42 protein-coding genes are annotated in these 46,816 nt (G+C 67.5%); 18 read left to right on the top strand and 24 right to left on the bottom strand.

Translation table 11 applies throughout. From position 1 onward, the window contains the following. Positions 1–579: 579 nt before the first annotated feature. A complete protein-coding gene (locus ACIA12_RS36580; protein WP_396371927.1) occupies positions 580–1,905 on the bottom strand; it encodes a serine hydrolase domain-containing protein in 1,326 nt (441 codons plus the stop codon). 97 nt (positions 1,906–2,002) lie between these two features. Then, positions 2,003–2,230: a hypothetical protein gene (locus ACIA12_RS36575; protein WP_396371926.1), complete on the bottom strand. Its 228-nt coding sequence runs from the start codon at positions 2,228–2,230 to the stop codon at positions 2,003–2,005. Between the two features lie 177 nt (positions 2,231–2,407). Between ACIA12_RS36575 and ACIA12_RS36570 the strand changes: the two genes are divergently transcribed. Then, entirely contained in the window at positions 2,408–2,731 is a 324-nt protein-coding gene (locus tag ACIA12_RS36570; protein ID WP_396371925.1) for a YciI family protein, read from the top strand. 5 nt (positions 2,732–2,736) lie between these two features. On the opposite strand, the gene ACIA12_RS36565 is transcribed toward ACIA12_RS36570, so the two are convergent. Both ACIA12_RS36565 and ACIA12_RS36560 read right to left on the bottom strand, forming a co-directional pair. Beyond that, positions 2,737–2,946: a KTSC domain-containing protein gene (locus tag ACIA12_RS36565; RefSeq protein WP_396371924.1), complete on the bottom strand. Its 210-nt coding sequence runs from the start codon at positions 2,944–2,946 to the stop codon at positions 2,737–2,739. Further along, positions 2,943–3,293 (bottom strand): XRE family transcriptional regulator, encoded by a 351-nt coding sequence (locus ACIA12_RS36560; protein ID WP_396371923.1) that lies wholly within the window; start codon positions 3,291–3,293, stop codon positions 2,943–2,945. Before ACIA12_RS36560 ends, ACIA12_RS36565 begins: the two co-directional genes overlap by 4 nt. 142 nt (positions 3,294–3,435) lie before the next feature. Here ACIA12_RS36560 and ACIA12_RS36555 point away from each other — a divergent pair, with 142 nt between their 5' ends. After that, positions 3,436–3,732 (top strand): hypothetical protein, encoded by a 297-nt coding sequence (locus ACIA12_RS36555; RefSeq protein ID WP_396371922.1) that lies wholly within the window; start codon positions 3,436–3,438, stop codon positions 3,730–3,732. Between the two features lie 59 nt (positions 3,733–3,791). Here the strand turns inward: ACIA12_RS36555 and ACIA12_RS36550 are convergent, their stop codons facing one another. Both ACIA12_RS36550 and ACIA12_RS36545 read right to left on the bottom strand, forming a co-directional pair. After that, entirely contained in the window at positions 3,792–4,676 is an 885-nt protein-coding gene (locus tag ACIA12_RS36550; protein WP_396371921.1) for a hypothetical protein, read from the bottom strand. 190 nt (positions 4,677–4,866) lie between these two features. Then, positions 4,867–5,496 (bottom strand): hypothetical protein, encoded by a 630-nt coding sequence (locus tag ACIA12_RS36545; RefSeq protein ID WP_328326117.1) that lies wholly within the window; start codon positions 5,494–5,496, stop codon positions 4,867–4,869. 190 nt (positions 5,497–5,686) lie between these two features. Here ACIA12_RS36545 and ACIA12_RS36540 point away from each other — a divergent pair, with 190 nt between their 5' ends. After that, positions 5,687–6,517, top strand: a complete 831-nt coding sequence (locus ACIA12_RS36540) for an aldo/keto reductase (protein ID WP_396371920.1) — start codon at positions 5,687–5,689, stop codon at positions 6,515–6,517. Positions 6,518–6,805: 288 nt separating this feature from the next. On the opposite strand, the gene ACIA12_RS36535 is transcribed toward ACIA12_RS36540, so the two are convergent. Next, positions 6,806–9,712 (bottom strand): vitamin B12-dependent ribonucleotide reductase, encoded by a 2,907-nt coding sequence (locus ACIA12_RS36535; RefSeq protein ID WP_396371919.1) that lies wholly within the window; start codon positions 9,710–9,712, stop codon positions 6,806–6,808. Between the two features lie 112 nt (positions 9,713–9,824). Further along, the gene (gene nrdR, locus ACIA12_RS36530; protein ID WP_396371918.1) at positions 9,825–10,304 is read right to left on the bottom strand and encodes a transcriptional regulator NrdR; all 480 of its coding nucleotides are present in this window, start codon (positions 10,302–10,304) and stop codon (positions 9,825–9,827) included. A 328-nt stretch (positions 10,305–10,632) separates the two neighbouring features. On the opposite strand from nrdR, the gene ACIA12_RS36525 reads away from it, so the two are divergent. The 3 genes from ACIA12_RS36525 to ACIA12_RS36515 all read left to right on the top strand — a co-directional run bounded on the left by ACIA12_RS36525 (position 10,633) and on the right by ACIA12_RS36515 (position 14,311). After that, positions 10,633–11,583 (top strand): nucleoside hydrolase, encoded by a 951-nt coding sequence (locus ACIA12_RS36525; RefSeq protein WP_396371917.1) that lies wholly within the window; start codon positions 10,633–10,635, stop codon positions 11,581–11,583. Positions 11,584–11,674: 91 nt separating this feature from the next. Next, positions 11,675–13,000 carry a Gfo/Idh/MocA family protein gene (locus ACIA12_RS36520; RefSeq protein ID WP_396371916.1) on the top strand — a complete coding sequence of 442 codons (1,326 nt, stop codon included), beginning with the start codon at positions 11,675–11,677 and terminating at the stop codon, positions 12,998–13,000. 114 nt (positions 13,001–13,114) lie between these two features. Next, positions 13,115–14,311 (top strand): serine hydrolase domain-containing protein, encoded by a 1,197-nt coding sequence (locus tag ACIA12_RS36515; protein WP_396371915.1) that lies wholly within the window; start codon positions 13,115–13,117, stop codon positions 14,309–14,311. 3 nt (positions 14,312–14,314) lie between these two features. Here the strand turns inward: ACIA12_RS36515 and ACIA12_RS36510 are convergent, their stop codons facing one another. After that, the gene (locus tag ACIA12_RS36510; RefSeq protein WP_396371914.1) at positions 14,315–14,884 is read right to left on the bottom strand and encodes an SMI1/KNR4 family protein; all 570 of its coding nucleotides are present in this window, start codon (positions 14,882–14,884) and stop codon (positions 14,315–14,317) included. Positions 14,885–14,991: 107 nt separating this feature from the next. Between ACIA12_RS36510 and ACIA12_RS36505 the strand changes: the two genes are divergently transcribed. Next, on the top strand, positions 14,992–15,447 hold the full coding sequence (locus ACIA12_RS36505) for a hypothetical protein (protein ID WP_396371913.1): 456 nt from the start codon (positions 14,992–14,994) through the stop codon (positions 15,445–15,447). Positions 15,448–15,642: 195 nt separating this feature from the next. Here ACIA12_RS36505 and ACIA12_RS36500 read toward each other — a convergent pair whose 3' ends face one another. After that, complete coding sequence (locus ACIA12_RS36500) at positions 15,643–16,161, bottom strand: LysM peptidoglycan-binding domain-containing protein (protein ID WP_396371912.1); 519 nt, start codon at positions 16,159–16,161, stop codon at positions 15,643–15,645. Between the two features lie 369 nt (positions 16,162–16,530). Between ACIA12_RS36500 and lexA the strand changes: the two genes are divergently transcribed. From lexA to ACIA12_RS36485, 3 genes are all read left to right on the top strand, one after another. Next, entirely contained in the window at positions 16,531–17,304 is a 774-nt protein-coding gene (lexA, locus tag ACIA12_RS36495) for a transcriptional repressor LexA (RefSeq protein ID WP_396371911.1), read from the top strand. 48 nt (positions 17,305–17,352) lie between these two features. Beyond that, entirely contained in the window at positions 17,353–17,865 is a 513-nt protein-coding gene (locus ACIA12_RS36490; protein WP_343983912.1) for a glutathione peroxidase, read from the top strand. Between the two features lie 190 nt (positions 17,866–18,055). Beyond that, positions 18,056–20,359, top strand: a complete 2,304-nt coding sequence (locus ACIA12_RS36485) for a hypothetical protein (protein ID WP_396371910.1) — start codon at positions 18,056–18,058, stop codon at positions 20,357–20,359. Positions 20,360–20,370: 11 nt separating this feature from the next. On the opposite strand, the gene ligD is transcribed toward ACIA12_RS36485, so the two are convergent. The 3 genes from ligD to secD form a co-directional block, all read right to left on the bottom strand. After that, positions 20,371–21,339 carry a non-homologous end-joining DNA ligase gene (gene ligD / locus ACIA12_RS36480; RefSeq protein WP_396371909.1) on the bottom strand — a complete coding sequence of 323 codons (969 nt, stop codon included), beginning with the start codon at positions 21,337–21,339 and terminating at the stop codon, positions 20,371–20,373. A gap of 5 nt (positions 21,340–21,344) precedes the next feature. After that, positions 21,345–23,321: an ATP-dependent DNA helicase gene (locus ACIA12_RS36475; protein ID WP_396371930.1), complete on the bottom strand. Its 1,977-nt coding sequence runs from the start codon at positions 23,319–23,321 to the stop codon at positions 21,345–21,347. 113 nt (positions 23,322–23,434) lie between these two features. Then, positions 23,435–25,732 (bottom strand): protein translocase subunit SecD, encoded by a 2,298-nt coding sequence (gene secD, locus ACIA12_RS36470; RefSeq protein WP_396371908.1) that lies wholly within the window; start codon positions 25,730–25,732, stop codon positions 23,435–23,437. Between the two features lie 258 nt (positions 25,733–25,990). Between secD and ACIA12_RS36465 the strand changes: the two genes are divergently transcribed. Then, positions 25,991–27,178 carry a S8 family peptidase gene (locus ACIA12_RS36465; protein ID WP_396371907.1) on the top strand — a complete coding sequence of 396 codons (1,188 nt, stop codon included), beginning with the start codon at positions 25,991–25,993 and terminating at the stop codon, positions 27,176–27,178. Between the two features lie 48 nt (positions 27,179–27,226). On the opposite strand, the gene ACIA12_RS36460 is transcribed toward ACIA12_RS36465, so the two are convergent. Further along, positions 27,227–27,862 (bottom strand): response regulator, encoded by a 636-nt coding sequence (locus ACIA12_RS36460; RefSeq protein ID WP_396371906.1) that lies wholly within the window; start codon positions 27,860–27,862, stop codon positions 27,227–27,229. Further along, on the bottom strand, positions 27,859–29,016 hold the full coding sequence (gene macS / locus ACIA12_RS36455; RefSeq protein WP_396371905.1) for a MacS family sensor histidine kinase: 1,158 nt from the start codon (positions 29,014–29,016) through the stop codon (positions 27,859–27,861). Before macS ends, ACIA12_RS36460 begins: the two co-directional genes overlap by 4 nt. Before the next feature lie 238 nt (positions 29,017–29,254). Here macS and ACIA12_RS36450 point away from each other — a divergent pair, with 238 nt between their 5' ends. Beyond that, complete coding sequence (locus tag ACIA12_RS36450; protein WP_396371904.1) at positions 29,255–31,651, top strand: immune inhibitor A domain-containing protein; 2,397 nt, start codon at positions 29,255–29,257, stop codon at positions 31,649–31,651. Positions 31,652–31,794: 143 nt separating this feature from the next. On the opposite strand, the gene hflX is transcribed toward ACIA12_RS36450, so the two are convergent. The 3 genes from hflX to ACIA12_RS36435 all read right to left on the bottom strand — a co-directional run bounded on the left by hflX (position 31,795) and on the right by ACIA12_RS36435 (position 34,788). After that, entirely contained in the window at positions 31,795–33,285 is a 1,491-nt protein-coding gene (gene hflX, locus ACIA12_RS36445) for a GTPase HflX (protein ID WP_396371903.1), read from the bottom strand. 82 nt (positions 33,286–33,367) lie between these two features. Beyond that, on the bottom strand, positions 33,368–34,210 hold the full coding sequence (dapF, locus tag ACIA12_RS36440; RefSeq protein ID WP_396371902.1) for a diaminopimelate epimerase: 843 nt from the start codon (positions 34,208–34,210) through the stop codon (positions 33,368–33,370). Beyond that, the gene (locus tag ACIA12_RS36435; RefSeq protein WP_396371901.1) at positions 34,207–34,788 is read right to left on the bottom strand and encodes a dihydrofolate reductase family protein; all 582 of its coding nucleotides are present in this window, start codon (positions 34,786–34,788) and stop codon (positions 34,207–34,209) included. Before ACIA12_RS36435 ends, dapF begins: the two co-directional genes overlap by 4 nt. Positions 34,789–34,910: 122 nt before the next feature. Here ACIA12_RS36435 and ACIA12_RS36430 point away from each other — a divergent pair, with 122 nt between their 5' ends. Then, positions 34,911–35,189 carry a hypothetical protein gene (locus ACIA12_RS36430; protein ID WP_396371900.1) on the top strand — a complete coding sequence of 93 codons (279 nt, stop codon included), beginning with the start codon at positions 34,911–34,913 and terminating at the stop codon, positions 35,187–35,189. Here the strand turns inward: ACIA12_RS36430 and ggt are convergent. The 4 genes from ggt to miaA all read right to left on the bottom strand — a co-directional run bounded on the left by ggt (position 35,186) and on the right by miaA (position 39,393). Further along, positions 35,186–37,063, bottom strand: a complete 1,878-nt coding sequence (gene ggt / locus ACIA12_RS36425; RefSeq protein ID WP_396371899.1) for a gamma-glutamyltransferase — start codon at positions 37,061–37,063, stop codon at positions 35,186–35,188. The genes ACIA12_RS36430 and ggt overlap by 4 nt on opposite strands. A gap of 122 nt (positions 37,064–37,185) precedes the next feature. Continuing rightward, a complete protein-coding gene (locus ACIA12_RS36420; RefSeq protein ID WP_396371898.1) occupies positions 37,186–37,893 on the bottom strand; it encodes a hypothetical protein in 708 nt (235 codons plus the stop codon). Continuing rightward, the gene (locus ACIA12_RS36415; protein WP_343983940.1) at positions 37,881–38,417 is read right to left on the bottom strand and encodes a SigE family RNA polymerase sigma factor; all 537 of its coding nucleotides are present in this window, start codon (positions 38,415–38,417) and stop codon (positions 37,881–37,883) included. The genes ACIA12_RS36420 and ACIA12_RS36415 overlap by 13 nt, the downstream gene beginning before the upstream one ends. Continuing rightward, a complete protein-coding gene (gene miaA, locus ACIA12_RS36410) occupies positions 38,404–39,393 on the bottom strand; it encodes a tRNA (adenosine(37)-N6)-dimethylallyltransferase MiaA (protein WP_396371897.1) in 990 nt (329 codons plus the stop codon). The genes ACIA12_RS36415 and miaA overlap by 14 nt, the downstream gene beginning before the upstream one ends. 189 nt (positions 39,394–39,582) lie before the next feature. On the opposite strand from miaA, the gene ACIA12_RS36405 reads away from it, so the two are divergent. From ACIA12_RS36405 to ACIA12_RS36390, 4 genes are all read left to right on the top strand, one after another. Next, positions 39,583–39,825, top strand: coding sequence for a hypothetical protein (locus tag ACIA12_RS36405; protein ID WP_396371896.1), 243 nt, complete (start codon positions 39,583–39,585; stop codon positions 39,823–39,825). A 91-nt stretch (positions 39,826–39,916) separates the two neighbouring features. Then, a complete protein-coding gene (locus ACIA12_RS36400) occupies positions 39,917–40,153 on the top strand; it encodes an antitoxin (RefSeq protein ID WP_396371895.1) in 237 nt (78 codons plus the stop codon). A gap of 146 nt (positions 40,154–40,299) precedes the next feature. Further along, positions 40,300–40,752: an NUDIX domain-containing protein gene (locus ACIA12_RS36395; RefSeq protein WP_396371894.1), complete on the top strand. Its 453-nt coding sequence runs from the start codon at positions 40,300–40,302 to the stop codon at positions 40,750–40,752. Positions 40,753–40,847: 95 nt separating this feature from the next. Further along, complete coding sequence (locus ACIA12_RS36390) at positions 40,848–42,704, top strand: LamG-like jellyroll fold domain-containing protein (protein ID WP_396371893.1); 1,857 nt, start codon at positions 40,848–40,850, stop codon at positions 42,702–42,704. Positions 42,705–42,813: 109 nt separating this feature from the next. Here the strand turns inward: ACIA12_RS36390 and ACIA12_RS36385 are convergent, their stop codons facing one another. Beyond that, the gene (locus ACIA12_RS36385) at positions 42,814–43,527 is read right to left on the bottom strand and encodes a phosphotransferase (RefSeq protein ID WP_396371892.1); all 714 of its coding nucleotides are present in this window, start codon (positions 43,525–43,527) and stop codon (positions 42,814–42,816) included. A gap of 43 nt (positions 43,528–43,570) precedes the next feature. Further along, positions 43,571–45,052, bottom strand: a complete 1,482-nt coding sequence (gene miaB / locus ACIA12_RS36380) for a tRNA (N6-isopentenyl adenosine(37)-C2)-methylthiotransferase MiaB (RefSeq protein ID WP_396371891.1) — start codon at positions 45,050–45,052, stop codon at positions 43,571–43,573. 101 nt (positions 45,053–45,153) lie between these two features. Between miaB and ACIA12_RS36375 the strand changes: the two genes are divergently transcribed. After that, a complete protein-coding gene (locus tag ACIA12_RS36375; protein ID WP_396371890.1) occupies positions 45,154–46,695 on the top strand; it encodes an amidohydrolase family protein in 1,542 nt (513 codons plus the stop codon). Positions 46,696–46,816: the final 121 nt, after the last annotated feature.

Raw genomic sequence — 46,816 nt, 5'->3', positions numbered from 1 at the left:
GCACGCTGTTGAGTTCTCAAGAATCGGACGCACACCGCGCTTTTCTCTTTCGAGTTAAGCTCCGGGGCAACCCGCCAAACATTACTGTTTCGTCCGCGGCCGGTCAAATCGGCCTCTTTCGTCGCAGTCTCTCCGTGACTCAGCGACTGAAGGCCCGCCAGAGGCGTGCTTCAGCTGCTGGGTAGTTCCGGGGAATTCGGAGCGACCGGCCGCTTTCGCGTCCCGCACTCGCTCCAACAAGAAGAACATTACTGAGATTCACGGTGAAGATGCAAATCGGGGGCCGCACCTTGGCCGAACCCTTGCAAACCCTCTCCGGCCTACCCAGCGCCGTCCCACTCGTCCCACCAGTCACCCGCGTCTCCGTGAGCCACACCTCCATGATGCCGCACCCGTTCAAGCCGGAGACAGCGAATGGGTGGGAGCCGACGTACCGGCTCCCACCCATCGAGTACTGCATCGTCCAGTAGACGCCTCTCGGCGAGTGGCCGCTCGTAGCGGCGAAGTGTGAGGCCCGGGGGTCTTGCACTGAACGACATCAGGTGTAACCCACTCCCCCACGGACCTATTCCCGGCCGCTCAGCCCACCCGCAGACACTCGATCTCGTCGCCCTCCTGGACGAAGGTCAGACCACCGTCGGTCAGCCGCAACTCGCTGCCGACCCAGCGTGCGGCGTACCGGCCGTCTCCCCTCGCGGCGAATCTCAGCGCCGGCTGTCGCCCGAACACGGCTTCGAGTCCACCGTCTGCCACGGTCACCTCCAACGACAGGCTGTCCCCCAAGCGGTACTTCCCAGCGACGGCCTGGAGCTCGTCGTCGCTGACCTCGCTCCGATCAGTGACCTCCAGCGGGTAGTCCTCCCACCCGTACGACGCAGCGATCCGTGCGATCGCCCTGTCCACCAGGTAGCTCCCGTTGTCCCCGTTGGTCATGACAGCAGCGCCTTGACCTGTATCCCGGTACGCGACCAGGTAGCACTTGAAGCCCTTGTTCGATCCCCCATGCCCGAACCGCCTCCCACCGTCGCCCAGGAACGCGCCGAGCCCGAGCGCCTCCATCGCGTCCCACGGATCAGCGATGGCGATCTGCGGTGTGAGCATGTCCCGCGCTCTCTCCTGCGAGATGAGAGCTCCTGACGCGCCGAGATACGCCTCCCGTACGCCGTGGGCGAAGGCAACGAGGTCACTCGAGGTCGTCCAGAGACCAGCGGCGGCCAGCTCGGGATACGAGTGCCATCGGCCAGGTACCGGACGTCCGAACTCGTCATGCGCGGTCGCGGCGCGGTGACGGAGTTCATCAGGGAGTGGCTGCGCGTAATCACTACTCGACATGCCCAGCGGTTCCAGGACGAGTTCGCGCAGGAGCTCGCGGAACGGCGTACCGGTGACGTCTTCGAGGAGTTGCTGCAGGACGACTGTCCCGCCGCCGGAGTACCGGAACTGGGTGCCGGGGACCAGCTCCACGTGGACGCCGAAGGTGTTCGACGGGCGTACCCCGTCCAGGATCTGTACCGGCGTCGGCAGCTCGGCGCCTTCGCGGTACCCCGGGAAGCCGGGCACCGTCAGGCCGGCGCTGTGGCTCGCCAGTTGTCGCAAGGTGACGATCGGCTGCCACTCGCCCGTCGACGGGATCTGCCAGGACGTGAGGCGATGGTTGACGTCCTCGTCGAGATCGAGCAGACCGCGATCGACCAACCGGAGCAGCGCGAAGACAGCGACCGGCTTGCTGATCGAACACGCCTGGAACAACGTGTCGTCGGCGACCGGATCGTCTCGACCTGCCTCGATGACGCCCGCGGTACCTCGGTCAACGATCTCGCCGTTGTCGATCACCGCCCAGCTGACCCCTGGAACCTTGAACTCTTCCAGGTCCTTCTCGATCCCGTCCCGCAGTACGTCTGCCAACGCCGTCGCCTCCCCAGTCGGTTGCTCCGGAGCCTAGCCGGGTGAGGCAGACGCGGCGCGGCCGCGGATGCCGGAGCATCCGCAGCCGCGCCGTGGGTCAGCGGGACGGTTGTGGTGCGTCGCAGTCGATCTTCGGATTGGCGCCGATGTAGTTCAACGGGCCGGCGAGGATCGTGACGGCGATCGTGCCGACCTTTGCGCAGCTGGCGTTGTCGTTCTTGAAGTAACTACGTTGGGCGGCCGCGGCAAGACCGATCAACAACCACACGATCACAACGATCGTGATGACGCGAGAACCAGTCGTAGAGGCTCTACGAGTGCGCATGTCCACCTCCTGGCAAGAGCACACCCCCGTGGATCCACCCTCTGGTGCCCTTCGGTGACACAGCGAAAACGTGGGCCGGTGCTGTCGATTCCGGCTCGGGCCGCTCGTCAGTCAGATACACGCTCACCACGGGCGTTCCGCCGGCACGGCAGTGCCGGCACAGAGAAGGGAAGCACCATGAGCAAGTACCTGTACCTGTACCGCGGTCCGGCCACCCCGATGGAGGACTTCACTCCGGAGCAGGGCGAGGAGCAGATGAAGTTGTGGACGGAGTGGATGGGCAAGGCCGCGTCGGCGATCGTCGACCAGGGCAATCCGCTGGCGCCACGCGCATCGGTCCGTGACGACGGCTCGGCCGCCGAACCGAGTGACCAGAACGGCTACACGATCGTCGAGGCCGACGACCTGGACGCCGCCCGGGCGCTGCTCGACGGGCACCCGTTCCTGTCCGAGGGCAAGGGCCGGTTCGCGGTCGAGATCTTCGAGATCCTGCCGATGTAGCCGGGTCAGACCTCGGCGAACTCGAAGTACGGCTTGATCTGGGTGTTGACGTAGTTGCCGATGCTGGGGGCGGCGAGCAGGCCGGCGTACGTCGGCTGCGGCACTTCGTAGTACCGGTAGATGCTGCCGTTCACGTACTCCAGCTCGAGCGTGCTGCTGGACAGGTCATACCCCACCGACTTCACGCTCGCCGAGGTCACCGGTCGTCGCCTCATCCACCCCTACCCTTCTCTGCGGTTTGCAGCGTAGCGAGGATGCGCGACAACTCCCCGACAGCCGCATGCAACTGATCGACCATCGAGTCGTCGAGCGTGGGTTGCTCGCTGTGCGGTACGCCGAGGCTGGCGGCGAATCTCGTCTGGGCTTCTGGCGAAGCGAGGTGGAGGGACGTATCGAGCGCCTCCTGGAGTTGCGCGCTCGGCACCATCTCGGGCCGCTTGCGCCACTTGGCCACGGTGCGTGGCGAGATGCCGAGGTGTTCGGCGAATGCCTCGCTGGTCAGCCGCATCGCCGCCTGCAAGGCGCGTGCGTGCCCACCCGTCCAACGGTCGATGACTGTCATCGGCGCTCCTCCCGACTGTTGCCTGATCACTCTGTGCAATCAGATTACGTCGATCGAGTGAGCTCATGGGTGCACGTTCGGTGACCTGTGGATACAGCTCCAGTTCATGGTCGGGCGCTGTCCGGAAGCGTTGACTGTGGCCATGGACGAGATCAGCGGCAGACCCGCGACGATGCTCCGGCCACCGCCGCCACGAAGACACCTGAAGGTCGCGGCGGCCGCCGGGCCGCGACGTTTCCACCTCTTCAGGCACAGCGACGTCTCGGGTGTGAGCGGCACCGGCGTCGTCGCCGAGGGCGTGGAGTGGTCCGATGGCACCGTCACCCTGCACTGGGGTGGCCGCTATCCGACCACCACGGTCTGGCAGGACGGAGTCGACGCCCTGTTGACCATCCACGGGCACGACGGAGCTACGGAGATCCGATGGATGGACGACTGATGAGCTCGGTAGGGCCGGCGTCTCCCCTGTACCGGCGCCGGTCCTACCGACCAGACGGATCAGCCTTGGCCAGAAGGCTGATCGCCCTGATCCTCGGCCTGCTCGTTCGCCTTGTCGGTGAGCCCAGGCAGTTCCGGTACTACGAGCGCCAGCGGGCCGTGCTCGCTGTCCCAGCGGCGTTCGAGCGTCTCGAGCGGGACGTCATTGGCTGCCGCGGACAACCTGGTGAGCGTGCCCAGCAGGTCGACACATTGGGCGACCTCACCGGGATTGTTCGCGAGCCACCAGACGACGGCCGAGCCCGGCGTGGCCAGCACGTCATCGCGGAGATAGGCGCGTTTCTCCTGCTCCAGTTGACGTTCCAGCAGCAGGGTCTGCGCTCGGCGCTGGAGGGCGGTGATGTTCTGGAGGTGCTTGAAGTCCGCGTCCGGCAGCTTGAGCCGCACCTCGGTGGCCCAGGTGCGGACCTGGCCTTTCTCGTCGATGTCCGGTTCGCCGAGCAGCGACGCGAGGCGGTGCTGGTTCAGCGCCTCCTCGGACGGTTGCTGGCTTGCCGTCAACGCCTTGGCCCTGCTGAGCAAGGCATCGACGGCCACACTGCCGAGGTCAGCGTGCCGCAGTCCGGTGATCACCGGCGACCACTGGACGATCGCGGAGAAGTGGAAGTGGTAGTCGGGCGACGCCGACGGGAGCCGTACTCCGGCGACGGTGCGGGTGGGCGGCGCGGTGAAGACCGGTTCGCGATCCACCGGTTTCGGGGCGGGTGGAGCGGGAGCCGCCACCGGTGCCGGCTTCTTCTCCTTCCACACCATCGCCAAGACGATCAGCAGCACTGTCGAAACCAGCGCGGCCAGCCAGGCCGGCAGGTTCAGAACCATCGCGAGGAGGAAGGAAACAGCAACCACAGCAGCCGCTGTCAGCAGAGCACGCTGAGTAGACGTCATCGACGATCGCCTTGTTTGAGCGGATTACCTTGACCGAACTGCCGCAGGTGCCCAAGTCTCGCCACGGCTACGCGCCTCTCACCCCCGCGCTGATCACCTCACACCAGAGCCACAAAGAGTCTGCCACGCATCACACACCGTAGCCACGCAAAGCGTGTCGCCCGGGGACGCGGTAGGCGCGGATTGGCGGCTAGCCGGCCAGGGAGCGGAGGGCTCGGCGGCTGGGGGTTAGGAGGACTGGTTTGTAGGGGCAGCGGGCGTCGGTGAGGGTTTCGTAGGCGCTGATGGCTCGGTTGGCGGCGTCCCAGCCTTGTTCGGCGGGGCTTTTGCCCAGGCCGCGGTTGCGGATCAGGGCGCCGTAGAAGGCGGAGCAGAAGACGGTGGCCTCGTACCAGCCGATCACCGTGCTGGTGCCGATGTAGGTGATGTCGTCCTGGAGGCAGTCGCGGATGGCGCGCTGCCATTTGCCGATGCCGGTCTTGCAGCCGTCGGCGATGACGACGCCGCTGGCGATCCCCCAGGACCGGTCCAGGAACCAGTCCGCCAGCGCGGTCAGGGAGACCTGGGTCTGGCCGTCGGTGGACAGGAACGACGGTTCGTCACTGTGGTCACCGTGTGCCATCACGTGCAGCACCGTTGAGGGGGTGGTGAGCGCCGAGAAGGCCGTCTCGTGATCGCGGGTACGGACGAAGTTCACGTCGATCACCGGACTGTTCCAGCCCGCGTTGATGTTGCTGGTGATGCCCTGGACGAACGTCATCGAGGCGTCGAAGGAGCTGTCCAGGCCGAGGTCCACCAGCGTGATCAGTCTGTTCTTCATCGCCCACCCCTCACGTGCTTCCCGGTCCCGCCGAACCCCATGATGACCCAGCCCACCGACAATCCGCTGCCCGCGTCTCGGCGCTCAGTCTCGGCCGCCTGAACTGCTCGTATCCGGGCCTGGGAAAGGGGTTGCTGACGCCGTTGGATACGGTGTTCAGGGAGATGGCCGCGGCTTGTCAGGAGGATCGATGATCAGCGTTCCAACCGTCACTCTGAGCAACGGAGCGGTGATGCCGCGGGTCGGCCTGGGGACCTCCCCGATGAGCGACGCCGACGCGGAACGCGCCGTCGTACAGGCTCTCGAGGTCGGGTACCGGCTCATCGACACGGCCGAGAACTATCGCAATGAGGTCGGTGTCGGACGGGCGCTGAAGTCGTCCGGGGTGGCACGTGAGGAACTCTTCGTCACCTCCAAGTTCAACAAGCGGTGGCACAGCGTGGCGGGTGCCCGGACCGCATTCGAGGCGAGTGCGGAGAAGCTCGGACTCGAGTACCTCGACCTGCTGCTGATCCACTGGCCGAACCCGGACCAGGACCAGTACGTCGACGCCTGGCGCGGCCTGATCGAGTTGCGCGACGCCGGCCTGGTCCGAGCGATCGGTACGTCGAACTTCAAGCCGGCCCATCTGCAGCGACTGATCGACGAGACGGGCGTCGCCCCCGAGGTCAACCAGATCCAGCTGAGCCCGATGTGGACCAAGGCGGCCGAGCGCGAATTCCACGCAACCCACAACATCGTGACCGAGGCCTGGAGCCCACTCGGCAAGGGCACCGATCTCCTCGACCACCCCACCGTCACGGCAGCCGCCAAGGCCCACGACAAGACGCCAGGCCAGGTCGTACTCCGCTGGGAAACCCAGCAGAACGTAGTACCGATCCCCAAGTCCGCCAACCGCGAACACCTCGAACACAACCTCGCCATCTTCGACTTCGACCTCACAGCCGACCAACTGGCCGCCTTGTCGGCTCTCGACGGCACAAGCAAGACCGCAGCCGACAGCGACCGCTTCGGCCACTGACCCGGCTGCAGGTACCGATGCCGGATCAGGTGGTGAGGAGCCGGTGACCAACTGAGTAGGACTCGACGCCGTTCTTGGATGTCCAGAGGCGGATGCGGATCAGGGTGCCGTCGGGGATGGAGAAGTTGCAGAACGGACAGCCCTAGTAGTCGGTGACCGTGGTGTTGTCGAAGCAACTCGTGGGCGTCGTACCAGAAGCCGGGCGCGCTGCGGCCCCCGGGGGATGTGGGAAGTTCCCGGGGGCCGTGGCGCTTTCAACGTGGGGTCAGCTGGTGGCTGACTTGAGGGTCAGCTGCAACCCGAGGTGGAGCCGCAGCCTTCGCAGACGTAGCAGGAGCCGGAGGGGCGCATCTTTGTGCCGCAGGTGAAGCACAGGGGGGCGTCCACTGAGGTGCCGGTGATTAGTTCGAACATCTCGGCGGTGGTGCGGACCTCGGAGGAGGCCGGCTTGGCTGCGGCGGCGTCGATCGAGGCGTCGTGGAGGTCGACCTTTTCGGTGGCGGCCTCGACCTCTGCGATCGGCTCGACGGACTTGAGCGACTCGGGCTCCGACACCTCGACCGGGGTCGGCTCGTAGGAGCCGGTGTCGAGCTGGCGGGAGCGCTCCTCGGCGGAGTAGATGCCGAGGGCCGAGCGCTCGTCGAAGGACAGGTGGTCCAGCGCCAGCCGGCGGAAGATGTAGTCCATGATCGACTGCGCCATCCGGACGTCCGGGTCGTCGGTCAGACCGGCCGGCTCGAACTTCAGGTTGGTGAACTTCTGGACGTACGTCTCCAGCGGCACCCCGTGCTGCAGGGCGATCGAGATCGCGATCGAGAAGGCGTCCATCACACCGGCCAGGGTCGAGCCCTGCTTGCCCATCTTCAGGAAGACCTCGCCCAGACCGTCGTCGGGGTACGAGCCGGCCGTCATGTAGCCCTCGGCGCCGCCGACGCTGAAGGACGTGGTGCGCGACGGACGGGACTTCGGCAGACGCTTGCGGATCGGCCGGTACTCGACGATCTTCTCGACCACCGGCTCGGCCGCGTCGGCGGCGGCGCTCGCCTTGGCGGACTTGGAGTCCGACAGCGGCTGACCGACCTTGCAGTTGTCGCGGTAGACGGCCAGCGCCTTCAGGCCGAGCTTCCAGCCCTGGAAGTAGACGTCGGCGATCTCCTCGACCGTCGCCGTCTCCGGCAGGTTGACCGTCTTCGAGATCGCGCCGGACAGGAACGGCTGGGCCGCCGCCATCATCCGCACGTGCCCCATCGGCTTGATCGCGCGCTCACCCATCGCGGTGTCGAAGATCGAGTAGTGCTCGGTCTTCAGGCCCGGCGCGTCGACGACGTGGCCGTTCTCCGAGATGTACTCGACGATCGCCTCGATCGTCTCCTCGGTGTAGCCGTACTGACGCAGCGCCCGCGGCACCGTCTGGTTGACGATCTGCATCGAGCCGCCGCCGACCAGCTTCTTGAACTTGACCAGCGAGAAGTCCGGCTCGATGCCGGTCGTGTCGCAGTCCATCATGAAGCCGATCGTGCCGGTCGGCGCGAGCACCGAGGCCTGCGCGTTGCGCCAGCCGTTGCGGGCGCCGATCTTCAGCACGCCCTCCCAGGCGGCCGTCGCGTGCTTCTGCACGTCGGCGTCGATCTCGTGCACCGTGCGGATCGCGTCGTTGGCCGCGGCGTGCTTGCGCATCACCCGGGTGTGCGCGTCCTTGTTCCGCTCGAAGCCGTCGTACGGTCCGACGATGCCGGCCAGCTCGGCCGACCGCTTGTACGACGTACCGGTCATCAGCGAGGTGATAGCGCCCGCCAGTGCGCGACCACCGTCGGAGTCGTAGGCGTGCCCGGTCGCCATCAGCAGCGCGCCGAGGTTGGCGTAGCCGATGCCGAGCTGCCGGTACGCCCGAGTGGTGTCGCCGATCGCCTCGGTCGGGAAGTCGGCGAAGCAGATCGAGATGTCCATCGCGGTGATGATCAGCTCGACGGCCTTGACGAAGTTGACCGAGTCGAAGGTGTCGTCGTCCTTGAGGAACTTCATCAGGTTCAGCGACGCCAGGTTGCAGGACGAGTTGTCCAGGTGCATGTACTCCGAGCAGGGGTTGGACGCGGTGATCCGGCCTGTCTCGGGAGTGGTGTGCCAGTCGTTGATCGTGTCGTCGTACTGGATGCCCGGGTCGGCGCAGGCCCACGCGGCGTGGCTGATCTTGTCGAACAGCTCCCGCGCGTCGACGGTCTCGATGATCGAGTTATCGATCCGCGCCCGCAGCCCGAACTCGCCCTTCTCCTCGACCGCGCGCATGAACTCGTCGGTCACCCGGACCGAGTTGTTCGCGTTCTGGTACTGCACCGAGGTGATGTCGCGGCCGCCGAGGTCCATGTCGTAGCCGGCGTCGCGGAGGACGCGGATCTTGTCCTCCTCGCGCATCTTGGTCTCGACGAACTCCTCGATGTCGGGGTGGTCGACGTCCAGCACGACCATCTTGGCCGCGCGGCGAGTGGCGCCGCCGGACTTGATCGTCCCGGCCGAGGCGTCCGCGCCGCGCATGAAGCTGACCGGGCCGGAAGCGGTGCCGCCGGAGGACTGCAGCAGCTCCTTGGAGGAGCGGATCCGGGACAGGTTCAGGCCGGCGCCGGAGCCGCCCTTGAAGATCAGGCCCTCTTCCTTGTACCAGTTCAGGATCGAGTCCATCGAGTCGTCGACGGCGAGGATGAAGCAGGCCGACACCTGCTGCGGCGACGTGGTCCCGACGTTGAACCAGACCGGCGAGTTGAAGCTGAAGTACTGGTGCAGCAGCATCCAGGTGAGCTCGTGCTCGAACACCTCGGCGTCGGCCGGGGTGGCGAAGTAGCCGTAGTCCTCGCCGGCCTTGCGGTAGGTCTTCACGACCCGGTCGAGCAGCTGCTTGAGGCTCCACTCGCGGTTGTCGTGACCGACGGCGCCGCGGAAGTACTTGGTGGTGACGATGGTGGAGGCGTTCACGCTCCAGTAGTCGGGGAACTCGACCCCGCGCTGCTCGAAGACGGTCTCACCGGTCTTCCAGTTCTGCTGTACGACGTCGCGGCGCTCCCACGTCACCTCGTCGTACGGGTGCACGCCCTCGGTGGTGAAGATGCGATCGATGGTGAGTCCCGCGGGCGCGTTCTTGGCCCTGCGGAACCCGGCCGTCGACCTCTTGGTCGACCCCGAATGGCCGGTCACCGTCTCTGTCATGTTGGCTCCTCGCCTGTTCAATGTCGCGGTCTGTCGGGACCGCCCCGTTGATGGTGCTCTGGTACTTCGGTGTCGCTGCCTGCTCTGATACTGCGCCGTGCTGATCCCCGATTTATGTCTGTATCGACGGCTCGGTGCCCTCGGGCTCCTTCTCGGCCCGCAGCAACGCGATCTCCGTCTCGAAGTCGTCGGCGGACTCGAACTGCCGGTAGACGCTGGCGAAGCGCAGGTACGCGACCTCGTCGAGCTCTCGCAGCGGTCCGAGGATGGCCAGCCCGACCTCGTTGGCCGGCACCTCCGGCGAGCCGCTGCCCTTCAACGTGTCCTCGACCTGCTGGCCCAGCCGGGCCAGGGCGTCCACGGTGACGGGCCGGCCCTTGCAGGCCTTGCCGACTCCATTGATCACTTTCTCCCGGCTGAACGGTTCGGTGGCGCCGGAGCGCTTCACGACCGTGAGCTGCATCTGCTCGACGGTGGTGAACCGCTTCTCGCAGACCGGGCACTGCCGCCGCCGGCGGATCGCTCCGCCGTCCTCGGCGACCCGGCTGTCGACCACCCGGGAGTCCACGTGCCGGCAGTAGGGACAATGCATGGCGAACCACTCCTCCCGTGAGCGTCCACCCCCGTGCCTGGGGATGAATCTGTGGATCAGCTGGGGACAACTTGTGCATGACCTGTGAGTAACTAACCACTACCTGTGGATGACTTACAGGGGTGTAACTACTACATCTAGGGATGCTACGTCCGGCCTCCGACAGTTTGCAAGAACGCCCGGATCTCGCGCGCGTCTCCTTGTTCCAACACCCGCACGGGCCCGTGTACTCCCGCGTGGCGCCGCCGCGGAGACCCTCCCGAGGCGCAAAATGCGCCGTTCGGACCGGCCGCGGTCCGGCCGGCGCGGATGGGTGAGGATAGGGCGCATGAGACCCGTCATCCTCGATGTCGACACCGGGCTGGACGATGCCTGCGCCCTCCTCCTCGCCGCCCGGCACCCGGAGCTCGACCTCAAGGCGGTGACCTGCGTCGGCGGCAACGTCGGCCTGGACCACGTCGTCGTCAATACGCTGACGGTGCTCGAGGCGGCCGGCCGCCCGGACGTCCCGGTCGGCCGTGGGGCGGCACTCGCCCTCCTGCAACCCGCTCGGACCGCACCGCATGTCCACGGCGCAGACGGCCTCGGAGACCTCGACTGGCCCCGCTCAGCCCGTACTCCGGACCCGCGGCACGCCGTAGAACTGCTGCGCGACGTGCTGCTGGAGGCCGCCCGTACCGGCGAACTGGTGACCCTGATCCCGCTGGCGCCGATGACGAACATCGCGTTGCTCCTGCGGACCTATCCCGAAGCCGCGGCGGGATTGCGCGAAATCGTCTTCATGGGCGGCGCGGCCGGAATCGGCAATGCGACGGCGTCGGCGGAGTTCAACATCTGGACCGACCCCGAAGCGGCCGCGATCACGCTTGGTACGGCAGGTGAACTCGGCATTCCGGTGACGATGTACGGGCTGGATGTGTTCTACGACGTGGTGATTCCGCTGGACGAGGCGAAAGCGCTCGACGGATCGCCGTCGGCGGAGCTGGCCCGGCGGATCATCGAGAAGCGGAGCGAGCTCTACAAGCTGGACGGCGCGAGCATTGGCGATGGGGGCGCGGTTTGTGCGGTGATCGACCCCGAGGGGCTCACGACCCAGCCATTTCCTTTGCGGGTCGAGCTTTCCGGTAGTTGGTCCCGGGGGCGGACGATCGTCGATACGCGGGATTGGTCGGGCGACCTCACCACTGACCCATTTGGGGTGGCGCCCCCGGTGGTACAGGTCGCCACTGCGGTGGACGGCCGGCGCTATGCCGAGCTCTGGTTGTCGACAGTGCGCTAGGCGTCCGGTTTCGGACAGCAGGTTGTACTGACAAAAGTGCCGTGGTTGCATGGCAAGCGTTTGCCCGCGCCGACCCCACGAGGAGTCATCCGTGTCCGCAGCCGCTCAGGAACGTCGCCGGTACGCCGTGGTCGGGTTGGGGGCTCGCGCGCAAACCTTTGTGAACGCGCTGGCCGGGCCGTACGCCGATCGGGCGGTGCTGGTCGGGTTCTGTGATGTCAACCAGACCCGGATGGCGGTGCACAACCGATGGCTGGCCGAGAAATTCGGGGCGCCGGCGGTTCCGCAGTACGAGGCCGGTGATTTCGGGCGGATGCTGGTCGAGCAGCGGGTCGACGTGGTGGTGGTGACGTCGATGGACCGGACTCATGACGACTACATCGTCGGCGCGCTCGAGGCCGGGCTGGACGTGATCACCGAGAAGCCGATGACGATGGATCCGGAGCGTTGCCGGCGGATTCTCGCGGCGGCCGAGATTGCTGTGGGATCCGTGCGGGTGGCGTTCAACTATCGCTACAACCCGGTGCACGAGAAGGTCCGCGAGGTGCTCGCGTCGGGGGCGATCGGGGAGATCGGGTCGGTGCATTTCGAATGGCTGCTGGATGTGCGGCACGGGGCCGACTACTTCCGGCGCTGGCATCGCGACAAGGCGAACGCCGGTGGATTGATGGTGCACAAGGCGACGCATCACTTCGATCTGGTGAACTGGTGGATCGGCGCGGAGCCGGTGACGGTGTTCGCGGACGGGAAGCTGTTCTTCTATGGGGACGTGAACGGCAAGAAGCGGGGGCTGGCCCGCGATTACGAGCGGGCGGCTGGCTCGGCGGCCGCGGCGGATGATCCATTTGCGATCAAGCTGGCTGATTCGGCGCAGTTGCGGGAGCTTTATCTGGAGGCCGAGCATGAGGACGGCTATCACCGGGACCAGAACGTTTTCGCGCCGGGGATCACGATCGAGGACGATATGGCGGTGCTGGTCAGGTACTCGACCGGCGCTTCGTTGAGCTATCACCTGACGGCTTATTCGCCGTGGGAGGGTTACCGGATTGCCTTCAACGGCAGCGCCGGGCGGCTGGAGTTGCTGGTCCGGGAGAACACTTTCGCGACTCCGCCGGAGGGGCAGCAGTACGCGACCGCCGTACAGCATGGTGACGCCAAACCGGGCGAGACCGAGGCGCTACTGACGCTGCATCCATTGTGGGAGCCGCCGCAGACCCTGCTGCACGGCGAACTCGGCCAGGGCCACGGCGGTGGCGACGCCCGCTTGCTCGAATCCCTCTTCGGTGACCCTGCCGAAGATCCACTCGGCCGCGGCGCCGATCACCACGACGGCGCCCGCTCGCTGCTCATCGGCCTGGCCGCCAACCAATCCTTCGAAACCGGCCAGGTGGTACAGGTGTCGTCGCTCCTCGGCTGATTCGGGTGGTGCAGCCTGCTCTACCTCTGATCATGCAGGCAGCGGGATCGTTCAGGCCGGTGATACGGACAAGGCTGGTGGGCAAGGAACAATCGCCCAGCAGGGAGTGTCGCCATGCCTTTCACTCGCCCAAACTCCACCCGTACTCCGCGGCTGCGCCGACGTACCACGCTCGCCGGGGCGGCGGTCACAGTCAGCCTGCTCGCGGCCGGTGTGGTGTCCGCGTCTCCACCGGCCGTTGCCGACGGCAACCTTGTCGCGAGCCGGTCCGGTGACGTCATACAGCAGGGGTTGAATCGGCTGGTTCGCGACGACAAGTTTCCCGGCGCGCTGGCCGCCGTGCGGGATCGCGACGGCCGGACCCGCAACTACACGGCCGGTGTCGGAGACCTGAAGACCCAGGCGAAGGTGCCTGTCGACGGGCAGATCAGGATCGCCAGCAACACCAAGACCTTCGTCGCCACCGTCGTGCTGCAACTGGTCGGTGAGGGCAAGGTCGAGCTGGACCAGCCGATCGAGAAGTACCTGCCCGGCCTCGTGCGCGGCAAGGGCATCGACGGCCGCAACATCACCGTCCGCCAGTTGCTGCAGCACACGAGTGGTTTGCCCGACTACGACCAGGATGTCGCCACCGACTACCTGCCGGTTCAGCACACGTACTTCGAGCCGCGGCAACTTCTCGATCTGGCGCTGGCCCATGGAGCCGCCTCCGCACCCGGCACCGAGTGGAGCTACAGCAACACCAACTACATCGTCTTGGGCCTGATGGTGCAGAAGGTCACTGGACGGCCGCTCGGCGAGGAGATCACCAAGCGGGTGATCGACCGGATCGGGCTCCGGCACACGTACTGGCCGGCCACCGGCGATCAGACGATCCGCGAACGCCACCCCAAGGGCTACTGGATGACCGAACCCGGCCAGCCGCTGGTCGACGTCACCGAGCAGGAACCGTCGATGGCCTGGGCTGCCGGCGCGCTGATCTCCACCCCGAGCGACCTCAACCGTTTCTTCGCCGCACTGATCGGCGGCAAACTGCTCCCGCCCGCACAACTCGAACAGATGCTGACCACGGTCGAGGCACCCGACGCCGGCCCCCGCGGAGCATCCCGCTACGGCCTCGGCATCCAGACCTTCCCACTGACCTGCGGCGGCTTCGCCTGGAGCCACGGCGGCGACGCCCCCGGCTACGAAACCCGCAACGCCATCACCCCCGACGGCCGCCAGGCAACCGTCGCGGTGACCACCCTCCCCACCACTCTCGAAACAGCCACCCACGTCGAAGACGTCGTAGACGCCGCCCTCTGTCACTAGAGCCTAGGAATTCCAGGGCAGTAGACGCGGAGTCCGCAACTCAGCGAGCCGTGGGTCGACAGCGAGGGTGATCGCCCGGTCGAAGGGCCAGCGCGGGGTGCTGTCCAGCTCCGGATCCGGGTCCAGCAAACAGAGCAGGTGTTGCCGCAAGAAGGTTGGTAGGTCCGAGGCGACCGCGTAGTCGAGCGCGTCGTAGTCGGACTGGTCGACGAAGAAGATCGCGTCGCCTGGGTAGTGAGACTGGCTGGCATCGAGAACGTAGTAGTCGCCGCAGCCGTCTCCTGCCACTGGAAGCCAGCGGCGCTCTCGCCAGCCGGGCAGCAGGTCAAGACAGAATGACATGTCGAGATGCTCGCGGGGGCCGCTGAGATTGGCGCCCAAGAGGCCGCCTTCGCCGGCGAGGCTGCCGTTGCAGATCGAGAGCCAGCGGGTGAGGACGGCAGGTGGTTCGAAACCCAGGTCGTCACGGAGTCGCTGCAGGTCGACGGTTGTCGCGCCGGTTGGTGGCCAGCCGACGTCGGATGGGAGATCAGCCTCGGCGACGAGCCGCAGGACGTCGTCGAATTCGGTCACCCCCAGAGCGTCGCCGATGGGCGGGTCAGCGGCAGGTTCAGCTCCGCCGCGGTAGCAGCAAGCGTCTCGCTTCCCGGTAGCCGATGTAGCGACCAGCGGGTACGACCATGAGGCTGATCGCGATCATCACCGCCGTCTTGCTGCTGGCGGCCTGCGGACTCAGTAAGCAGGCATCGGAAAGTTCCACACCTTCCGCGCCAGCGACGATCACGGTGTCAGGCACCATCACCGTCAGCGCGGACAGCATGTCCTCTGAGCAGGCAATGGGCGGCGCCTGTGTAACGGACGACGGATACAGCGACATCAGCTCCGGCGCACAGGTCAGGGTGGAGGACTCGGCGGGAAAGGTCATAGCACTCGCCGCCCTTCAAGCCGGACATGTCTCGGAGGTGTTCGGCCCTGGCACGGCGGTTGAGGGCATGGCATACCTGTGCGTCTTCGGGTTCACCGTGAACGACGTACCAGCCGAGGAGAAGATCTATTCGGTGGAGGTCACGCATCGCGGCAAGATCAGCTTCACTCGAGAGAAACTGAACGAACCGATCGCATTGACGCTCGGCTAGCGGCCACCACCTGGCCCGTTCAGGTAGCCCCTGCGACTGAAACCCGAACTGCGCGGATGCACCTGCGTTCGGGTGTGACTGCGTCGAAAGCCCAACGATGCCATCATCTCGGCCGGAGCCGAGGTGGCGCCCAGCGCCACGAGGCCTTGCGCCAAGCGGGTGTTCGCTGGCCGGGGATTGCCGGTTCCGTTGAGGTCAGCGGACCGGGATCTGGAGGGTTTGGCCGGGGATTACGTCGGCGGCGTTGCGGAGGTTGTTCAGGTCGGCGATCTTCTCTACGACCAAGGCCGGGTCTTCGGTCGGGTTGGTTTCCTGGGCTATGGACCAGAGGGACTGGCCGGCGCCTACCTGGACCTGGATGGTGTGGTCGAACTGGGGTTGGGGGTCCAGGACGCCCGCGACTCGGAGGCCCAGGACTGCGACGGCGGCGCCGAAGATGAGGATCGAGACGGTGGTCAGGAGGAGTTTGCCTCGGCGGGTCAGTTGCAGGACTGACGGCTCGATGTCTTCTGACCAGGTGGTCCGGCGCTTGGCGCGGGGTGCTGGGCGGGCCTCGCGGAGGAGGTCGGGGCCGGAGCAGGCGCGGATCGGGAGGGGCTCGGTGGTGGTACCGGGGATCCGGCGGCGCCTGCGGGGTTCGCCGGGCGCCTGGGTCACCTCAGGCGTCGTCACCTCTGTTGTCAGGGCTCCTGACGCCAGTGCCGCAGTGCTCATCGGATCCTCCAGACCCTCGTTCAGACCTCGTGTCCTGCTGTCGATCTCTGTCTATCGGCCGCCGCCGACAGTTTTCGCCGAGCGGCCCGCCGGACCTCCTCGTTCGATCAACCCGAACACCTGTTCGATCGAACGCCTGTACGAATGATTAACCGAACCACCCGCGGTCCGCAACTGTTTCCAACCAGGACACGCCGGAGAAATTCCCGGCCCGGCAGTGCCCTATAACCTGACACGCGAACAAACGTGCGAACCGACACGCCTTCGAACAGATGTTTGAAGAATCTCAGGATTCGGTCTACGGTCTTCTCAATCGACAAAGCCTGGCCGGTGCCCGACCGCCGGCCCGACCCGAGGAGAAGCCTGACCATGGCCAGGACGCCGAGCGGTTCCAGCAAGGACGATCGACCTGTCGCGGGAGCAGCCGCCAAGACGGTCTCCGAGCTGCCCGACGGTCCGGCCGACGCGACCGGTCTGACCCCTCGGCAACGCCGGGTGCTGGACGTGATCCGCGATTCCGTCGACAGCCGCGGTTACCCGCCGTCGATGCGCGAGATCGGCGAGAAGGTCGGCCTGACCAGTTCCTCCTCGGTCTCCCACCAGCTGAAGGTGCTCGAGCAGAAGGGCCTGCTGCGCCGCGACCCGAACCGGCCGCGCGCGATCGAGGTCCGCTACCCCAACGAGGTCGCCGACGTGGCCCGCCGCGGCTCGGTCGGCGCCGTCCGGCAGACGTCGTACGACGAGACCGGGGCCGGCGACGCGCACCCGGACGCGGTCTACGTGCCGGTGGTCGGCCAGATCGCCGCCGGTAACCCGATCCTCGCCGAGCAGGACATCGAGGAGGTCTTCCCGTTGCCCAGGGCAATGGTTGGCGAGGGCACCTTGTTCATGCTGAAGGTCAAGGGTGAGTCGATGATCGACGCCGCCATCTGCGACGGCGACTGGGTGGTCGTGCGGCAGGAGCAGACCGCGGAGAACGGTGACATCGTGGCCGCCATGATCGACGGCGAGGCGACCGTGAAGACGTTCAAGAAGACCGCGACCGAGATCCTGCTGATCCCGCACAACCCGGCCTTCGAGCCGATCGACGGCAAGGACGCGGTCATCCTCGGAAAGGTCGTAACAGTTCTGCGGCGTGTCTGACATCGCAGACGGCGCGCGGACTCGCGCGTGTCGTGTCAGGATTGAGTTATGACGACTGTCTATGACTTCAGCGCCACCCGGATCGAAGGCAATGAACAGTCTCTTTCCGACTTCCGCGACCAGGTGCTCCTGGTGGTGAACACGGCGTCGCAATGCAGTCAGACGCCGCAGTACACCGGTCTCCAGAAGCTCTACAAGACCTACCGCAGACAAGGGTTCTCGGTGCTGGGTTTCCCCTGTGACCAGTTCGGTCATCAAGAACCCGGCGACGAGAACGAGATCGCGAACTTCTGTTCGACGATCTACCACGTCACCTTCCCGATGTTCGCCAAGATCGACGTGAACGGTTCCAAGACGCTCGAGCTGTACAACTGGCTCAAGCGTGAGCAGGGCGGCCTGCTCGGGGGCCGGATCAAGTGGAACTTCACCAAGTTCCTGATCGGCCGCGACGGTGGAGTGATCGCGCGCTACGCGCCGACCGCCACGCCGGAGAAGCTGGCCGACAAGATCGAGGCCGCGCTCGCGGTGCCGGCTCCGAGCCGGCGCGAATCAGGCGACTGATTCACCGGCGGTAGCTGGCATCGATTCCGGACCACGTCTGGAATCGATGCCGTTCTTTTGTCTGCGACAGTGAGTCATCCCCCGTCGCACTGCAGCCTTACGGTCATGCCCGAAATAGGTGGTTGCAGCCTGTAGACGTTCCGGTCAAGACCGCTTTATGGTCGATGGAACCGTCGCAGGGAGAACCGCCATGATTCCGCGCCGCCGCCCGCTTCAGCGCGCCCTCGAACTGTTCGCAACACTGACCATCCTCGGTACCGCCGCCATTCCGCTCGCCGCCCAGGCAGCACCCACGGCACAGGCCGCACCACCCGATCCCGTCAAGGACCTCGGCGCCCCGCTCAGCTCGCTGACCGTGATGGAGGGCGCCTTCGGCCACGAGCCCGACGGCCGCGACGTCGTGTACGCCGTACCGGCCGGTGAGAACGCGGCCCTCAACGTCGTCGACATCCACAGCCGCGAACTGCTCCGGGCGATCCCGCTGCCCGGCGCGGCCGGCGCCTGGGCGATCACCGTCGCGACCGACGGCAGCGTGTACGTCGGCAGCTACACCAACGCGCACCTCTACCGGTACCGCCCCGACACGCACACGGTGACCGACCTCGGCCAGCCGATCCGCGGCGAGACGTCCATCTACGGCCTCACCTCGGGTCGCGACGGCACGGTCTACGCGGGGACGTACCCGAACACCCACGCCTTCAAGTACGACCCGGCGACCAACCGCGTCACCGACTACGGCTCGCTCGACCCGGTCCAGCAATACGTCCGGGCCGCCGTGTACGACCCCGACCACAACGCCCTGTACGCCGGCCTGATGACCCCGGTCGCGAAGTTGATCCGGATCGATCTCGCCACCGGCGCCAAACAGGACGTCACTCCCCCGGGGCTGGTCGCGAAGGACTTCCAGGATCTCGACTACGCGGACGGCAAGGTCTTCGGCAACGCCAGCAATCGCTTGATCGTCATCGACGCGGCCACCCAGCAGCAGATCACCTTCACCGATGCCGCGACCGGCAGCCAAGTCACCGACTACCCGATCGGCGCCCGCGGCGTCTCGAACCCAGGACCCGGCGGCGTCTACTTCACCAACAACATGGCGCTGATCCGGTACGACACGACGACCAACACGGTCGGGCGGGTGCCCTCCGGAGTACAACTCGCCCGCGGCGCGGCGATCGGCTACGGCTGGTTCACCGACGACGGCAGGCCGATGCTGTACGGCCTGGGCGGCAACTACTCCGGTGGGACGTGGCGGTACGACCCGCAGACCGGAGTACTGGATCAGTGGACGTCGCCGTTCCAGTACGTCGGCGCGCCGTTGATGCACACGATCGCGGATCCCGTCACCGGCAAGATCCTCGTGAACGCGTTCCTCAACGGGTCCACGACGAGCTATGACCCGGAGACCGGACGGGCGACGCTGACCGCGCGGCAGGGACAGGTCGAGGGCTGGAACTGGGACTCGCTCAAGAACCTGTACGTCGGCGTCTACCCGTACGGCCAGTTGTCGATCTGGAATCCGAACGCCCCGGAGAGCCCGGCCAATCCACGGGTTCTGTTCAAGCTGGTCGACAGCGATCTGCAGAACCGTCCGGTCGCGGTCGTGCCGACCGGCGATCGCGTCTACCTCGGCACCACTCCCGGGTACGGCGAGTACGGCGGCGCCCTGTCCGTGTACACCGTCTCGACCGGTCATCTGTCCGTGTTCCGCAACGTCGTCCATGACGAGACGATCGCTTCGGTACTACCTCTCGGGTCGCAGGTGTGGGCCGGCTCGAGCATCGACAGCGGGCAGGGCACGGACCCGCGGACCACCGAGGCGCACCTGGTCAAGGTCGACCCGACGAGCGGCGCGGTGAGCGTGGACGTCGTACCGGTGGCAGGCGCGGCGAGCATCACCGAGCTGAGCATCGGGCCCGACGGCAACATCTGGGGTCTGGCCGACGGCACGGTCTTCGTTGCCGATCCGACGACGGGTGAGGTCATCCGCCGGATCGTCGTCTTCACCGGCAGGACCGGCTCGGCGGACGGCGCGATGTCGTGGCGGGATGGCTACCTGTACGCCGTAACGGGAAGCCGGCTGTTCACGGTCGACAGCCTGAGCGGCACCGCGACCGTCATCCGCGACCGTGGTCTGTACCGGCTGACTCAAGCACCGACCGGCATCTACTACATGCTGCTCCGGCCGGATGGCTACACGAACCAGACCAATCTGGCGTCGTACACGCCGCCGGTGGATCCCTGTCCTCGTTCAGATCTGAGGCCGACCGTGTGGACCGGCGACATCGACAGCAAAGTCGTCAACCGCAACCTGCGCTACGGCTGCACGCTCATCGACGAGCTGCCGGATGCCGAGGCGGACTGGCCGAGCCACAAGGCGTACGTCACCGCGGTCGGCAGCAAGTCAAGCCAGCTGGTACAAGCCGGCTCGATCACCTACACCGAGGGCTACGCAATCCTCGCAGCCGCCAACCACTCAAACGTCGGACGCTAACGCGTTGGAGGTTAACGGACTACCGAGTCTGGGTTGATGTCTAGGCGAAGGCCTCGCCAGACGGGGTGGCGGAGGCGGCCGTCGGCGGCCCAGCCGGAGTAGGTGACTTCGGCTACCAGGAGGGGGTCGAGCCAGTGGGCGGCTCGGCGGTCAGCGTTCGGGATGGTTGAGGTGTCGAAGGGTGGGGTGTCGATTTCGAGGGCGGCGAGCTCGGCACTCAGCACCTCGAGCATCGCGAAGTCGAGTCCGGAGCCGACCTTGCCGATCAGTACGAGCTCCCCGCCGGGCGCGTCGTAGGCGCCGCAGTACAGGGAGCCGATCCTGCCCTCGCGGTTGCCTTCGCCGGGGTGCCAGCCGCAGAGGATGACGTCGCGGGTGAGGACCGGTTTGATCTTGATCCAGTCGGAGCTGCGTTTGCCGGGCAGGTAGCGCGACTTGCGCCGCTTGGCGACGACGCCCTCCAGCCCTTGCGAGGCCGACAGGTCGAGCGCCTCGTCCGGGTCGTCGTAGGCCGGTGGGATCTCCCAGAACGGGTCTCCGAGTTCGAGTGAGTCGAGCAGCCCGCGCCGCTCGTCGTAGGTTGCCTCCAGCAATGACTTGCCGGCGTACCGGAGTACGTCGAAGACCCGGACCGACACCGGCACCTGCTTGATCAGCTGGACCAGCTGACGCGGATCGCGAACATGCATCCGCCGCTGCAGCAACCCGAACGACGGCGCCCCCGACTCGTCGAGCGTGACTATCTCACCGTCCAGTACCGCGGGCAGCTCCAGCCCCGGCGCCTGCGCGAGCCCGAGCAGCTCCGGATACCCACCCGACACATCCCGGCTGTTGCGCGACCACAACCGGCAGCCGGTCTCGTCGACTTCGGCGATCACCCGGATGCCGTCCCACTTCATCTCGTACGACCAGCCCGCTCCGGACGGCATCGTCCCCAACGCCGCCATCATCGGCAGCACGGGAGGAACCGTCCCGGCCATCGGCCTCAGTCCTGGAGTCTCTTCAAGGCAGCGAGCACCTTCTCACGATCGGCGGTCGGCCACATCGGCGGCAAGGAGGCGCGCAGATAGCCACCGTATCGAGCGGTAACGATGCGCGGATCGAGAATCGCGACCACGCCCCGGTCCGTGGTACGGCGGATCAACCGCCCCGTCCCCTGCGCGAGCAGCAGCGCGGCATGCGTCGCGGCGACGGCCATGAAGCCGTTGCCGCCCGCCTCGTCGACGGCTCGTTGCCGTGCCGCCATCAACGGTTCGTCGGGTCGCGGGAACGGCACCCGGTCGATGATCACCAGGTTGCAGGTCGATCCCGGCACGTCGATCCCCTGCCACAGCGACAACGTCCCGAACAGCGACGTCTCCGGGTCCTCCACGAACTCCCGCGACAGCTCCCCCAGCTGCGCATCGCCCTGGCAGAGCACCTTCAGGTCGGTCGCCTCCCGGACCGCAGCAGTCGCTGCCTCGGCCGCGCGCCGGGACGAGAACAGCCCGAGCGTACGCCCGCCCGCGGCCGTGATCAGGTCGATGATCTCCTCGAACTGCTTCTTGCCCAGCCCGTCGCGATGCGGCGGCGGCAGGTGCTTGGCGACGTACAGAATGCCTTGTTTCTCGTACTCGAAGGGCGAGCCGACGTCGAGCCCGCGCCACGGCAGCGGCCCGGTCTCCGAGTCGGTGTCCACCGACGGCATCTCGTCGTCGTCGGCCAGTTTGTCGGCGGGCCGCAGCCCGACCTGCCGGGCGATCGCGTCGAAGTCGCCGCCGAGAGTGAGCGTCGCCGAGGTCAGCACGACGGTCCGGTCCTTCAGCACCAGCTCGCGCAACAGACCCGCGACCGTGAGTGGGGCGATCTGCAGCTGGCGGCCGAATCGTTCCCGATCGACCATCCAGACGACATCCAGGTCGCTCAGCGCGGCGACCCGCTCGGCGACGTCGAAGATCTCCTTGACCGCGCCCTTGGACTGCCGCTTCGCCCCGTCGGGGTCGTCGTCCTTGTCGTCGGACTTCTTGTTCAGATCGGAGTAGACCGACCGGGCGGCGTCGCGAACCAGCGCGGCCGCCTCCAGTACTACGCCGTTGGCCGCCTCGATCCGGCCCTCGCGGGTCTCGTCGAGCGCTGCTCGGAGCGCGTCGGAGGCGTCGATCAGGTCGTCGGCCTTGTCGTCGTCGATGAACCGGCGGGCGCGTTTGGCGGCCCGCTCGACCATCTGCGGGGAGAGCTCGTCGCCGGCCGCGCCGGTGACCCGGGCCGGCAGTTCGTGCGCCTCGTCCACGATCACCACGTCGTGCTCGGGCAGCACGGTGCGGTTCTCGAACGCGTCGATCGAGAGCAGCGCGTGGTTGGTGATCACGATGTCGGCCTTGCGCGCCTGCTCCTTGGCCTTCTCGGCGAAACACTCCTCGCCGTACGGGCACTTCTGCGCGCCGAGGCACTCCCGGGCGGCGATCGCGACCTGCTGCCAGGCCTGGTACTGGTGAGTTGGCGCGTGGTCGCGGTCGCCGGCCTCGCCGTCGATCAGCTGCTGCTCGGCCCAGTCGCGCAACTCGAGCACCTGCTGGCCGACCGGGCCGGCCGGTGGCATGTCGATCAGCATGCCGTCGTCGTCCGGTGCGCCTTCGCGGATGCGGTGCAGGCAGGCGTAGTTGTTGCGGCCCTTCTGGATCGCGTACGACGGGCGGCGCGGGAGCAGCTTCTCGGTGGCGTCGAGCAAGGCCGGTACGTCGCGGTCGACCAGCTGGGACTGCAGCGTCAGCGTGGCCGTCGAGACGACCACCCGGCGGTCCTCGACCGCGTGGATCAGGGCCGGCACCAGATAACCGAGCGACTTGCCCGTCCCGGTCCCGGCCTGGATGAGCAGATGCGATCCGTCGTGCATCGATCCGTTCACCGCTTCGGCCATCTCGACCTGGCCCGGGCGCGTCTGCCCACCGATCGCGGAGACCGCGGCCTCCAGTAGTTCCCGCACATCTACACCCACCGCATCACCCTAGCCGCCGCACCGGACATTCTCCGAAGCGTGGCCAGGGCGTCTGTGGATAACCGGTAGAGCTCTTCCCTTACAAGGAAGATGTCGAGTGGTCAGACGACGGCGCCTCGGTCGGGTTCGGCGTCGCGGTCGCGTTGTTTGAGTTTGGGGCGGGGTGGGGGTGCTGGGTAGCGCTTTTCCAGCTCTACCAGGAGGGGTGCGGCGGTCAGGTTGGAGGAGTAGGTGCCAACGAGGATGCCGAGTAGCAGCGCGAGGGCGAAGTCGCCGAGGGATTCGCCGCCCAGGAACAGCAGCGCGGTGAGGATGAACAGCGTGCTGATACCGGTGTTGATCGTGCGTGGCAGCACGTTGATGATCGCCGTGTCGACCACCGGCCCGAGGCTCTCGGTCGACCGCGCGTTGCGGGTCTCCCGGATCCGGTCGAAGACGACGACGGAGTCGTTGACCGTGTAGCCGATGATCGTCAGCATCGCGGCCAGGAAGATGCCGTCGACCGGTTTGCCGGTCCAGGCGAAGACGCCGACCACGACTGCCACGTTCTGCAGCAGCGCCAGCACGGCGCCCGCGCCGAAGGTCCAGCGGAACCGGATGGCCAGGTAGGCGAGCTGCGCCAGCAATGCGACGCCGAGTGCAATCAGCGCCTTGTCGCGCAGTTCGCTGCCGAGCGACGGGCCGATGCTCTCGTTGCGGATCAGCGTCGTACCACCGCCGATCTCGGAGATCGCGCCGCGGATCTTCTCGGCCTCGTCATCGCTGATCGTTCCGGTACGGACGGTGATGTCGTCCGTCCCCGAGGACTGGATGATCGCGGTCGGGTACCCGGCCTCGGCGACCGCGACCCGGGCCTGGTCCGGGCTGACCGGCTGGGCCGTGCTCACCTCGAGCAGCCGGCCACCGGTGAACTCGATGCCGAGGTTCAGCCCACGGATACCGACACCCGCGACGCTGACGATGATCGCGATCGCGGTGATCACCAGCCAGCGGCGGCTGTGCTTCATCAGCGGCGGCTTCTTCGCCTCCAGCCAGGTCCGCACCCGGCCGTGCCCGGCGATGCCGCTCAGTCCTGGCCGCTTCAAAATGAAGCCACGGGAGACGACGAACTCGGCCAGCACCCGGGTGATGACGAGGGCGGACAGCATGGAGGCGATCACACCGATGCTCAGCGTGACGCCGAAGCCGCGGACGGGACCGGCGGCCAGGAAGAACAGCAGTCCGGCCGCGAGCAGCGTGGTGATGTTGGAGTCGGCGATCGCGGACAGCGCGTTGTCGAAGCCGCTGCGCAGAGATCTCCTCAGGCCGTCGGTCCGGCCCCCGATGTAGTCCTCCCGCGCCCGCTCGAAGACGAGCACATTGGCGTCGACCGCCATTCCGATCGCGAGCACGAAGCCCGCGAGGCCGGGCAAGGTCAGGGTCGCGCCCATCAGCGTCAGGGCGGCGTACGAGAGACCGGCGTACGCGATCAGGCCGAAGACGGCCATCAGGCCGACCAGCCGATAGACGATGGTGATGAACAACGCGGTCAGCGCGACACCGATCAGGCCGGCCAGAGCGCTGGCCTGGATCGCGTCCTTGCCGAGCGACGGACCGACGACGCGCTGGTCGATCACCTTGACCGGGACCGGCAGCGAGCCGCCCTCGATCAGCGCGGCCAGGTCCTTGGCCTCTTCCTCGGTGAAGCTGCCGGTGATCGTGCTGGTACCACCGCCGATGCCGATGTTGCAGAGCTGGCTGCCGCCGCTCGGGTCGACCTGCGGGGCGCTGATCACCTCGTTGTCGAGCACGATCGCGACCTGGCGCTTCGGGGTGTTGACCGGCTCGCAGGCGGCCTTGCCGGTGATGTTCGCCCAGATCTTGCCGCCGTCGTCCTTGAAGTTCATCTGGACGAACCAGCCCTGCGCGACCTGCTGCGGGTCGATCAGGCCGTCCGCGCCGCTGATCTTCTCGCCGGTCATCGCGGGCTTGGCCAGCCGCAGGAAGCCGGGGCCGTTGTCGCTGGGCAGGTACAGCTCGCCGGCCGCGGGCTTGGCCGGCTTGGTCTCGACGATGTCGAGCACCTCGTGGAAGGTCAGCTGGGCGGTCTTGCCGATCACCTTGGCCGCCTCGCGCGGGTCCTGCACGCCGGGCAGCTCGACGATGATCCGCTTCTCGCCCTGCCGGGTCACGCTCGGCTCGCTGACGCCGAGCGCGTCGATCCGGCGCCGCAGCACCTCGAGCGACTTGTCGGTGGTCTCCTTGTTCGCCTTCACCGTCGGCGAGTCGCTCGCCTCCAGCACGATCTGCGTGCCGCCGCGCAGGTCGAGGCCCAGTTCGGGCTTGGCCGTCAGGACGACGTACGTCGACGCCGCTAGGACGAGGAACGCGAACAAGGCGCGAACCAGGGACGACTTCACTTGGAGCCTCCGCAGAGTGTTGGCACCTGTCAGTACAGGTGTCGTGACACAGAGCTATCCACTGGGGTGGAAGGCACAGTGTACGAACGCACACAAGGGTGTCACCGCAGTGCCGTGGCAGTAGTGGGCTGCCGAAGTGATTGACGTGTCAGGCGAGGAAGCCCTAACTTCACTCGCATTCACTGCGTAGTCCCTCGTGGACCGAGTGTGATCACCCCTCCGCCCCGGTGGGTGATGAGAGTTCCCAAGGAGGAACCCGTGCGTCGAAGCATCCGCCTGACCCTGGCCGCCGCCATCGTGCCAGCGATCGCCTTGACTACCGCTCTGAGCAGCGCCAGCGCCGCTCCCGCGCCCGACCCCAGCGGCCGGATCATCCTGATCCAGCCGGCGTCCGCCGACCCCGGTGTCACCCCGGTCAAGGACACGTACATCGTCGAACTCAAGCAGGGCAGCCAGCTCGGCAAGATGAAGCTCGGCTTCACCCCGCAGCGTCAGTTCAGCAGCGCGGTGAACGGCTTCAGCGCGAAGCTCACCGCCGCCCAGCTCGCCGCTCTGCAGAAGAGCCCGGACGTCGTCGCCATCTCGCAGGACGTCTCCTACAAAGCGATCGACACCACCCAGACCAACCCGCCGTCGTGGGGTATCGACCGGACCGACCAGCGCAACCTGCCGCTGTCGAACTCGTTCACCTACACCCGCACCGGCAGCGGCGTGAACGCCTACGTCATCGACTCCGGCATCGACGCGAGCCACCCGAACTTCGGCGGCCGCGCGACCTTCGACTTCAACGCCGTCGACTCCAACAACACCGACTGCCTCGGCCACGGCACACATGTCGCCGGCACCATCGGCTCCACCTCGTACGGCGTCGCCAAGGCGGTCCGGCTGCACGGAGTCAAGTGGCTGAACTGCTCCGGCAGCGGTACGGCGTCCGGCGCCATCGCCGCCGTCGACTGGGTCACCGCCCACGCGGTGAAGCCGGCCGTGGCCAACACGTCGTGGAACTTCCCGGCCAACACGACGCTGGAGACCTCGCTGCGCAACATGATCCGGTCCGGCGTCTTCCTGGCCACCTCGGCGGGCAACACCGGCGCCAACTCCTGCAACCTGCTGCCCCGCAAGATCGAGACCGCCCTGGTCACCGCGGCGTCGACCCGCACGGACGCCCGTGCGTCGTACTCCAGCACCGGCTCCTGCGTGGACGTCTACGCGCCGGGCTCGGACATCATCTCCACCCTGCCCGGTAACACCACCGGCTCGTACAACGGCACCTCGATGGCCACGCCGCACGTCGCGGGCGTCGCCGCGCTCTACCTGCAGACCAGCCCGTCGGCCACCCCGGCCACGGTCAAGTCCTACATCGAGACCAACGCCACCCCGAACGTCGTCTCCGGCGGCACCACCGGTGGCACCGTCAACCGCTTGCTCTTCAGCAACAGTCTCTGAGCCCCTGCAGGTACGCCGTACCGGTTCCGCCCCAACCGGTACGGCGTACTACTCGGCCTGGTCGATCCCGTTCTCTATCGCGTAGCGGACGAGCTCTGCACGGTTGTGGAGCTGCAGCTTGCGCAGAGTGTTCTGTACGTGGTTCTCGACCGTCCGATGCGACAGCACCAGCCTCGTAGCGATCTGCCGGGCGGTCAGCCCGCGCGCCACCAGCCGCAGTACCTCTGTCTCCCGGTCTGTCAGCTGCGGCACCTCCGGCCCGGCCCCTAGCCGCCGGTACTCCCCCAGTAGCAACCCGGCCAGTCCTGCGCTGAAGACAGCATCGCCTTCGGCAGTACGCCGTACTGCGTCGTCGAACTCGTCCAGCGACGCCGACTTGACCAGATACCCCGAGGCACCGTTCTTCACCGCAGCCAGTACGTCGGCCTGCTCAGCGCTGGCCGACAGGACGAGTACCCGGGTGTCCGGGAGCGCAGCGGTGATCTCCCGGGTCGCGTCGACGCCGGAGCCATCGCCCAACTGCAGGTCCATCACCACCACGTCAGGCCTCGTCGCCAGGGCGATCTTGACCGCGCTGGCGACATCCGACGCCGTCGCGCACACGTCGTACCCGCGACTGCCCAGATCCCGCGCGACGCCTTCGCGCCACATCGGGTGGTCGTCGACGATCATCACGCGGGTCACAGAACACTCACCTTCATCTCCCACTCGGTCCCTTCGCCCGGGGCGGTCCGGACCGTGACGCTGCCGCCCAGATCGGCGATCCGGCCGCGGATCGACTGACTCACCCCGAGGTGCCCGTCGGCATCCAGCCGGTCCGGGGTCGTCCCGACCCCATCGTCGCGGATCGACAACAACACCTCGGTACCCAGGTCTTCCACCACCACCCACGCCTGCGCCTCCGGGCCGGCGTGCTTGGTCACGTTGCTCAACGCCTCCTTGACGACGGCCACCAGCTCGGTCGCTCGCGCGGTCGCGACCAGCACCTGCCCAGCCGGTACGACGACGTCGACCCGAGGCGTTGCCAGCGGCAACAGCAACATGCAGAGGTCGATCCGGCCGCGATCACCAGTGGCTGCCCGGGTCGACATCAGAGTGCGCAGGGCGACCTCTTGCTCTGCTGCCATCGCAGCCAGCTCCACCGCCTCGCCACCGATCGCGTTCCCCCGGCGCTGGACCTGGGCGAGCACCTGGAGTACGCCGTCGTGGATGGACCGGCTGAGCCGGAGCCGCTCGGCGGTCGCGCTCTCGGTGGCGATCGCGTCGCGCAGTCGCGTGGTGGCCCGGCGCATCGTGCTGGCGGCGTACCCGACGACCAGGCCGGCGACGAGCAGCAGCTGGACGTTGCTGAGGATCCTGGACGCGTTGTCGACGCCGCGCAGCGAGAGCAGCGCCAGGCTGATCGTCGCGGCGCCGAGCAGGCCGCCGTCGCGACCGCGCGAGATGGCCAGTGCGAGTACCGGACCGGCCACCCAGACCGAGGTGAGGACCGAGGCGCCGCCCCGGATGTCGGCCAGCGGCTGGGCCAGTACCGTCAGATACATACAACCGACCGTGACAATCAGGTCGGCGAATGCCAGTCGCGTATTGCGACGGCCCCAATGCCGACTGTAACCAATGGACGCAATGACCGTCCAAAGCCCCATCACGGCCAGTTGAATGACCGCGCCCGACGGCCGGGCAATTCCGTCCCAGCGACTCCAGACGCCGAAACACGCGAATCCCCAGGTGATCGCGCGGAAGACCACCAGCGCCCGCCACAGCGGGAGCATCAGGTCCACCACCTCGCCGTCCGAGCGCGCGGTGTCGGCGCGCAGGCCACCCAGGGACACATCCATGGCGCACAGTGTGCCAATCAGCCCGGCCGCAACGCTGCGTCGCCCTACTCCAGTTGGTTGAGTGGTCTTACGTATTGTGTGTGCGAATGATTCCCCGCTGTTGCTGAGAAAATTCTGGCAAACCACTTCAGCAACGCCGATTTTCCCCGTACTGTCGCGCAGAAGTACCACGCTCGGGGGAGCCATGAACACGTTGCGTCACAAGCGCGGCGTGCTTTTTCTGTACAGGGAGGGAATCGTGCGCAAAGTATCTGCCGGGCTGTTCAGCCTGGCTCTGGCGACGACGATCGGCTTGAGCCTGGCCTCAGCCGGCAACGCCGCTCAGCTGCCGGCTGGGGCCGCCGCCGCACCATCGGTGAGCGAGCCCGCGGCCACCTCGGACGAGCTACCGAACCCGGCCGAGGACAAGCGCCGCGAACTGCGTGAGGAAGCCCTCACCAAGGTGCTGAACGGAACCGCCAAGGCCGAGAAGCGCGGCGCCAGCACCGTCGTCAAGCTGGGCAAGAAGGACGCCGCGGCCAAGGGCAGCCTGACCGCCGGCACGACCACCAAGGCGGCCAAGGCCAAGGTCGACGAGTACGTCGAGCTGAGCCGCGAGAAGACCGACAAGATCTTCGTCGTCCTCGCCGAGTTCGGCAACGAGCGGCACCCGAACTACCCGGACAAGGACCAGGCGCCGGCCATCCCCGGTCCGGCCACCTTCGAGGGACCGCTGCACAACGCGATCCCGGCGCCCGACCGGTCGGTGGACAACTCCACCGTCTGGCAGGCCAACTATGACCAGGCGCACTACCAGCAGCTGTACTTCGGCGACGGCAACTCCGTCAAGAAGTACTACGAGAAGCAGTCGTCCGGCCGGTACAGCGTCGACGGCGAGGTCACCAACTGGGTCAAGGTCAAGTACAACGAGGCCCGCTACGGCCGGTCCAACGGCTTCCCGTGCGTCGGCAACGTCTGCAACAACACCTGGGCGCTGGTCGCGGACGCGGTGAACCAGTGGGTCGCCGACCAGAAGGCGGCCGGCCGCACCACGGCCCAGATCAAGGCCGACCTGGCGACGTTCGACCAGTGGGACCGTTACGACTACGACGGTGACGGCAACTTCAACGAGCCCGACGGTTACATCGACCACTTCCAGATCGTCCACTCCGGTGGCGACCAGGCCGATGGCGACCCGCAGCAGGGTGAGGACGCCATCTGGTCGCACCGCTGGTACGTCGGTGTCGCGGGCGGCCCGGCCACCAACCCGGCCGGCGGCGCGCAGATCGGTGACACCGGCCTGTGGGTCGGCGACTACACGATCCAGCCGGAGAACGGCGGGATCAGCGTCTTCGCCCACGAGTACGGCCACGACCTCGGCCTGCCGGACCTCTACGACACCTCGGGTGCCGCGGTCGAGAACGGCGTCAACTGGTGGTCGATCATGGCGCAGAGCCGGGTCAGCAAGCCCACCGACGGCGGCATCGGCGAGCAGGCGGCCGACTTCGGCGCCTGGGAGAAGCTGCAGCTGGGTTGGCTGGACTACGAGATCGTCAAGGCCGGCCAGGAGCGCAAGCTGGAGCTCGGCCCGCACGAGTACAACTCGACCAACCCGCAGGCCGTCGTGGTCACGCTGCCGAAGAAGCTGGTGACCTCGCCGCTGCAGCCGCCGGCTGTCGGCGCGAAGTCGTGGTGGAGCGGTCGCGGTGACAACTTCACCCACACGATGAACCGTCAGGTCGCGGTGCCGGCCACCGGTACGACGTCGCTGACGTTCCAGGCCAACTGGTCCATCGAGGACTGCGGCCCGGACACCGCCTGTGACTACGCCTACGTCGAGGTCAACGACGGCTCCGGCTACAAGCCGATCGCCGGCAACATCACCCACCCGGGTGAAGGCAACGGCATCGACGGTGACAGCAACGGCTGGAAGCCGGCCACGTTCGACCTGTCCGCCTACGCGGGCAAGACGGTCGGCCTGCAGTTCCGCTACACCACCGACCCGAACACCGGTGGCTTCGGAATCCACGTCGACGACATCGCGGTGACCAACGGCTCCACCACCGTGCTCAGCTCGGGCGCGGAGGCGACGCCGGAGGGCTGGACGCTGAACGGCTTCAGCTCGGTCGGCGCGACGCTCACCACGCCGTACGACAACTACTACATCGCCTCGCACCGCAACTACGTGTCCTACGACGAGAACCTCAAGACCGGTCCGTACAACTTCGGTTGGGCCAACTCGTTGCCGGACAAGGTGGAGCACTTCCCGATGCAGGAGGGTCTGCTGATCTCCTACTGGGACACCTCGCAGGGCGACAACAACGTCAACGTCCACCCCGGTGAGGGCGAAATCCTCCCGATCGACTCGCACCCGACCCCGATCAACCGTCTCGACGGTGGCATCTGGCGTCCGCGGGTCAGCGGCTACGACGCGCCGTTCGGACTGACCAAGGCCGACTCGTTCACGCTCCACCTGAACGGCCAGGCCAGCTACATCCGCGGCCAGGCAGCCCAGCCGCTGTTCAACGACAGCCTGTCCTACTGGGACGCCACGCAGCCGCAGAACAGCGTCAAGGTGCCGAACAATGGCGTCAACATCCGGGTGACCTCGCGCGACAACACCTCGCTCAAGGTCCGGATCTACCCCCGGAGCTGATCACCTGATCAGAGCACCACAAGCCAGCGGCCCCCGGGACTTCTCCCCGGGGGCCGCTGGTCATTTGGCTCACCAAATGCGACAGCCCCGCAAACCAGAGGCTTCCGGGGCTGTCGGTGGTACAGGTCAGGCGGTGGTACAGGTCAGGCGATGACCGCGTACTTCGCGAGGTCGCCGGCCAGGTCGGCGTGCACCCGGGCGGTCACCCTGGTGCCGTCGCCGGTGTGCTCCAGCTGGTCGACCGCACCCTCGGAGTGGATCCGGGAGACCAGGTCGCCGCGGTCGTACGGGAGCAGTAGGTCGACGGCGACGTCCGGGCTCGGCAGGGCTGCCTCCACCAGGGCGCGGAGCTTGTCGATGCCCTCGCCGGTACGCGCCGACACCACGATCGCGCCGGTCTCCCGGTGCAGGATCGGGGCGAGCGCCATCGGGTCGGCCACATCGCCCTTGTTGATCACGATGATCTCCTGGACGTTGCCGGCACCGATCTCGGCGAGCACCTCGCGGACCGCGTTGATCTGCGCGATCGGGTCCGGATGCGAACCGTCCACCACGTGCAGCAGCAGGTCCGCGTCGGCGACCTCCTCCAGCGTCGAGCGGAACGCCTCGACGATGTCGTGCGGCAGATGCCGGACGAACCCGACGGTGTCGGTGAAGGTGTAGACCCGGCCGTCGGACGTCGTCGTCCGCCGGGTGGTCGGGTCCAGCGTCGCGAACAGCGCGTTCTCGACCAGTACGCCGGCGTTCGTCATGCTGTTCAGCAGGGACGACTTGCCCGCGTTCGTGTACCCGGCGATCGCGACCGACGGGATCGAATGCCGGCGACGCTCCTGCCGCATCGTCGAACGGGTGCTCTTCAGGTCCTTCAGCTCACGCCGCAGCTTGGCGATCTTGGTGTTGATCCGGCGCCGGTCGGTCTCGATCTTGGTTTCACCAGGACCACGACCACCGATACCGCCACCCGCCGCACCGACCCGGCCACCGGCCTGGCGGGAGAGGTTTCCACCCCAACCACGCAGCCGCTGCTTCATGTACTGCAGCTGGGCCAGCTCGACCTGCGCCTTGCCTTCCTTGCTCTTCGCGTGCTGGGCGAAGATGTCGAGGATCAGCGCGGTCCGGTCGACCACCTTGACCTTCAGCTTGTCTTCCAGGTTGCGCAGCTGGGCGGGCGCGAGCTCGCCGTCCGCGATCACCGTGTCGGCGCCGAGCGCGGCGACCAGGTTGCGCAGGTCGGCCACCTTGCCGCTACCGATGTAGGTGGCGGGGTCCGGCTTCTTGCGCCGCTGGATCACACCGTCGAGCACCTCGGAACCAGCCGTCTCGGCGAGCAGCTTCAGCTCGGCGAGGGAGTTCTCGGCGTCCTCGGCGCTGCCGTCGGTCCACACGCCGACCAGCAGCACGCGCTCCAGCAGCAGCTTGCGGTATTCGACCTCGCTGATGTCCGTCAGCTCGGTCGACATCCCCACCACGCGCCGCAGCGCCTGGCGTTCCTCCAGCTCGAGGCCTTCGGTGTTCTCCTCGGCGGAGTAGTCGTTGCGGTAACCCGACGAAGACTCCTCGTCGTCGAGCACGTCGTCCTGGAGCAGGTCGAGGTCGACGTCGGTCTCTTCGTATGCGTTCGATTGGGTCGTCATATACCTTCCATCGTGGCACGGCTCACCCCCACAGGCGACCCGATTTCAGTTCCAACGACCCAGCGTCGCGCTGAATTCCCGTTCAGGCGGGCAACCAGGACCTGTCGAACTCGCCGCGGGCGTGGATGACGGCTGGGCCGGTGAGCTCCAGGTGGTTGTCTTCGCGCCAGTTCACGGTGACGGAACCGCCCGGTACTACGACGCGGTACGTGACCGGCGCGCTCTGGCGGGCCGCGCGGGCGGAGGCCACGGCGACGGCGCAGGTGCCGGTGCCGCAGGAGCGGGTCTCGCCCGCGCCTCGCTCGTGCACTCGCATCGCCACCTCGTTCGGGCCTTTGCGGACTACGAACTCGATGTTGACCCCGTGTGGGAACGCGTTTGCCGGGGACCAGCCGGGCTGGTCGCAGAGGTTGCCCGGCTCGTCGAGCGAGTCCACGAAGGCCACCGCGTGGGGGTTGCCCATGTCGACGTGGAGGGCCGGCCATTGGTGGCCGTTCGCCTCCACGACGATGCCGGCCGGTCCGGGGAGTCTCGGCTCACCCATGTCGACGGTGATCGTGCCGTCGTCGTTGAGCACGACCTCCTTCACCCCGGCCCGGGTCCCCACCCGGACCGGCTTCTCGCCGACCAGACCGGCCTCAGCCAGGTACCGGACGAACACCCGGACCCCGTTGCCACACATCTCCGCGATCGAGCCGTCGGCGTTGCGATAGTCCATGAACCAGTCGCCACCGTCCTCGACGTACGACTGCTTCGATCCCTCGATCACCCGCAACACCCCGTCCGCCCCCAGGCCGGCGTGCCGGTCGCACAGGAAGCGGACGACGGCTGCGTCCAGCTCGCCGTGCACGCTTCCATCAGGGTCGGGCAGCAGCACGAAGTCGTTCTCGGTGCCGTGTCCCTTAAGCCAGGGGAAGGTGCTCATGGGCAAATCGTACGGTGGTCGCGTCGATAGGTGAGTTTCACGACGGCCTGGTCGAAGATCTGGCTGTCGGCCAAGGCGACTCCCCGGCGGTTGCCGATGTCCGCCAGCAGGCTGGGACCGGCCCCGAGCGCAACCGGGTGGACATAGATCTGGTACTCGTCGACGAGGTCCTGCCGGGCGAGCTCGGTGATCATCTCGCCGCTGCCCACCAGATAGAGATCGCCGTTCGCCCGCTCCCGCGGCCCAGCCAGCGACTCGATGTCGCGCAGCACGGTGGTGTCCCAGTCGGCCGACTGCATCGTCTTGGAGAACACCGCTTTGGGCATCGACTTCCACAGCTTCGAATACCTGACCAGCCACTGGTCGTTGCCCGGGTCCTCGTCCGCAGTCGGCCAGTAGCCGGCCATCCCCTGATAGGTCCGGCGACCGTACAAGAACATGCCCGCCTTGCTGTGCTCCGTCACGAAGTGGGCATGCAGTTCGTCCTTGACCACGAACCAGTCGAGTTCGCCGCCCGGGCCTGCCGTCCGGCCGTCCAGCGACACCTGCACCGACACGACGATTCTGTTGCCTGACATAACCATCTCCCTGTGGTCGCGAACCGCTGACACCTCACGGTCGGATCCGGCCCGGGTGCCTTGACATGGACCAGCGGTCGGGTCGTCGGTCGGTTGCGCGGGTTCCGTCGTACCGTTTCGGCATGGGTGAGCAGGTGGTGGCGTACTTCTGGGAGCGGGAGGACGCGGATGCGGTGGCCGGGCGGCTGGATGCGGTTGTGCGGCGGGATCGGTTTCAGGGGGAGGACGACGACGAGGACCATCCGTGGATGGTCCTCGTGCCGGCTGATGCCGAGTTGAGCGTTGTGGAGCCGTTGGTCACGCAGTACGACGGGTGGCTCGACGCGGGTGATGCCGGAGCACCGCCGCCCGTCGAGCCGCCGCCGTTGCCTACTGCTCCCAAGCGGTTGAAGAAGGGTTAGTTCGGCCAGAGCTGGTCGACTGTGCCGGCCGCGCCTCCGCCGCGACGCTTCGGCTCGGCCGCAGCGAGGTAGCCGCCATGCGGCAGTACTTCGAGCGCCGCGACCGCCCCGATCTCGGCAGCCGACGTGAGGGCGTCACCCGCCGGTACCAGCGTGTGGCCGTACGGCTTGAGCGCCGTCCCATAGGCGTCGATGAACGGCGGCTCGGCCGTCACGTTGACCGTGTTGCGCTGGGACGCGCGCGGCGCGGCGATCGCCTCGGGCAGGGTCATCCCCCGGTCCAGCCGGTTGGTCAGCGTCTGCAGCACGGTCGTGATGATGGTCGAACCACCCGGCGAACCGAGCGCGAGGAACGGCTTGCCGTGCTTCAGCACGATCGTCGGCGACATCGACGACCGCGGCCGCTTGTTCGGCTGGATCCGGTTCGGGTCGGCCGGGTCGGGAACCGCGGTGAAGTCGGTCAGCTCGTTGTTCAGCAGGAAGCCGCGACCGGGGACGAGGATGCCGGAGCCGCCGGTCTGCTCGATCGTCAGCGTGTACGAGACGATGTTGCCCCACTTGTCGGCCGCGACCAGGTGGGTCGTCGACAGGCCTTCGGTGTCGGCCTTGTCCTCATGCGCGATACCCGCCGGGCAACCGGAGTACGAACCGTCCGGCGAACCGGGCGGCAGCGGCTTGACCGAGGCCTTGGCCGGGTCGATCAGGCAGGACCGCTCGGCGCCGAACCCCTTGGAGAGCAGCTCTTTCGTCGGTACGTCGACGAACGCCGGGTCGCCGACGTACTTGCCGCGATCGGCGAACGCGAGCGCCGACGCCTCGAGGTAGGAGTGCAACGCCTGTGGGGTCGACTGCTTCGACAACTTCAACGGGGCAAGGATGTTGAGCGCCTCCCCCACCGTCGTACCACCGGACGAGGACGGCGCCATCCCGTAGACGTCCAGGCCGTCGTAGCTGACCTTCGTCGGCTCCCGCTTGATCACCTTGTACTTGGCCAGGTCGGCCGTGGTGAGGTGGCCGGGCATCACCGGCAACGTCGCGCCCGGAGCCTTCGGCGGCGTCTGGACCGTCGTCGCGATCTCCTGCGCCAGCGGACCGCCGTAGAAGGCCGACGGACCCTTCTTGCCGAGCAACTTGTACGTGTTGGCCAGGTCCTTGTTCTTGAAGACGGAGCCGACGACGGGCGCATCACCATTGGGCAGGTACAGCGCGGCAGTCGGCGTGATCGCCGAGAAGCGGGCCTTGTTGTCGAGCGTCTGGTTGCGGAAGGTCTGGTCGATCACGAACCCGCGATCGGCCAGGTCCGCGGCCGGCTTGAGCGCCTTGCCCAGCGACAGCGAGCCCCACGAGTGCAGCGCGGAGTCCCAGGTCGCGAGCGTGCCGGGGACGCCGACCGAGACGCCGGACGTCACCAGGTCCGGGAAGAACGTGTACGGCTTGCCAGGCGTGGCCGGGTTGAGGAAGGCGTCGGCGGGCATCGTCGCAGGTGCGGTCTCGCGGCCGTCGATCGTGTAGACCTTGCGGTCCTTCGCGCTGTAGTAGACGAAGTATCCACCTCCGCCGACACCGGCGGAGTACGGCTCCGTCACGCCGAGCGCTGCTGCCGTCGCGACGGCCGCGTCGACGGCGTTGCCGCCGCGGCGGAGTACGGAGACGCCGATGTTGGTCGCGTCGGCATCGACCGAGGCAACCGCGCCACCGAAGCCGACCGCCGTGGCGTACTTCTTGGTGGGCTGGGCTGTGTGGTCGTCGGTCTGGGCGGCGAGCTGGCGAGGCGGCTCGACGGTGCGCTGGGCAATGGCCGCGGTGCTCGCGGTCAGGCCGGCCAGGACGAGCGTTCCCGCTGTCAGGGTGGCGGCCAGGCGTGTGGGGGTCACGGGTCCTCCGCGGATCGGGCGTACAGGGACAGGCCCCTGCCTACCCGCTCAGGAGCTTGTCCGCCAGTCGTGGCGCGTCCGTCTTGTCAGTTGGCGCCTACCGACGGTGACAGTTGACGGTGTCAGTTGACCGTGCAGGAGGCCATGAAGCGGCGGAGGAGGTCGTCGTTCCAGTCCTTGTTGCCGGTCGGCAGCTGGACCAGCAGCCAGCGGTCGCCGAGCAGCACCTGGCCGGACTCGCGGCCTTCGCTGGTACCGAGGTGGAAGACCTTGCCCGCGGACTCGGACACGCGGATGCCCTGCAGGCTTCGGGCCGCGTCGATCGCCTGGATGTCCAACCCGGCGCCCGGGTCGAGATCCGCGGTCCGCATGGTCGGTGGGGCGAGCTGGATGTGGTTGGGGCCGGCTGGGGCTTTCAGCGCCCAGCCCTCCGGTGCCAGCGAGCAGCTGATGTTTTTCCAGGCAGCCCGGTTGGCGATCAGTGTGACGCCGGTGCTGAAGGTCGACATCGTGCCCTCGTCGGCTCCCGGGCTCGGCTCGGCGGTCTTCGCCGGCGAACGACCCGCCTCCGCGCCCGCCGCCGACGCGGGCTCATCGGGTCCGCCGGCCACCTCCGAGTGGCCCGCGCCCCACCACTTGACCTGGTTGCCGACCGCGAGCACCGCTGTCGTGGCAGCGGCGATGCACAGTACGCCGGTGACGCGGCGGCGCGCCCTGATCCGGCGCAGCGCCCGGCGTCCCCGCGCCACGTCCGCATCCACGTCAGCTGCCGGCAGCCCGTCGACCGCATGGTCGGCGAACTCCGCCAGCAGCTTCTTCACGTCGTCCACTTGTCCGTACTCCCCGTCGCGGGATCCGTGGCCGGGTCGTCGGCCATCAGGTCCTTCAGTCGTTTCAAAGCTTTCGCGGTCTGGCTCTTCACAGTGCCCTCGGTGCACTCCAGGATCCGGGCGCAGCTGGACACGTCGAGATCCTCGAAGTACCTGAGCACCAGGACCGCCCGTTGCCTGGGCGCCAGGTCCAGCAGCGCCTTGCGGACGGCCAGTGTGTCCACCGGATCCGTCTGCTCCGACAGCCTCGGCTCGAACGTCTCGGCGGTCACCACCTCGGGGTGGCGGCCGGCCCGGCGACGCTCGTCCAGGAAGGCGTTGACCAGGATGCGGTGCGCATACGGCCCGGCGCCTTCGTGCCGGATCCGGTGCCAGTGCACATACACCCGGGTACAGGCGGTCTGGACCAGATCCTCGGCGGTGTGCACATCCCCCGCGGTGAGCAACATCGCCGTTCGCATCAGTCTGCTGCGGTCCGCGACGACGTACTCGCGGAACTCGGCCTCACGGTCACCCCCTCGCATCGACAGCCCCCAGGCCTTCTTCCATCCCGACTACGTCGGCGGGGCCTGGATGGTTGCCTCTGATCACGCGGAGAGCTTGGTCGACCAGATCGGGCGCATCCCAAGGCAGCCAGGTGATCCGGGGGTCCTTGCGGAACCAGGAGTCCTGCCGGCGGGCGAATCTGCGGGTCGCCTGGGCGGTCCTCATCCGCGCCTCGGTCTCGGACAGTTCGCCGCGCAGCAGCGCGATCACCTGCGGGTAGCCGAGCGCGCGGTTCGCGGTACGGCCGTCCAGCAAGCCCTTAGCCAGCAGGGCTTCCACCTCGTCGACGAAACCGTTGTCGAACATCCGGTCCACCCGGCGGTCGATCCGCTCATCGAGAACCGGCCGCGGGACGTCGAGTCCGAGCTGGACGGCGCCCGGGTAGACGTAGGTGTGCTCGGGCAGCGTCGCGACGTACGGGCCGCCGGTGATCTCGATGACCTCGAGCGCACGGACGATCCGGCGGCCGTTGCTCGGCAGGATCTGCGCGGCCGCGGCCGGATCGACCTCGGCCAGCCGCTGATGCAGAGCACCGGAGCCGTGCTCCACCAGCTCGGCCTCGAGGCGCTCACGGAGTACCGGATCGGTACCCGGGAACTCGAAGTCGTCGAGGATCGCCCTGACGTAAAGCGCCGAGCCACCGGCCAGCACCGGAACCACCTGACGGCGCAGGCAGTCGTCGATCGCGGCCCGGGCCAGCTGCTGGAACTCAGCCACCGTGGCGGTCTGGGTCACGTCGAGGATGTCGAGCAGATGATGCGGTACGCCGGAGCGCTCGGCCACGGTGATCTTCGCCGTACCGACGTCCATCCCGCGGTAGACCTGCATTGCGTCGGCGTTGACCACCTCACCTGTGCCGGATCCACTTGGCAATTGCTTGCAGAGGGCAACCGACAGGTCGGATTTTCCGGCCGCCGTGGGACCCACGACGGCGACCACGAGTGACTCGACCATCTCCTTAGTGTGACAGTGCCCGCCGCCGGGCCTGGCGACCGGCGTGAACTCTGGGCCAAGGATCGGCCGGCGGGCTTGTGGGTGACCCCCTGTGTTCGGTAGGAACGGGGGCAAGAGTTACGGTCCGGACCGCATCGGCGATTCGGGGGGCCGAAACACATCGCAGTACCTGACTCGGGAGGAACTTTCGTGACGAATCCGTTCGAAGAAGAAGCCGGCGCGGCCAAGGACGCGGCCAAGGACGCGGTCGAGGAGAACGTCGAGCAGGCCGACGCGCTCACGCGCAGCGGCGGCGACGTCGAGGTCGGACCGGACCAGAGCGGCGGCGACGTCGAGTTCAGCGGCGGCGACGTCGAGTTCGGCGACGACGGCGACGAGGCGGGCACGGACTCCGGCGGCGACGTCGAATCCGAACCCCGCGATCTCGCCTGAGCCACCTCCCACACCTGGGGCCCTGTTGGTGGGAAGATCACCGCTAGCTGTCTGTAAGTAGTTCACTACGCTAGGAATGGGAGCCCCCGAGATGGGCATCTTCGACAAGTTCAAGGGCAAGGCCGAGGACCTGAAGGACAAGGCCGGCGACCTGGTCGACCAGCACGGCGACAAGGTCGGCGAGGGTCTCGACAAGGCCGGCGACTTCGTTGACGAGAAGACCGGTGGCAAGTACGGCGACAAGATCGACCAGGGCGTCGACAAGGCCAAGGACGGCCTCGACGGGCTGGACGGCCAGGACGACGACATCGCCAACAAGCCTGCCTGAGCAACACCTCGAGGGCCGCAAGGGGATCTCCCCTTGCGGCCCTTTGCTCTTTTCGCCCACTTTGAGCACCCACCAGTCGCCCGATCGATGCTCCGGCGACTGGTGGGTGCTCAAAGTGGGGGTGGGGGTCCCTAGGGTTGGGCGGTATGGATCGGTTTCAGGTGATTCCCGCGGCTTATGTGGTGTTGCGGCGTGGCGACGAGGTGCTGTTGTTGCTCAGGGCCAACACCGGCTACATGGACGGCTTCTGGGCGACCGCGGCCGGGCATGTCGAGCAGGGCGAGTCCGTACTGGCGGCAGCGATCCGCGAAGTCCGGGAAGAGGTCGGGGTGGAGATCGACCCGGCCGACCTGGTGCCCGTCACGGCGATGCACCGGACCGGTGGCAACGGGCTGCCGATCGACGAGCGGGTCGACTTCTTCTTCACGGTTTCGCGGTGGAGCGGCGAGCCACGCCTGATGGAGCCGGGCAAGGCGGCAGGCCTCGACTGGTTCTCCCTCGACAAGCTGCCCGATCCGGTCGTACCGCATGAGGCGCGGGTCCTGGCCGGTCTTCGTGCGGGTGGTCTGCCTGCGGTGATCGCGGAGGGTTTCGAGTAGTTCTTCTGGCGTTCATGTTGGTCAGGACAAAGGCGTTCTAGAGTGCCAGCGATGCGCCGGGGCGTGAGGCACCGGCACCTAGGCCGGAGGCACCGATGGGCGAGCAGTTCGATGGGACCAGCAGGCGGCGGATTCTGCAGGCGGGGGCGCTGGGGGCGGGGATCGCAGCCGTCGGGGTGACTGGCGTATCGACGGCTTCGGCGGCCGGCCCTTCTTCGATCAGTCCTTCTTCGACCGGCACTGCCGGCACTGCGTCGAGCCGGCCCGACGTGGAGGACCCGCGGTTCACGCTGGCCGTCGTACCGGACACGCAGTACATGTTCGACGAGGACCGGGGCGACTCGGCGCCGCTGACCGCGACCTTCGAGTACCTGATCGACCAGCGCGGCGTCGACAACATCGTCTTCACCGCGCACCTGGGCGACATCACCCAGAACGCGCAAGCGCGGGAGTTCGCGCAGGCCGACCCGGTGTTCGCGGTGATGGACCGGGCGCGGATGCCGTACAGCGTGCTCGCGGGCAACCACGACATCGACGGCAGCAAGGACGACCAGCGCGGCGATTCGCCGTACCTGCACGTGTTCGGGCCGCAGCGGTTCAAGCGGATGAGCACCTACGGCGGCTCGACGCCGGACGGCTACAACTCGTACCACGTGTTCCGCGCGGGCGGCCGGCAATGGTTGCTGCTGGCAATGGACTGGCGGCCGTCCGACGCGGGCTTCGCCTGGGCCCGCAAGGTGATCGCGGAGCACCCGACGTTGCCGGTGATCCTGACGATCCACGAGCTCGTCTACGCCAACGACGACGGTGGCGTCGCGTACTTCTCCGACCACGGCAACCGCGTCTGGGACCAGCTGGTCGACGGCAACGACCAGATCTTCCTGACCCTGAACGGCCACTACTGGCCGCCCGGCCGGACGATCCGCCAGAACGCCGCCGGGCACGACGTCCACCTGCACATCACCAACTACCAGGACCGGTACTACGGCGGCGGCGCGATGATCCGCCTCTACCACTTCGACCTGGTCCGGAACACGATCGACGTCGAGACGATCAACCCGTGGATCCTGGCGCAGAAGCCGGGCCGCCGTTCGCTGCTGGCCGAGCAGGAGGTCGAGCTGACCAGCGACGTCAACCGCTTCAGCCTGCCGATCGACTTCGCCGCCCGCTTCGCCGGGTTCGCTCCTTTGCCGGTACGGCCCGCGCGGCCGGCCGCCGAGCTGGTGATCCCTGGGACGGTCGCTTACTGGCGGCTCGACGGGCCGGTCGGGTCGCGGGTGGTGGATCACTCGGGCCGGGGCAATGACCTGACGCCGGTGCTGTTGCCGGGCAGCCCGGCGGACAGCCTGAAGGCGTCCACTGAGTTCCACCCGGATCAGCCGGGCCACGCGAGCTGGGTGTTCGGCGGCGGCAAGAAGCCGGGACGGGGTGGCTACCTTCGTACCGCCGACAACGCGCCGCTCAACCGGCTGACCTTCAAGGGCGGCTACACCATCGAGGCGTTCGTGAAGCTGTCCGACGACGGCGCCGACCACTCCTGGGAAGGCCTGCTGAGCCGGCTCGGTACCGGCGCCGACGCGGGCAAGACCGGCAGCGACCCGTCCGAGCCGGTCGTCAACCTCGCCTTCTCCGGCGGGCGCGAACTCCAGTGGGCCGTCTACCCGCTGGACAAGAACGATACCTTCACCAACTGGGGTCATGAGGAGGTCGCGGGCCGCTGGTTCCACCTGGCGGTAGTCAACGACGGGCGCCACACCACCCTCTTCATCGACTCGTCGGAGTTGCTGCGCAACCCGTCGACCCGCTCCAACGGCCTCGCCACCACCGGAGCCGCCTGGCTGCTGGGCGCCAACCACTACGCCAACAAGATCGAGCAGACCTTCGCCGGCCACATCGGCGAACTCCGGATCGTCGACCGCGCGCTGTCGCTGAAGGAGTTCCTCAACGCCTGAGCCTGCCGCGGTTTGAGCTGTTGGAGCAGGCCGACCGGTGTTTTTGGTGTCGGCTGGCGGGTTTTGGTGCCGCTGGCGTGATGCTGCACGTCAGCGGCCCGAGAACCTGCTAGGGCAAGTGTGAGCGGATCAGTTCTGCCTGGGCTGGTAGGAGATCGAGTTCCTGCTGGCTCAGGGTGCGGTTGTGGGCGCGGGCGGCGAGGGCGGCGTCGAGGCCGGGGGTCAGGTCGATCGAGTTGGCCAGGTAGGTGGTGAGGGACTCGCGGAGCATCGCCGAGAGGTTGGCGAAGGCGGGGTCGAGGGCTACCTGGGCGAAGATGATCGCGGTCATCGCGAGGTCGAACTCGGGTGAGCCTTCCTCGGCGTTGCGCCAGTCGATGACGACCGGGCCAGCTGGGGTGAGAATCACGTTGTACGGATGGAGATCGCCGTGCACGACGACGTTGCCGCGGGTGCCGCTCGGGGCCGGGATGGCGTGGAGGCGGCGATGCAGGTCAGCATGCATGCGGCCAAGCTCCGACGGTGAGAGGTCACCGGCGATCGCCGCATCGGCAAGTGTCGGCCCGGTGAGTCGCTCGATCACCATGTCCGGCCCGTCGATCTGACGCACGGCCGGTACCGGGTAGTCGTACTTCGCCACCCAGGTCATGTACTCCGCTTCATCCCGCACCGGATGCCCATCCCGATACCGCCGCAACACCCACTCATCATCGATCGAGTAGACATCCGCATCCCGCCCAGCAGCAAACGGCTCAGCACCAGCCACCAACAACCCACCAACCCGCCCCGCGGCCCCATCCCCACCCACCACAGGGACAGACACAGCCCCGCTCTGGTTGGGGGCGGGGTTGGGGGTGTTGGGCAAGTTAGTTGACCTGGCAGCCGCCGACGGCCGGCTCCAAGGGGGTCGGGGCGCCGATGGGGGGCATGCCGAGCATGACGCCGGGGGTGGCGGTGGAGGCTGGGGTGTCTTGGGCTCGTTGCCAGGCGTCGCCGGCGCGGGTGTGGCGTACGGAGCCGAAGATGTCGGCTACCAGGTGGTGGGGGGCCGCGTAGGTGACCTCGACGGTTGCCATGTCGCCGGGGCGCGGCTTCTCGATGCCTTCGGGGAGGGTGAAGTGGACCAGGCGGTTGTCGCGGGCGCGGCCGGAGAGGCGGTGGGTGGCGGCGTCCTTGCGGCCCTCGCCCTCGGCGATCAGGACCTCGACGGAACGGCCGACGATCAACTTGTTCTCTTCCCAGGCCATCTCGTCCTGCAGCTCGACCAAGCGCAAGTACCGCTCCTGTACGACCGCGTGCGGCACCTGGTCCTCCATCGACTCGGCCGGAGTGCCGGGACGCTTGGAGTACTGGAAGGTGAAGGCGCCGGCGAAGCGCGCCTCGCGGACGACGTCGAGCGTGCCCTGGAAGTCTTCCTCGGTCTCACCGGGAAAGCCGACGATGATGTCGGTCGTGATCGCGGCGTCCGGCATCGCGGCCCGGACGTCGGAGATGATCTTGAGGTAGCGATCCCGCCGGTACGAGCGGCGCATCGTCTTGAGGATCTGGTCCGACCCCGACTGCAGCGGCATGTGCAGCGACGGCATCACGTTCGGCGTCTCGGCCATCGCCTCGATCACGTCCGCGGTGAAGTCGCGCGGATGCGGCGAGGTGAAGCGGACCCGCTCCAGCCCCTCGATCCCACCGCAGGCCCGCAACAGCTTCGAGAACGCGTACCGGTCGCCGAACTCGACGCCGTACGAGTTGACGTTCTGGCCGAGCAGCGTCACCTCGAGCACGCCCTCGGCGACCAGCGCCTCGACCTCGGCCAGCACGTCGCCGGGGCGGCGGTCCTTCTCGCGACCGCGCAGCGCCGGGACGATGCAGAACGTGCAGGTGTTGTTGCAGCCGACGCTGACCGACACCCAGGCGGAGTACGGGGACTCCCGCCGGGTCGGCAGCGTGGACGGGAAGACGTCGAGCGACTCGAGGATCTCGACCTGCGACTCCTCGGCGATCCGGGCCCGCTCCAGCAGCACCGGCAGCGAGCCGATGTTGTGGGTGCCGAAAACGACATCCACCCAGGGCGCCTTCTTGGTGATGGTCGCGCGGTCCTTCTGCGCGAGGCAGCCACCGACGGCGATCTGCATCCCCGGGTTCTTCGCCTTCGCGGGGGCCAGCTGGCCGAGATTGCCGTACAGCTTGTTGTCGGCGTTCTCGCGGACCGCGCAGGTGTTGAAGACGACCACGTCGGCGAGGTCGCCCTCGGGCGCGCGGACGTAACCGGCGGTCTCCAGCAGGCCCCGCAGACGCTCGGAGTCGTGGACATTCATCTGACACCCGTGGGTGCGGACCTCGTATGTACGCATAACAGCCACCAAGAGTACGTGCCTTGGTGGGGTTTTCCCTACCTGGGATAGGGCGGTCAGAACCCCTGACCGCAGAGCCCGGGCAAACAACAGTGGAGGGCATGAACAGTTCCCGTCGTCAGTTCCTCGCCCGTACCGCCGCAGGAGCCGCCATGGTTGCCGGAAGCTCCTTCACCGCCGACCACGCCGTCGCCCTCAGCTGGCCGTCCAGCACGGCCCGCTCCCCCAGGATCACCGCGTTGACCGACGTCACCGTGATCGACCCGGCAACGGGCCGTCGCGACCGGCACCAGACCGTACTGATCAGTGGTGATCGCATCATCGGAGTGGGCCGGCTGCCGGTCCCCCGCGGCGCCACCGAGCTCAACCTGACCGGCAAGTTCGTCATCCCCGGCCTGGCCGACATGCACGTCCACTCCCTCGGCGACGAGCACGTCTCGCCGCCGCTGTACCTGGCCAACGGCCTCACCACCGTCCGCGAGATGGCCGCGCCCGACCCGGTCGTCTACGACTGGCGCGACCGGATCGAGGCGGGCACGCTGCTCGGTCCGCGGATGATCGTGGCCAGCCAGATCATCGATGGCGATCCGACCCTGTGGGACCCCAACCTGCTCCACGTGCTCGTCGTCGACGACGAGGCCGGCGCGCGGGCGGCGGTCCGGCAGGTGAAGGAGGAGGGGGCCGACTTCGTCAAGGTCTACTCGCGGCTGAGCCCAGCGGCGTACCGGGCGATCTTGGACGAGGCGCGGCGGCAAGGGCTGACGGTCGCCGGTCACGGTCCCGACCAGGTACCGATCAAGCAGGTGAGCGACGCCGGCCAGCGCAGCATCGAGCACATTCACTCGCTGGGCCTGTCGGTGTCGAGCCGCGAGGCCGAGGTACGCCGGATGCAGCAGGCGATCGCGATCAGGACCGGCGACTACAACGGCTGGTTCCGGCAGATGCACCCGATCGAGTGGATCGCGGCGAACACCTTCAGCCAGGCCCGCGCGGCCGACGTCTTCGGCACGCTGCGGCGCAACCGGACCCGGGTCACCCCGACACTGACCATGCACAAGGTGCTGGACATGCCCGACTTCACCGGGCCCGACCCCGCGACGCAGAAGTATCTGAGTGAGGACTCGATCGGCACCTACGACTACGTGATCGAGAACCTCTACAAGGCCAACCGGAACGCCGAGGAGATCTCCCACCAGCGGCAGATGTGGGAGTACCGGCAGCGTTTCGTCCGCGAGCTCTTCGCCCACGACGTCCCCGTACTGGCCGGCACCGACACCGGTACGCCGTACATGGTCCCCGGCTTCGCCCTGCACGACGAGCTCGAACTGCTCGTCGGCGCCGGCGCCACCACCCGGCAGGCCCTGTACGCCGCAACGGTAGAACCAGCCAAGTTCCTGGGACTGGCCGCCGACCTCGGGTCCGTTGCCCCACGCAAGGTCGCCGACCTGGTTGTACTGGACGCCGACCCGCTGCACGACATCCGCAACACCCGGCGGATCCACACCGTCGTCACCCGCGGCCGGATCATCTCCCCGGCCGAACGAACCCGCATGCTGGCCGACGTCGAGGCAGCCGTCAAAACCCCACCCGCACCATCCGGCCTAGCTGCCGGCGGCTGCTGCGGAAGCGGCAAACCGCGCTGACCGGCGTGGGGGGGGGGGGGGGGGGGGGGGGGGGGGGGGGGGGGGGGGGGCGGCCCCCCCCGGGGGGGGGGGCAAGGACTGTGTGGAATGGGTGTGGTGGTCCGAGATCTCGCCCAGACAC

The organism is Kribbella sp. NPDC051620 (genome assembly GCF_044453825.1).
In the GTDB taxonomy this organism is placed as follows: Bacteria; Actinomycetota; Actinomycetes; order Propionibacteriales; family Kribbellaceae; genus Kribbella.
This window is presented reverse-complemented; position numbering and strand designations above follow the sequence as displayed.

What these genes read in the sequence shown, in the direction of transcription:
- lexA (WP_396371911.1), top strand. Translation starts at nt 16,531, where the DNA reads ATGGCCAGGACGCCGAGCGGTTCCAGCAAGGACGATCGACCTGTCGCG.
- miaA (WP_396371897.1), bottom strand. Translation starts at nt 39,393, where the DNA reads ATGGTCGAGTCACTCGTGGTCGCCGTCGTGGGTCCCACGGCGGCCGGA.
- ACIA12_RS36535 (WP_396371919.1), bottom strand. Translation starts at nt 9,712, where the DNA reads ATGACAGAGACGGTGACCGGCCATTCGGGGTCGACCAAGAGGTCGACG.
- ACIA12_RS36395 (WP_396371894.1), top strand. Translation starts at nt 40,300, where the DNA reads ATGGATCGGTTTCAGGTGATTCCCGCGGCTTATGTGGTGTTGCGGCGT.
- ACIA12_RS36505 (WP_396371913.1), top strand. Translation starts at nt 14,992, where the DNA reads ATGAGGCTGATCGCGATCATCACCGCCGTCTTGCTGCTGGCGGCCTGC.
- macS (WP_396371905.1), bottom strand. Translation starts at nt 29,016, where the DNA reads ATGGATGTGTCCCTGGGTGGCCTGCGCGCCGACACCGCGCGCTCGGAC.
- ACIA12_RS36515 (WP_396371915.1), top strand. Translation starts at nt 13,115, where the DNA reads ATGCCTTTCACTCGCCCAAACTCCACCCGTACTCCGCGGCTGCGCCGA.
- ligD (WP_396371909.1), bottom strand. Translation starts at nt 21,339, where the DNA reads ATGGCCGGGACGGTTCCTCCCGTGCTGCCGATGATGGCGGCGTTGGGG.
- ACIA12_RS36490 (WP_343983912.1), top strand. Translation starts at nt 17,353, where the DNA reads ATGACGACTGTCTATGACTTCAGCGCCACCCGGATCGAAGGCAATGAA.
- ACIA12_RS36400 (WP_396371895.1), top strand. Translation starts at nt 39,917, where the DNA reads ATGGGCATCTTCGACAAGTTCAAGGGCAAGGCCGAGGACCTGAAGGAC.
- ACIA12_RS36390 (WP_396371893.1), top strand. Translation starts at nt 40,848, where the DNA reads ATGGGCGAGCAGTTCGATGGGACCAGCAGGCGGCGGATTCTGCAGGCG.
- ACIA12_RS36540 (WP_396371920.1), top strand. Translation starts at nt 5,687, where the DNA reads ATGATCAGCGTTCCAACCGTCACTCTGAGCAACGGAGCGGTGATGCCG.
- ACIA12_RS36485 (WP_396371910.1), top strand. Translation starts at nt 18,056, where the DNA reads ATGATTCCGCGCCGCCGCCCGCTTCAGCGCGCCCTCGAACTGTTCGCA.
- dapF (WP_396371902.1), bottom strand. Translation starts at nt 34,210, where the DNA reads ATGAGCACCTTCCCCTGGCTTAAGGGACACGGCACCGAGAACGACTTC.
- ACIA12_RS36570 (WP_396371925.1), top strand. Translation starts at nt 2,408, where the DNA reads ATGAGCAAGTACCTGTACCTGTACCGCGGTCCGGCCACCCCGATGGAG.
- ACIA12_RS36545 (WP_328326117.1), bottom strand. Translation starts at nt 5,496, where the DNA reads ATGAAGAACAGACTGATCACGCTGGTGGACCTCGGCCTGGACAGCTCC.
- ACIA12_RS36525 (WP_396371917.1), top strand. Translation starts at nt 10,633, where the DNA reads ATGAGACCCGTCATCCTCGATGTCGACACCGGGCTGGACGATGCCTGC.
- nrdR (WP_396371918.1), bottom strand. Translation starts at nt 10,304, where the DNA reads ATGCATTGTCCCTACTGCCGGCACGTGGACTCCCGGGTGGTCGACAGC.
- ACIA12_RS36430 (WP_396371900.1), top strand. Translation starts at nt 34,911, where the DNA reads ATGGGTGAGCAGGTGGTGGCGTACTTCTGGGAGCGGGAGGACGCGGAT.
- ACIA12_RS36560 (WP_396371923.1), bottom strand. Translation starts at nt 3,293, where the DNA reads ATGACAGTCATCGACCGTTGGACGGGTGGGCACGCACGCGCCTTGCAG.
- hflX (WP_396371903.1), bottom strand. Translation starts at nt 33,285, where the DNA reads ATGACGACCCAATCGAACGCATACGAAGAGACCGACGTCGACCTCGAC.
- ACIA12_RS36565 (WP_396371924.1), bottom strand. Translation starts at nt 2,946, where the DNA reads ATGAGGCGACGACCGGTGACCTCGGCGAGCGTGAAGTCGGTGGGGTAT.
- ACIA12_RS36500 (WP_396371912.1), bottom strand. Translation starts at nt 16,161, where the DNA reads ATGAGCACTGCGGCACTGGCGTCAGGAGCCCTGACAACAGAGGTGACG.
- ACIA12_RS36435 (WP_396371901.1), bottom strand. Translation starts at nt 34,788, where the DNA reads ATGTCAGGCAACAGAATCGTCGTGTCGGTGCAGGTGTCGCTGGACGGC.
- ACIA12_RS36575 (WP_396371926.1), bottom strand. Translation starts at nt 2,230, where the DNA reads ATGCGCACTCGTAGAGCCTCTACGACTGGTTCTCGCGTCATCACGATC.
- ACIA12_RS36550 (WP_396371921.1), bottom strand. Translation starts at nt 4,676, where the DNA reads ATGACGTCTACTCAGCGTGCTCTGCTGACAGCGGCTGCTGTGGTTGCT.
- ACIA12_RS36415 (WP_343983940.1), bottom strand. Translation starts at nt 38,417, where the DNA reads ATGCGAGGGGGTGACCGTGAGGCCGAGTTCCGCGAGTACGTCGTCGCG.
- miaB (WP_396371891.1), bottom strand. Translation starts at nt 45,052, where the DNA reads ATGCGTACATACGAGGTCCGCACCCACGGGTGTCAGATGAATGTCCAC.
- ACIA12_RS36555 (WP_396371922.1), top strand. Translation starts at nt 3,436, where the DNA reads ATGGACGAGATCAGCGGCAGACCCGCGACGATGCTCCGGCCACCGCCG.
- ACIA12_RS36375 (WP_396371890.1), top strand. Translation starts at nt 45,154, where the DNA reads ATGAACAGTTCCCGTCGTCAGTTCCTCGCCCGTACCGCCGCAGGAGCC.